The sequence below is a fragment of the Kitasatospora sp. NPDC004615 genome (assembly GCF_042873545.1).
Taxonomy (GTDB): Bacteria; Actinomycetota; Actinomycetes; order Streptomycetales; family Streptomycetaceae; genus Kitasatospora.
The window spans coordinates 207,848-264,641 of sequence record NZ_JBIALQ010000001.1 but is presented as its reverse complement, the minus strand read 5'-3'; the positions used below and the strand labels follow the sequence as shown (position 1 = coordinate 264,641).

General features: G+C 71.5%; 52 protein-coding genes (1 of these 52 only partly in view). 41 read left to right on the top strand and 11 right to left on the bottom strand.

All coding sequences use genetic code 11. From position 1 onward, the window contains the following. A protein-coding gene (locus ACFYS8_RS01260; protein ID WP_387634070.1) for a hypothetical protein crosses the window boundary here: on the bottom strand, positions 1 to 134 show its beginning. 244 nt of this gene lie to the left of the window's left edge; the window shows 134 of its 378 coding nt (coding positions 1-134); the start codon lies at positions 132 to 134; the stop codon falls past the left edge of the window. 113 nt (positions 135 to 247) lie between these two features. Between ACFYS8_RS01260 and ACFYS8_RS01255 the strand changes: the two genes are divergently transcribed. Further along, complete coding sequence (locus ACFYS8_RS01255; RefSeq protein ID WP_387634068.1) at positions 248 to 1,294, top strand: LLM class F420-dependent oxidoreductase; 1,047 nt, start codon at positions 248 to 250, stop codon at positions 1,292 to 1,294. 217 nt (positions 1,295 to 1,511) lie between these two features. Here ACFYS8_RS01255 and ACFYS8_RS01250 read toward each other — a convergent pair whose 3' ends face one another. Continuing rightward, a complete protein-coding gene (locus ACFYS8_RS01250) occupies positions 1,512 to 2,810 on the bottom strand; it encodes a hypothetical protein (RefSeq protein WP_387634066.1) in 1,299 nt (432 codons plus the stop codon). Between the two features lie 357 nt (positions 2,811 to 3,167). Between ACFYS8_RS01250 and ACFYS8_RS01245 the strand changes: the two genes are divergently transcribed. Next, positions 3,168 to 5,453, top strand: a complete 2,286-nt coding sequence (locus tag ACFYS8_RS01245) for a helix-turn-helix domain-containing protein (RefSeq protein WP_387634064.1) — start codon at positions 3,168 to 3,170, stop codon at positions 5,451 to 5,453. 296 nt (positions 5,454 to 5,749) lie between these two features. Here the strand turns inward: ACFYS8_RS01245 and ACFYS8_RS01240 are convergent, their stop codons facing one another. Continuing rightward, the gene (locus ACFYS8_RS01240; protein ID WP_387634062.1) at positions 5,750 to 6,385 is read right to left on the bottom strand and encodes a peptidase inhibitor family I36 protein; all 636 of its coding nucleotides are present in this window, start codon (positions 6,383 to 6,385) and stop codon (positions 5,750 to 5,752) included. Between the two features lie 274 nt (positions 6,386 to 6,659). Here ACFYS8_RS01240 and ACFYS8_RS01235 point away from each other — a divergent pair, with 274 nt between their 5' ends. From ACFYS8_RS01235 to ACFYS8_RS01220, 4 genes are all read left to right on the top strand, one after another. After that, entirely contained in the window at positions 6,660 to 7,625 is a 966-nt protein-coding gene (locus ACFYS8_RS01235) for an SGNH/GDSL hydrolase family protein (RefSeq protein WP_387634060.1), read from the top strand. 180 nt (positions 7,626 to 7,805) lie between these two features. After that, entirely contained in the window at positions 7,806 to 8,003 is a 198-nt protein-coding gene (locus ACFYS8_RS01230) for an MbtH family protein (RefSeq protein ID WP_387634058.1), read from the top strand. Positions 8,004 to 8,361: 358 nt separating this feature from the next. Then, complete coding sequence (locus tag ACFYS8_RS01225) at positions 8,362 to 9,543, top strand: ALF repeat-containing protein (RefSeq protein WP_387634056.1); 1,182 nt, start codon at positions 8,362 to 8,364, stop codon at positions 9,541 to 9,543. Between the two features lie 198 nt (positions 9,544 to 9,741). Next, complete coding sequence (locus ACFYS8_RS01220) at positions 9,742 to 10,497, top strand: hypothetical protein (protein WP_387634054.1); 756 nt, start codon at positions 9,742 to 9,744, stop codon at positions 10,495 to 10,497. A 77-nt stretch (positions 10,498 to 10,574) separates the two neighbouring features. On the opposite strand, the gene ACFYS8_RS01215 is transcribed toward ACFYS8_RS01220, so the two are convergent. Then, entirely contained in the window at positions 10,575 to 11,573 is a 999-nt protein-coding gene (locus ACFYS8_RS01215; protein WP_387634052.1) for a magnesium and cobalt transport protein CorA, read from the bottom strand. 62 nt (positions 11,574 to 11,635) lie between these two features. Between ACFYS8_RS01215 and ACFYS8_RS01210 the strand changes: the two genes are divergently transcribed. The 4 genes from ACFYS8_RS01210 to mshC all read left to right on the top strand — a co-directional run bounded on the left by ACFYS8_RS01210 (position 11,636) and on the right by mshC (position 15,247). Beyond that, on the top strand, positions 11,636 to 12,331 hold the full coding sequence (locus tag ACFYS8_RS01210; RefSeq protein WP_387634050.1) for a histidine phosphatase family protein: 696 nt from the start codon (positions 11,636 to 11,638) through the stop codon (positions 12,329 to 12,331). A gap of 182 nt (positions 12,332 to 12,513) precedes the next feature. Beyond that, entirely contained in the window at positions 12,514 to 13,077 is a 564-nt protein-coding gene (locus ACFYS8_RS01205) for a DUF3090 domain-containing protein (RefSeq protein WP_387634048.1), read from the top strand. A 14-nt stretch (positions 13,078 to 13,091) separates the two neighbouring features. Continuing rightward, positions 13,092 to 13,928 carry an SCO1664 family protein gene (locus ACFYS8_RS01200; protein ID WP_387636775.1) on the top strand — a complete coding sequence of 279 codons (837 nt, stop codon included), beginning with the start codon at positions 13,092 to 13,094 and terminating at the stop codon, positions 13,926 to 13,928. Positions 13,929 to 14,017: 89 nt separating this feature from the next. Then, the gene (gene mshC, locus ACFYS8_RS01195) at positions 14,018 to 15,247 is read left to right on the top strand and encodes a cysteine--1-D-myo-inosityl 2-amino-2-deoxy-alpha-D-glucopyranoside ligase (protein ID WP_387634046.1); all 1,230 of its coding nucleotides are present in this window, start codon (positions 14,018 to 14,020) and stop codon (positions 15,245 to 15,247) included. 114 nt (positions 15,248 to 15,361) lie between these two features. On the opposite strand, the gene ACFYS8_RS01190 is transcribed toward mshC, so the two are convergent. Then, complete coding sequence (locus ACFYS8_RS01190) at positions 15,362 to 16,273, bottom strand: PAC2 family protein (RefSeq protein ID WP_387634044.1); 912 nt, start codon at positions 16,271 to 16,273, stop codon at positions 15,362 to 15,364. A gap of 136 nt (positions 16,274 to 16,409) precedes the next feature. Next, on the bottom strand, positions 16,410 to 17,162 hold the full coding sequence (locus ACFYS8_RS01185) for a hypothetical protein (protein WP_387634042.1): 753 nt from the start codon (positions 17,160 to 17,162) through the stop codon (positions 16,410 to 16,412). 225 nt (positions 17,163 to 17,387) lie between these two features. Here ACFYS8_RS01185 and adhP point away from each other — a divergent pair, with 225 nt between their 5' ends. Next, positions 17,388 to 18,401 (top strand): alcohol dehydrogenase AdhP, encoded by a 1,014-nt coding sequence (adhP, locus tag ACFYS8_RS01180; protein WP_387634040.1) that lies wholly within the window; start codon positions 17,388 to 17,390, stop codon positions 18,399 to 18,401. A 52-nt stretch (positions 18,402 to 18,453) separates the two neighbouring features. On the opposite strand, the gene ACFYS8_RS01175 is transcribed toward adhP, so the two are convergent. Together ACFYS8_RS01175 and ACFYS8_RS01170 are read right to left on the bottom strand one after the other, a co-directional pair. Continuing rightward, complete coding sequence (locus ACFYS8_RS01175) at positions 18,454 to 19,983, bottom strand: FMN-binding glutamate synthase family protein (RefSeq protein WP_387634038.1); 1,530 nt, start codon at positions 19,981 to 19,983, stop codon at positions 18,454 to 18,456. A gap of 118 nt (positions 19,984 to 20,101) precedes the next feature. Further along, complete coding sequence (locus ACFYS8_RS01170) at positions 20,102 to 21,142, bottom strand: hypothetical protein (RefSeq protein WP_387634036.1); 1,041 nt, start codon at positions 21,140 to 21,142, stop codon at positions 20,102 to 20,104. A gap of 219 nt (positions 21,143 to 21,361) precedes the next feature. Here ACFYS8_RS01170 and metH point away from each other — a divergent pair, with 219 nt between their 5' ends. The 3 genes from metH to ACFYS8_RS01155 all read left to right on the top strand — a co-directional run bounded on the left by metH (position 21,362) and on the right by ACFYS8_RS01155 (position 27,686). Continuing rightward, positions 21,362 to 24,865 carry a methionine synthase gene (metH, locus tag ACFYS8_RS01165; RefSeq protein WP_387634034.1) on the top strand — a complete coding sequence of 1,168 codons (3,504 nt, stop codon included), beginning with the start codon at positions 21,362 to 21,364 and terminating at the stop codon, positions 24,863 to 24,865. Positions 24,866 to 25,034: 169 nt separating this feature from the next. After that, the gene (locus tag ACFYS8_RS01160) at positions 25,035 to 25,739 is read left to right on the top strand and encodes an HAD family hydrolase (protein ID WP_387634032.1); all 705 of its coding nucleotides are present in this window, start codon (positions 25,035 to 25,037) and stop codon (positions 25,737 to 25,739) included. Positions 25,740 to 26,084: 345 nt separating this feature from the next. Next, positions 26,085 to 27,686, top strand: coding sequence for an ABC transporter substrate-binding protein (locus tag ACFYS8_RS01155; protein ID WP_387634030.1), 1,602 nt, complete (start codon positions 26,085 to 26,087; stop codon positions 27,684 to 27,686). An 81-nt stretch (positions 27,687 to 27,767) separates the two neighbouring features. On the opposite strand, the gene ACFYS8_RS01150 is transcribed toward ACFYS8_RS01155, so the two are convergent. Then, complete coding sequence (locus ACFYS8_RS01150; RefSeq protein ID WP_387634028.1) at positions 27,768 to 28,439, bottom strand: response regulator; 672 nt, start codon at positions 28,437 to 28,439, stop codon at positions 27,768 to 27,770. Further along, positions 28,440 to 29,306, bottom strand: a complete 867-nt coding sequence (locus tag ACFYS8_RS01145; RefSeq protein WP_387634026.1) for a RecB family exonuclease — start codon at positions 29,304 to 29,306, stop codon at positions 28,440 to 28,442. A 150-nt stretch (positions 29,307 to 29,456) separates the two neighbouring features. Between ACFYS8_RS01145 and ACFYS8_RS01140 the strand changes: the two genes are divergently transcribed. From ACFYS8_RS01140 to ACFYS8_RS01130, 3 genes are all read left to right on the top strand, one after another. Then, positions 29,457 to 30,698 (top strand): site-2 protease family protein, encoded by a 1,242-nt coding sequence (locus ACFYS8_RS01140; protein WP_387634024.1) that lies wholly within the window; start codon positions 29,457 to 29,459, stop codon positions 30,696 to 30,698. Positions 30,699 to 30,747: 49 nt separating this feature from the next. Continuing rightward, positions 30,748 to 31,710 carry a tRNA (adenine-N1)-methyltransferase gene (locus ACFYS8_RS01135; RefSeq protein WP_387634022.1) on the top strand — a complete coding sequence of 321 codons (963 nt, stop codon included), beginning with the start codon at positions 30,748 to 30,750 and terminating at the stop codon, positions 31,708 to 31,710. A gap of 200 nt (positions 31,711 to 31,910) precedes the next feature. Next, the gene (locus tag ACFYS8_RS01130; RefSeq protein WP_387634020.1) at positions 31,911 to 32,459 is read left to right on the top strand and encodes a hypothetical protein; all 549 of its coding nucleotides are present in this window, start codon (positions 31,911 to 31,913) and stop codon (positions 32,457 to 32,459) included. A gap of 7 nt (positions 32,460 to 32,466) precedes the next feature. Here the strand turns inward: ACFYS8_RS01130 and ACFYS8_RS01125 are convergent, their stop codons facing one another. Beyond that, the gene (locus ACFYS8_RS01125) at positions 32,467 to 32,754 is read right to left on the bottom strand and encodes a ferredoxin (protein ID WP_285737743.1); all 288 of its coding nucleotides are present in this window, start codon (positions 32,752 to 32,754) and stop codon (positions 32,467 to 32,469) included. Between the two features lie 227 nt (positions 32,755 to 32,981). Here ACFYS8_RS01125 and arc point away from each other — a divergent pair, with 227 nt between their 5' ends. From arc to ACFYS8_RS01005, 24 genes are all read left to right on the top strand, one after another. Continuing rightward, positions 32,982 to 34,748 carry a proteasome ATPase gene (arc, locus tag ACFYS8_RS01120; RefSeq protein ID WP_387634017.1) on the top strand — a complete coding sequence of 589 codons (1,767 nt, stop codon included), beginning with the start codon at positions 32,982 to 32,984 and terminating at the stop codon, positions 34,746 to 34,748. Positions 34,749 to 34,842: 94 nt separating this feature from the next. Beyond that, positions 34,843 to 36,354 carry a depupylase/deamidase Dop gene (gene dop, locus ACFYS8_RS01115; protein WP_387634015.1) on the top strand — a complete coding sequence of 504 codons (1,512 nt, stop codon included), beginning with the start codon at positions 34,843 to 34,845 and terminating at the stop codon, positions 36,352 to 36,354. Between the two features lie 97 nt (positions 36,355 to 36,451). Then, positions 36,452 to 36,670 carry a ubiquitin-like protein Pup gene (locus ACFYS8_RS01110; RefSeq protein ID WP_035868822.1) on the top strand — a complete coding sequence of 73 codons (219 nt, stop codon included), beginning with the start codon at positions 36,452 to 36,454 and terminating at the stop codon, positions 36,668 to 36,670. Positions 36,671 to 36,849: 179 nt separating this feature from the next. Beyond that, on the top strand, positions 36,850 to 37,695 hold the full coding sequence (gene prcB / locus ACFYS8_RS01105) for a proteasome subunit beta (RefSeq protein WP_387634013.1): 846 nt from the start codon (positions 36,850 to 36,852) through the stop codon (positions 37,693 to 37,695). Positions 37,696 to 37,727: 32 nt separating this feature from the next. Continuing rightward, complete coding sequence (gene prcA, locus ACFYS8_RS01100) at positions 37,728 to 38,474, top strand: proteasome subunit alpha (RefSeq protein WP_387634011.1); 747 nt, start codon at positions 37,728 to 37,730, stop codon at positions 38,472 to 38,474. A 101-nt stretch (positions 38,475 to 38,575) separates the two neighbouring features. Next, positions 38,576 to 39,937: a Pup--protein ligase gene (pafA, locus tag ACFYS8_RS01095; protein ID WP_043911520.1), complete on the top strand. Its 1,362-nt coding sequence runs from the start codon at positions 38,576 to 38,578 to the stop codon at positions 39,935 to 39,937. A gap of 237 nt (positions 39,938 to 40,174) precedes the next feature. Next, positions 40,175 to 41,161 (top strand): FKBP-type peptidyl-prolyl cis-trans isomerase, encoded by a 987-nt coding sequence (locus ACFYS8_RS01090; protein ID WP_387634008.1) that lies wholly within the window; start codon positions 40,175 to 40,177, stop codon positions 41,159 to 41,161. Between the two features lie 114 nt (positions 41,162 to 41,275). Further along, on the top strand, positions 41,276 to 42,544 hold the full coding sequence (locus ACFYS8_RS01085; protein WP_387634006.1) for an FKBP-type peptidyl-prolyl cis-trans isomerase: 1,269 nt from the start codon (positions 41,276 to 41,278) through the stop codon (positions 42,542 to 42,544). A 60-nt stretch (positions 42,545 to 42,604) separates the two neighbouring features. After that, complete coding sequence (locus ACFYS8_RS01080; protein ID WP_387634004.1) at positions 42,605 to 42,976, top strand: FKBP-type peptidyl-prolyl cis-trans isomerase; 372 nt, start codon at positions 42,605 to 42,607, stop codon at positions 42,974 to 42,976. A 117-nt stretch (positions 42,977 to 43,093) separates the two neighbouring features. Continuing rightward, entirely contained in the window at positions 43,094 to 44,068 is a 975-nt protein-coding gene (locus ACFYS8_RS01075) for a helix-turn-helix transcriptional regulator (protein WP_387634002.1), read from the top strand. Then, on the top strand, positions 44,065 to 45,021 hold the full coding sequence (locus tag ACFYS8_RS01070) for a helix-turn-helix transcriptional regulator (RefSeq protein ID WP_387634000.1): 957 nt from the start codon (positions 44,065 to 44,067) through the stop codon (positions 45,019 to 45,021). Before ACFYS8_RS01075 ends, ACFYS8_RS01070 begins: the two co-directional genes overlap by 4 nt. 5 nt (positions 45,022 to 45,026) lie before the next feature. Beyond that, positions 45,027 to 45,257, top strand: coding sequence for a hypothetical protein (locus ACFYS8_RS01065; RefSeq protein WP_043911529.1), 231 nt, complete (start codon positions 45,027 to 45,029; stop codon positions 45,255 to 45,257). 16 nt (positions 45,258 to 45,273) lie between these two features. Next, a complete protein-coding gene (locus ACFYS8_RS01060) occupies positions 45,274 to 45,429 on the top strand; it encodes a hypothetical protein (RefSeq protein ID WP_387633998.1) in 156 nt (51 codons plus the stop codon). 154 nt (positions 45,430 to 45,583) lie between these two features. Further along, entirely contained in the window at positions 45,584 to 45,850 is a 267-nt protein-coding gene (tatA, locus tag ACFYS8_RS01055) for a Sec-independent protein translocase subunit TatA (protein WP_387633996.1), read from the top strand. 104 nt (positions 45,851 to 45,954) lie between these two features. After that, positions 45,955 to 46,830 carry a twin-arginine translocase subunit TatC gene (gene tatC, locus ACFYS8_RS01050; RefSeq protein WP_387636773.1) on the top strand — a complete coding sequence of 292 codons (876 nt, stop codon included), beginning with the start codon at positions 45,955 to 45,957 and terminating at the stop codon, positions 46,828 to 46,830. A gap of 154 nt (positions 46,831 to 46,984) precedes the next feature. After that, positions 46,985 to 48,139, top strand: coding sequence for an NAD(P)/FAD-dependent oxidoreductase (locus ACFYS8_RS01045; protein WP_387633994.1), 1,155 nt, complete (start codon positions 46,985 to 46,987; stop codon positions 48,137 to 48,139). 88 nt (positions 48,140 to 48,227) lie between these two features. Beyond that, positions 48,228 to 48,536, top strand: a complete 309-nt coding sequence (locus ACFYS8_RS01040) for a (2Fe-2S)-binding protein (protein WP_387636770.1) — start codon at positions 48,228 to 48,230, stop codon at positions 48,534 to 48,536. After that, on the top strand, positions 48,520 to 49,941 hold the full coding sequence (locus ACFYS8_RS01035) for an NAD(P)/FAD-dependent oxidoreductase (RefSeq protein ID WP_387633992.1): 1,422 nt from the start codon (positions 48,520 to 48,522) through the stop codon (positions 49,939 to 49,941). The genes ACFYS8_RS01040 and ACFYS8_RS01035 overlap by 17 nt, the downstream gene beginning before the upstream one ends. A gap of 116 nt (positions 49,942 to 50,057) precedes the next feature. Beyond that, positions 50,058 to 50,921, top strand: a complete 864-nt coding sequence (locus tag ACFYS8_RS01030) for a dihydrodipicolinate synthase family protein (protein WP_387636768.1) — start codon at positions 50,058 to 50,060, stop codon at positions 50,919 to 50,921. Between the two features lie 92 nt (positions 50,922 to 51,013). Continuing rightward, on the top strand, positions 51,014 to 52,021 hold the full coding sequence (locus ACFYS8_RS01025) for a proline racemase family protein (protein ID WP_387633990.1): 1,008 nt from the start codon (positions 51,014 to 51,016) through the stop codon (positions 52,019 to 52,021). 34 nt (positions 52,022 to 52,055) lie between these two features. Next, positions 52,056 to 53,444 (top strand): aldehyde dehydrogenase family protein, encoded by a 1,389-nt coding sequence (locus ACFYS8_RS01020; RefSeq protein ID WP_387633988.1) that lies wholly within the window; start codon positions 52,056 to 52,058, stop codon positions 53,442 to 53,444. A gap of 415 nt (positions 53,445 to 53,859) precedes the next feature. Next, the gene (locus ACFYS8_RS01015) at positions 53,860 to 54,867 is read left to right on the top strand and encodes a proline racemase family protein (RefSeq protein WP_387633986.1); all 1,008 of its coding nucleotides are present in this window, start codon (positions 53,860 to 53,862) and stop codon (positions 54,865 to 54,867) included. Then, positions 54,864 to 55,802, top strand: a complete 939-nt coding sequence (locus ACFYS8_RS01010; protein ID WP_387633984.1) for an ornithine cyclodeaminase family protein — start codon at positions 54,864 to 54,866, stop codon at positions 55,800 to 55,802. Before ACFYS8_RS01015 ends, ACFYS8_RS01010 begins: the two co-directional genes overlap by 4 nt. Before the next feature lie 49 nt (positions 55,803 to 55,851). Next, the gene (locus ACFYS8_RS01005; protein WP_387633982.1) at positions 55,852 to 56,529 is read left to right on the top strand and encodes a GntR family transcriptional regulator; all 678 of its coding nucleotides are present in this window, start codon (positions 55,852 to 55,854) and stop codon (positions 56,527 to 56,529) included. Positions 56,530 to 56,794 lie beyond the last annotated feature (265 nt).

Below are 56,794 nucleotides of genomic sequence, written 5' to 3'. Positions count from 1 at the left end.
CGGGTGAGACGCCAGTGGCAGCCGTCGGCGACGGGCATCGGGTGGCAGGAGACCTCGGGCTTGTCCTCCGGCGGTGCGGGCATGGCCGCCACCAGGTCGGCGAAGGTCGGGGCGGGTGGTCGCTTCTTGGGCATCCGGGCAGCAGGTCAGGGCGGTGTGGGGGACAACACAGCTACCGGCCAGTAGTGTGACCGCCGACACGGGGGCTACTCTCACCGCACCACCTGGACCGGAAGGCAGTGGGCACATGCGACTCGGGATCAACCTCGGCTACTGGGGACTCGGCCTGGACGCCGACAACATCGCCGTCGCCCAGGAGGCGGACCGCCTCGGCTACGCGGTCTGCTGGGCCGCCGAGGCGTACGGCTCGGACGCCGCCACCGTGCTGTCGTACGTCGCCGCGAAGACCGAACGGATCGACGTCGGCTCCGCGATCTTCCAGATCCCGGCCCGCACCCCCGCGATGACCGCGATGACCGCCGCCACCCTCGACACCCTCTCCGGCGGCCGCTTCCGGCTCGGCCTCGGCGTCTCCGGCCCGCAGGTCTCCGAGGGCTGGTACGGCGTCAGGTTCGACAAGCCGCTGGCCCGCACCCGCGAGTACGTGGAGATCATCCGCAAGGCGATGTCCCGCGAGCGGCTGGTCCACGACGGCGCCAACTGGACGCTGCCGCTGCCCGGCGGGCCCGGCAAGGCGCTCAAGCTCACCGTCCACCCGGTGCGCGAGCGCATCCCGCTGTACATCGCCTCGATGGGCCCGAAGAACCTCGAACTCACCGGCGAGATCGCCGACGGCTGGCTCGGCCTGTTCTTCTCCCCCGAACACGCCGCGCTCTCCGTGGACGCCCTCGCCGCCGGCCGCGCCAAGGCCGGCCTCGGTCTGGACGGTTTCGACCTCTGCCCCACCGTCAACATCGCGGTCGGCGACGACATCCACGCCGCCGCCGACACCCTGCGCGACTACACCGCCCTCTACCTCGGCGGCATGGGCAGCAAAGAGAAGAACTTCTACAGTCAGCTCGCCCGCCGGATGGGCTTCGAGCAGGCCGCCGACGAAGTCCAGACCCGCTACCTCGCCCACGACAAGCCCGGCGCCGCGGCCGCCGTCCCGCACGACTTCATCGACGCCACCGCCCTCCTCGGCGACACCGCCCGCATCGCCGACCGCATGCAGGCCTACGCCGCCGCCGGCGTCACCACCTTGACCCTTGCTCCCGCAGGCTGGACGCTCGACGAGCGGATCGCCGCCCTGCGCACGGGAGTTGACGCCCTGGAGCGGGCCGGCCTCGCCTGACGCAGCGGGGATCGCCGACGGACGGGGTCTGCCCCGGAAGCGCTCCGCACGGATGCCTCCAGGGCTGCCCCGCACGGCAGTTCCGCGAGACCCGGGCCTCGACAGGTTCACGCCCCAGCGAGCCGGCTCCGGGCCGCTGGTGGGGCGGAGGTCTCGCCCGCCGGCCGTCGCACCCGAAATGCGCAGCCGGTTGCTGACGGCGCATTGCGACAGGCCGTCAGGCACGTGAGGCATCAGGTCTGGTGCGATCCTCTCTGTCACCCCGATCGGGTCGAGGACCACGACCGGCCAGACCGCCGTCGGGAGCACCACCGCCCTGATGGGGCCGATCATCCCGGTCTCTTCTCGGCATCATGCCGCCGGGACCGTCTTCGTGGTGGCGGTCGTAGCGGACTTCCGGTTCCTCTCGGGGCCCACGGCCAGGTCGAGGTGCGGGCTCGACCGGATCGTACGGAAAGCCACGAGCAAGAGCCTCGCCGCTCCCGCCGCCGGACTGGGTGGGACCGTGGTAACTGCCGCTGCCGGAGAAGGCGCTGGGCTTTCCGAACTTCGGTGGGCGGTCCTGGTTTCCGTCCTCGCCGCCATGGGTGAGGCCGGGGTGCGGGCCGCCGCCGGGGCCGGGCGGGGCGCTATGGTGCTTGGCCGAGGCGGCGCCGGCGTGCAGGCTCGCGCCCGCGCCGCCGGAGAGGCCGGAGCCGAGCAGGGAGGAGGTGTCGACCTTGCCGGTGGTCAGGTACTGGGTGGCGGCGTCGGCGCCGACCCCGGTGGCCGCGCCGATCGCGGCCTTCCCGGGCAGCGACCGCGCGGCGCTGCCCAGGCCGAGCCGGCCGGCCGCGCCGCCCAGCCCCTTGCCGACCAGGTGACCGGAGGCACCGCCGATCGCGCCGGCGAGGGCGTTCTGGCCCAGCTCCTTCAGGTCGATGTTCCGGCGGTGCCCCTCGGCGAGCTCGATGCCCTGGGCGAGCAGGTCGATCGCGGCCATCTGGGCGGCCTGCCTGGCCGCCATCGCCAGCGTCTCCTTCAACAGCGTCTTCAAAACCGTCGAAACCGCCATCCGGCCCGCCGCGACGAACGCCGGTATCTGCGCCATCGAAGCACCGGCGGTCACCGGAGCCTCGGCCTCGGCGGTGGCGATCTCGAACGCCAGGATGCCCAGCTGTGCGACGATCTGGATCTTCGCCGTCTCCGCCGCGTTGGCGACCTGCTCCAGCAGGTCGCCCATCCCGTCCAGCGCGTTGACCACACCACCGAGCCGGCCCGGGTCGTCCACGCTGCCCGATCCGACCGAGAACCTGACCCAGTACGCGCCCAGCGCATCGGCAGCGGCACCCTGCTGCCCGTCGAGAGCACGCCGAACCGCCGAATCCGCGCCCTGCGCAGCCTCCTTGAGCCCCTCGGCCGCCCGGCGGCAGTGCTCGGCCATCTCCCGCAACCGGTCCTCGTCCGCCTCCGGCCAGCGGCAACCCGCCAGCAGGAGCAGGACCCACTGAAGCGGCTCGGGGAGCTCAACGGCCACGGACTGGTACCTCCGACTGCGAACGGTCCACGACGGCGCCCGGCCGCCACCGCGCCCGGAACAAGCCGTCCGGAGAAGCGGGTTCGAGCAGGAGCGAAGGTATCCGGCCCGACCACCCGCGTCCCGGCGGAACCACCGGCAGAAGTACGGGTCGCCGATTCCTGCCGGTGCGCGCCGCGCTGGTATGTTCCTGACGCATCATCCGCCGACGCGCCAACAGAGTCGCCGCCGCGACCCGCGCAGGCGGCCGGCACCACGGTCAGGGGCGCAGTCCTCGAACCGTCCCGGCGCCCGCCGTAAGGAGCCCGTCGTGCAGCCCACCCGCAAGGCGCCGCGCATCATGCGCGCCGTCCGGCCGTGAGCGGCCCCGGCGAGTTCGGCGCACTGCTGCGCCGACTGCGACTGCGCGCGGGCCAAAGCCAGGAACACCTCGCGCACGCCGCCGGGCTCGGCGTGCGCACCGTCGCCGACCTGGAACGCGGCAGGGCCCGCGGGCCGCAGCGCCGCACCGTCGAGGCACTCACCCGGGCCCTGGCCCTGGACCCGGACGACGCCCGCGCACTGGAGGCCGCCGCAGCACTGGGCCGCCCGCGCGCCGTGCCCGCGGCACCGCTCGCCGGTACGCTCGCCCTGCCCCGCGACCTGCGGGACTTCACCGCGCGTACCGAAGCACTGGACAGCGTGCGGGAGTTGGCCTCCCACACGGACCACGGCCCGGCCCCCGTCGCCCTGATCACCGGTCAACCGGGCCTGGGCAAGAGCGCGTTCGCCGTCCACGTCGCCCACCTGCTCGCACCCGACTACCCGGACGGCCAGCTCGGCCTCGACCTGCGCGGCACGGACGAGCGGCCGACCGACCCGCGCGAGGCACTGGCCCGGCTCCTGCGCGCCCTCGCGGTGGACGAGAGCGCCATTCCCCGCAGCACCGAGGAACGCTCAGGCCTGTGGCGCACCCTCACGGCGGACCGCCGGCTGCTCATCCTCCTCGACAACGCCGCGGACGAGGACCAGGTACGCCCGATGCTGCCCGACCGGGGCACCTCACTGACCCTGGTGACCAGCCGGCACTCGCTGGCCGGTCTGGAGTCGTCGCACCGGACGGACCTCGGCCTGCTGCGCCGGGAGGAGGCCGTCCGCCTGCTGACCCGCATCCTCGGCGCCGACCGGGTCGCCGCCGAGGAACAGGCCGCCCGCGATCTCGCCGACCTGTGCGGCCGGCTGCCGCTGGCCATCCGGGTGGCCGGCCAACGGCTGGCCGCGCGACCGGCCGAACGCGTCGGCACCCTCGTGTCGCACCTCACCGACGAGGAAAGACGGCTGGACGCCCTTCGCGCCGGCAGCCTGGAAGTCCGCGCGGCGTTCGCCCTCTCCTACCGCCGCCTCGCGCCCCCCGCACGCACACTGCTGCGTCGCGCCGCGCTCGCGCAAGGACCGGACTTCAGCGCCCACACCCTCGCCCTGCTCGCCGACCTGCCGCTGCGCCGAGCACGGCAACTGGCCGAGGACCTCGAACAGCAGGGACTGCTGCAAGCCACCCCGCAGCCGGACCGCTACCGCTTCCACGACCTGCTGCGCCTGTTCGCGGCCGAGCAGCTCGCCGAGGAGGACGACCCCGCCGCGATCGAACGGATCCGGTCGCAGGCCGCCCGCCGGCTGCTGGCCCGGGCCGAGGCCGCCGCCGCGCACTTCGACGCCGAACACGACCGCCCCGCCGTGCGCGATCCCGACCCGTCCACCGCACCGACCGACGCCGGACAGGCCCGCGCCTGGCTGGAGGCCGAACGGGAGCAGTGGCTGTGGGCCCTGCGGCACGCCCACGACCGCGGGCTGCACCGCGAGGTCGTGGACACCGCCGAGGCCATGCACTGGTTCTCCGACCGCACCCAGCACTGGGAGCAGTGGACCGAGGTGTTCGAGCTGTCGGCGGCATCGGCCGAAGCCATCGGCTCCCGCGCCGAGCAGGCCGCCCACCTCAACTACCTGGCCTGGGCGCACAACCTCCGCACCTACGACCACCAGCGGGCCCTGGAGACCGCCGACCGGGCCCTCGCCGCCGCGCTCGCCGCCGGAGACCGCCTGCAACAGGGCTGGGCCCTCGGCTACGGAGCCGGAGCCCTGCACCGCCTGGGCCGCACGGAGGAGGCCACCGCCCGGATGCGGTCCGCCGCCGACTGCCACCGGCGCAATCCCGACCCGCGCAGCCGGCTCGCGGAAGTGAGCGCCTGGAACGCCCTCGGCACCCTGCTGCGCGACGCGGGCGAAGCCGGAGAGGCGCTCACGGTCCACCGCCGCAGCGAAGCCATCTGCCACGCCGGGATCCCCGGCCAGACCCCCACACTCCACACCGTCTACCTCGCCATCACCGAGCACCAACTCGGCTGCGACCTGGCCGCCCTGACCCGCTGGAGCGAAGCCGAGCCGCCGCTGCGCCGGGCGCTGGCCGCGTTCGAGTCGCTCGACATGCCGGCCTGGAGCGAGCCCGTCCGGCTCGACCTCGCCGTCGCCCTGCACCACCAGGGACACCGCGACGAGGCCCGGGCCGAGCTGACCACGGCCCACCGCGCGCTCGTCGGCCTCAACCACCGGCGCCACACCGAAGCGGCCGACCTGCTGCACAAGTCGGCCACCGAACCTGCGGGCTGAACCCCCGAAAGCGAGGATGGCGAAGGTCGAGGTGGAACGAGTTCCGCACCATGGCAGTCGCGGTGGCGCTCGCGCTGGTCATCGCCGGGTTCACGCCGCCGACCGGTGCGAACGCCGTGGGCATCGGGGCGACGGCCTGTCAGTTCGACATCAAGCAACGCACGGACACCTCGGAGGTCTGTGTCCAGACGAACTGGTGGCAGAAGGTCATCGCCACCACCACCGGCCTGGCGGTGGCAGTGCTGTGCCTCGCGCCCTTCGCCGTGGGCGCTCTCGTCCTGCGCAGGGATGCGGTGCTATCCGTCGAGCATCTTGAAGGCCCCGGCATCGAACCCGGTCGGCTTGAACGACCACTTGGCCACCTCGATGTACGTGACGATGCAGTGGTCGCCCTTGAAGACCTCGATCGGCCAGCCGCGGAAGTTGTAGACGGAGCGGGCGGGCACTTCGTCGGCGCTGGCCGCGTCCATGCAGCGGCCGAAGTACTCGGGTGCCCGGGTCCACATTTTGCCGGTGTAGTCGCTGTTCTGGTAGAAGCAGGTCTTGTTGAACGGGCAGACCGGTGCCAGGCGGAACCTCAGTAGGTCCGAGTGGAGATTTCCCGTTCCGGTGTCGGGCGGGTAGACGGAATTGGGCGGCCCGGAGCAGTCGGTGTTCTTGTAGGCCTCAAGCTGGAAGCGGGTCTGGTTCCAGAAGGACAAGGTCCTGGAGCGGGTTCCGTCGCGCCAGTTGGACTGGAACTCGAAGCACCGCCCCATGGGCAGGCCCTCCCGCCTGAACTGGCCCTGGAAGTCCTTCTCGGACCAGAAGCACATTCCGACATCGGGGCAGACGTCGTTGGCCGCGTGGGCGGGCGACGAAATCGCCGGCAGGGTGGCGGCCAGCAGGAGCACTGTGGTGGCGGCTGCGCGATGAATCGCTGACGTACGCATGCACATCCTTGCGGTCGCAGGGGTGAAAGTGATCCGTCTGCATGGAGGGGGTCGGCGAACCGAAGTCGCGAAGAAATTGATAAGTAGTTAATTACCACTTTGGCGGGAATGATTTAATGCCTTGCCGATTGTCGCGTATGCGCGGTCTCCGATGAAGGCGCGCTCGCTCGCTCGCGGCGCATTCATGACTTCCTGTGTTCACTCCAGTACATTCGGCGGCGGCCTCTCTTTTTCGGGCAAATCGGTGCCAACTGCCAAAATCTCTGGAGGACTCGTGGCGCGCTTCCGTACCCGTCTGACGCTGATCGGCTCGGCCGCAGCGCTTGCCGCCGGCGCTGTCGTCCCCGCGCAGTTCGCCGGGGCGCAACCTGCCGCCGCCGTAGACCGGCAGTGGGTCGCCCTGGGTGACTCGTACACCGCCGGGGTCATCCCCGCCGCCGGCGACGTCTTCGAGATCCCCCGGGACGGCTGCGAGCGCACCGACCAGTCCTACCCGCAGGTCATCGACCGTGACCTCGGCTCGCTCGTCGAGCTGACCAACGTCAGCTGCGGCGCAGCCACCATTGCGAACGTCACCGACGAAGCCCAGGAGCCGCTCGGCCGTCACCTGCCGCCGTTCTCCGAGGATCCGGACTACCCGTTCCCCCCGGTCCCGCCGCAGTCCGCGGCGGTCGGCCCGAACACCGACATCATCACCGTCGGCGTGGGAGGAAACACCCTCGGCTTCGGTGAGTTCGTCACCAAGTGCGCGGAGCTGGGCCAGGGGAGCGGTGGCGTGGGCACCCCGTGCAAGGACGAACTGGCCGCCGGTATCCCGGCCCGGTTGAACAAGGTGCGCGAGCAGTACGACCGAATGCTCGCCGTGCTTCACGAGCGAGCCCCGCACGCGAAGATCCTGACCGTCGGCTACCCCACTGTCGTTCCCAAGGACACCTCCAAGTGCCGCTACAACGACCTGTCCCAGTTCGGCTCGGTCACCCAGGGGGACCTGGACTGGCTGCGCCAGGACGTTCTGGAACCCCTCAACAGGACCATTGAGAAGTCGACCGGCACACAGAAGACGGCGAGCTTCGTCAACCTCTACGACTCCTCGCAGGACCACAGCGTCTGCGACTCCGGCAAGTGGGTGGAAGGCTTCATCACTCCCCCCGACCAGCTGTCCCTCGTGCACCCCAACGCCCGCGGCCACCGCAACGCCGCCGACCACGTCGAAGACGCGATGCTGAACGCCCTCGGCTGACCCGCACCCGATCTCCGCGCAGCGGTGGCGCCCGCCGTACGGTCGGCCCTCTACCGCACTTCAGTTCCGTTTCTCAGTAGATCTCCAATGGATCACTCGAACTGCTGACCGTGGCTGTACGGGGTGACCGCGACGGGCAATGCTCGGGTCGGCATTGACCCGCACGAAACGGAGACCGACATGGCCGAGGACGACGAGGTGACCTACCAGGTCACGTCCAACGACGAAGAGCAGTACTCGCTCTGGCCCGCGGGCCGGGAGCTTCCGCCCGGCTGGAAGGCCGCGGGCAAGACCGGCACCAAGGAGGAGTGCATGGCCTACATCAAGGAGGTGTGGACGGACATGCGCCCCCGTTCCCTGCGGGAGTCGATGGGCTAGGCGCAGCTGCCCCGGGGCGCGCGAGAACCGCCGGCCCGACACTCGCCCCGGTCAGGCCCTTCGGAGCCTCGCCGGGGCGAAGTGCTGCCTCCTGGCGGGGGGTTCGTCCAGCCGCCGGGCCGCCCGGGCGCTCGACGGGCGGATCGCCGTGCGGCGCACGGGAGGTGACGCCCCGGAGAGGCCGGGTCCGGCCCTGGACGGATCGAACACCGGCCCTCGAACAACGAGTAAAGGTGCTGGCAAGAAAGCGTTTTGACGGGGTAAGTGGTTCCGATACGATCACCCGCGTTCGCCGCCGTGGCAGTGCGCTCCGGCGAAGGGCGGACGCACCTCTGAACCACCGTTCCTTGGGGGACCCTTGAGCATACGCCGTTCGATCGCCACCGCCGTCTTCGTTGCCGCGGTCTCCGCTCCGACCGTCCTCGGCTCCACCCCCGCCCTTGCCGACAGCGCGCCCGCCCCCACCGGCCAGTCTCAGCCGGACGCGCCCGTTGCCGATGTCCCGGCGGCGGACGCCCCGGCGGAGACCGGCCCCGCCACGCCCGCGCCCTCCACCGTCATCTCGCCGGAGGAGGAAGCCGAACTGCGGGCCCGGCTGGCCAAGGTGATCGAGGAGCCGGGGCACAGCCGGTACTTCTACGAGCACGCCAAGGCGGCGATGGCCGGCACGGCCGAGGACGTCAAGCACTTCCTGGACGTCGAGATGGCGCAGATCATCCGCAGCGACAAGCGCGTCCGGGTCTCGCAGATCCTGGAGCAGGCCACGCCGGGCAGCCGCCTGGCGGAGGCCGCGAGCAAGGCGCTGGACGGCGACGACGCGGCGATCGACCACTTCCTGGAGGTCGAGGCCCCGAGGCTGCTCGCCAACGACCGCTGGTGGAAGGTGCTCCACCAGCTGGTCCGGCCGGGCAGCTCGCTCACCATCACCGAGGCTGCCGCCCAGGTGCTGAGCGCGGACGATGCCGAGGCCTTCCGGTCCGACCTGAAGAACGTCAGTGACGACGACGCCCGGCTGTGGCTCTCCCAGGCCATGTCGCTGGGCGGGCCCGAGGTCCGGAAGGCCGCCGGTGAGGCCCTGGACGCGAACACCTCCGAGGCCTTGCACACCTTCCTGCTCACCGGCCTGGCCGAGGCCCAGGCCCGGGACACCGCCAACGCCCAGGAGACGGGCGGCGGCAACAACGGCGGCGGCACCGGTGGAAACGACGGCAACACCGGCGGCACCGGCGGCAACACCGGCGGAAACGACGGCAACACCGGCGGAAACGACGGCACCGGCGGCGGCACCACCCCGAACCAGGGCGGCCAGGGCGGCGGCACCACCGTCACCCCGGCGTCCGACACGACCCAGACCGGCACCGGCACGGGTACCAACACCTCCGGTACCAACACCTCCGGCACGGGCACCTCCGGCACGGGCACCCTCGCCTCCACCGGCGTCGACGCCCCGCTCGGCACCCTGGCTGCCACCGGCGCGGCCTCCGTGGCCCTCGGCAGCGCCCTGGTGGCCGCCCGTCGCCGCCGCCAGCGGCAGTCCTGACGCTCCGCCTGTCGAACGCTCGGGTCGGCCCGGCCCCACAGCACCCCCCTCGCGGCGTCGAACAGTAGGTAAAGGAAAAGGCAAGAAAACCCCGCAGTGGGCAAGTGGTTTCGATACGATCACCTCGTCCGTCGCCGTGACAGCGCGTCACAGCGGCGGACGACGCGTCTTATGGAGCGCTGTTCCTTGGGGGGAACCTTGAACATTCGCCGTTCGATCGCCACCACCGTTCTCGTCGCGGCGGTCTCCGTCCCGACCGTCCTCGGCGCCACCCCGGCCCTGGCCGACACCACGCCCGCGCCCGCCGCGCAGTCACAGTCGGCCGCCGGGTCCGTGCTCTCCTCCGACATCACGCCGGAGGAGGAGATCGAGCTGCGGGCGCGGCTGGCGGCAGTGATCGCGGAGCCCGGGCACAGCCGGTACTTCTACGAGCACGCCCAGGCGGTGATGGCAGGCACGGCCGAGGACGTCAAGCGCTTCCTCGAGGTCGAGATGCCGCAGATCATCCGCGACGACAGGCGCGTCAAGGTGGCCGTGATCCTCTCCAAGGCCACGCCCGGCAGCCCGATCGCGGCGGCCGCGAACAGGGCGCTGAGCGGCGGCGACGCGGAGATCGACTACTTCCTCGACGTCGAGTACCCGCAGCTCCTCGACGACGAGCGCTGGCGGAAGGTGATCGACCGGCTGATCCGGCCGGGCAGCTCGCTCACCCTCACCGAGGCCGCCACCCAGGCGCTGAGCGCGGACGACTTCGCGGCGTTCCAGGCCGGCCTGGACACCATCGGCGACAGCGACATCCGGGTGCGGCTTGCCCGGGCCATGTACCTCGGCGGCCCCGAGGTCAAGAAGCTCGTCAACGAGGCCCTGAGCTCGAACGACTCCGCGTTCCTGCGCCACGTCCTGCTCGTCGGCCTGGCCGAGGCCCAGGCCCGCGACGCCGCCAACGGCTTCTGAGTCGGCCGCGGCAGTCCCGACGATCGGCCCGAAGGCCCGGCACCCCCGCCGGGCCTTTCGGCCTTCGGCGGGTGCGCCTACAGCCAGCCCGCGCGTTTGAACAGGCGGTGCAGGACGACACAGACGCCGCCCATCACGGCCAGCGCGGCGGGGTAGCCCCAGGGCTGGCTGAGTTCCGGCATGTGCTCGAAGTTCATGCCGTAGATGCCGGCGATCATGGTGGGGACGGCGGCCAGGGCGGCCCAGGCGGAGATCTTCCGCATGTCGTCGTTCTGCTGGACGCTGACCTGGGCGAGGTTGGCGGAGAGGATGTCGGAGAGCAGCCGGTCCAGGCTCTCCACCACCTCGTTGACCTTGGCCAGGTGGTCGGCGACGTCCCGGAAGTAGGGGCGCAGTTCGGCGGGGACGAAGGGCACCCTGACCTCGCCGACGGCGGTGCCGGTCCGGGTGAAGCGCAGGGCGGGCTCCATCAGCGGGTAGGTGGCCTTGCGGAAGTTCACCACCTGCCGTTTGAAGGCGTAGATGCGCTCGGCGGCGCCGCGGACCCGGCCGGGGGAGAAGATCTCGGCCTCCAACTCGTCCAGGTCCGTCTGGAGTTCGGTGGCCACGTCGAGGTACTGGTCGACCGCCATGTCGCAGATCGCGTAGAGCACGGCGGCGGGGCCGTGGGCGAGCAGTTCGGGCTGCTTCTCGAGGTCGGCCCGCAGGTCCTTGAGGGGGCTCTCCGGCCCGTGGCGGACCGTCATCACGTACGAGTCGCCCAGGAATATCATCAGCTCGCCGATGGAGACCGACTCGTCCTTCGGGTGGTACCCGGCGGTCTTCAGAACGGTGAACACCGAGTCCTGGTAGATGTCCACCTTCGGGCGCTGATGCGCCGTCAACGCGTCCTCGACCGCCAGCGGGTGCAGGCCGAACTCGTCGACGGCATGGTCGAATTCGGCCCTCGTCGGGTCCGCCAGGCCGATCCACACGAAGCCGTCGCCGGACGCTCGGACCGCCTCCAGCGCGTCCGAGAAGTCCTCCGGTCCCTCGGTGCGCCGCCCGTCCCGGTAAGTGCCGCAATCCACGATCATGCCCGCCATTGTGACCCGAACCCCCGGGCCGCCGGGAGGGGTGCACCCCGTACGCTTGCGGTATGCCCACCCTGCTGCTCGTGCGCCACGGCCGCTCCACCGCCAACACCGCCGGAATCCTGGCCGGCTGGACACCCGGCGTCGACCTGGACGACACCGGCCGCGCGCAGGCCGCCGCCCTGCCCGAACGGCTGGCCGGACTGCCCGTCGCCCGCCTGGTCAGCAGCCCGCTGGAGCGCTGCCGCCAGACCCTGGAACCGCTGGTCGCCGCCCGCCCCGAACTCGGCCCGCCCGACCTCGACGAGCGGCTCGGCGAATGCCACTACGGCGACTGGACCGGCCGCCCGCTGTCCGAACTCGCCGACGAGCCGCTCTGGCGCACCGTCCAGGACCACGCCTCGGGCGCGGCCTTCCCCGGCGGCGAATCGCTGCGCACGCTCAGCCACCGCACCGTGGACGCCGTCCGCGAGTGGAACGAGAAGATCGCCGTCGAACACGGCCCGGACGCGCTCTGGGCGGTCGCCACCCACGGCGACGTGATCAAGGCGATCGTCGCGGACGCCCTCGGCCTGCACCTCGACCACTTCCAGCGGATCTCCGTCGAGCCGTGCTCCGTCACCGCGATCCGCTACACCCCGAACCGCCCGTACCTGCTGCGCCTCGGCGACACCGGCACCCTGGCCTCGCTCGCCCCGCGCCCGCACGGCCACTCGGCCGGCGACGACGCGGTGGTCGGCGGCGACACCGGCACCGTCTGAGCCCGGCCGGGCCGGCGCCGCTCGGCGGTGACGCCGGCACCGTCTGAGCCCGGCCGGGCCGGCACCGCACCAGCCCCACCGTCCCCACCGGGAATCCGCGCCACCCGCGCCCCACGGCAGGCCCGTTTGGCCGTAGGGTGAGAGGCGAGAAGACCGCACACCCCCGTACCGGAGCGAGCAGCGTGTCCCGTCAGGTCCACTTCTACGACCAGCCCGAGCGGTTCGTGGCCGGCACCGTTGGCCAGCCCGGAGCCCGGGCGTTCTACCTGCAGGCCTCCTCGCGCGGCCGGATCACCAGCGTCCTGCTGGAGAAGGCCCAGGTCGCCGCCCTCGCCGAACGCATCGAGGAAGTCCTCGACGAGGCGCTGCGGCGCAGCGGCGGCGACGCCTCCATCCCGGCCGCCGCGCCCGTCGACCTGCTCGACGCAGCCCCGCTCGACCTGCCGCTGGAGCAGGAGTTCCGGGTCGGCACCATGGCCCTCGCCTGGGACGCCCGCGAGGAGTGCCTGGTGATCGAGGCGCAGGCGTACGTCGAGGAGTCCGAGGACGAGGACGAGATCGAGGTCTTCGACGACGAGAACGGCCCCGACCTGCTGCGGGTGCGGCTCAGCGGCGCGATGGCCCGGGTGTTCGCCAAGCGCGCCCTCGACCTGGTCGAGGCGGGCCGCAAGCCCTGTCCGTTCTGCAACCTGCCGCTCGACCCCGAGGGCCACCTGTGCCCCCGCGCGAACGGCTACCGGCGCTGAACGAGCAGCGCGCCGTGGAAGCCCCCGGCACCGACCCGGCCACCAGCGCCGCACTGGCCGCCGACACCCCCGCCGCCCTCGCCCTGCTGCGCGAGGGCGCGCTGGCCGTCCACGGCCGGGTCACCGACGCCTCCAACGCCGTCCTCTACTGCACCGCCACGCTGGACGGCGTCACCGCCCCCTGCGTGTACAAGCCCGTCGCCGGCGAACGCCCGCTGTGGGACTTCCCCGACGGCACCCTGGCCGGTCGGGAGACCGCCGCCCACGAGGTCTCCGCCGCCACCGGCTGGCAGCTGATCCCGCCGACCGTCCTGCGTGACGGCCCGGCCGGCCCCGGCATGGTCCAGCTGTGGATCGAACCCGACCCGGACGCCCCCGAACTCCTCGACCTCCAGCCCCTGGACGGGCCCGCCGACGGCTGGCTCCCCATCGTCCGCGCCGAGGTCGACGCCGGACGCCAGGCCTGGCTGGTGCACCGCGACGACGAACGGCTGCGCCGGCTCGCCGTGCTGGACGCCGTCCTCAACAACGCCGACCGCAAGGGCGGCCACTGGCTGCCCGCCGCCGACGGCCGGATCTACGGCATCGACCACGGCGTCACCTTCCACACCGAGCCCAAACTCCGCACCCTGCTGTGGGGCTGGGCCGACCGCCCGCTCACCGCCGAGGCCCTCGACGTCCTCGGCCGGCTCGCCACCGACCTCGACGGCGCCCTCGGCGAGCGGCTGCGCCCGCACCTGACCCCCGTCGAACTCGACGCGCTGCGAGCCCGGACCGGCGCGCTGCTGGCCTCCGGACGGCATCCGCTGCCGTCGGCTGACTGGCCGTCTATTCCCTGGCCGCCGGTCTGATACCGATCCGAAACAGAGAACAAGCGGAATCAAGCCGATCATGCCAACAGGTTGGTCTTTCAAATCAGTGCACGGTTAGAGTCGGTGCCATGCATGCCTGGCCCACTTCCGAGGTTCCCGCCCTGCCCGGTCAGGGGCTTCCCCTGCGCATTTACGACACCGCCACGAGCAGTGTCCGAGAGGTCGTTCCCACGGGCCCGACCGCCCGGCTCTACGTCTGCGGCATTACCCCTTACGACGCGACCCACCTGGGCCACGCAGCCACCTACAACACCTTCGACCTGGTCCAGCGGGTCTGGAAGGACGCCGGCCACGACGTCCTGTACGTCCAGAACGTCACCGACGTCGACGACCCGCTCCTGGAGCGTGCCGTCGCCACCGGCCAGGACTGGACCGAACTCGCCGCCCGCGAAACCGCGCTGTTCCGCGAGGACATGACCGCGCTGCGGATGCTCCCGCCCGCGCACTACATCGGCGCCGTCGAATCCATCCCGTGGATCGTCCCGCTGGTGCAGCAGCTGCTCGCCTCCGGCGCCGCCTACGAGGTCGACGGCGACATCTACTTCTCCGTCGAGTCCGACCCGCACTTCGGCGAGGTCTCCGGGCTCACCCGCGAACAGATGCTGCCGATCTTCGCCGAACGCGGCGGCGACCCCGAGCGTCCCGGCAAGAAGAACCCCCTCGACGCGCTGCTCTGGCTCGCCGCCCGCCCCGGCGAACCCGCCTGGGACACCGAACTGGGCCACGGCCGGCCCGGCTGGCACATCGAGTGCGTCGCCATCGCGCTCAAGTACCTCGGCATGGAGTTCGACCTCCAGGGCGGCGGCAGCGACCTGTCCTTCCCGCACCACGAGATGGGCGCCTCGCACGCCCAGGTCGCCCTCGGCACCCACCCCTACGCCCGCGCCTACGTGCACGCCGGGATGGTCGGCCTCGACGGCCACAAGATGTCCAAGTCCCGGGGCAACCTGGTGTTCGTCTCGGCCCTGCGACGCGACGGCATCGACCCCGCCGCGATCAGGCTCGCGCTGCTCGCCCACCACTACCGCAGCGACTGGGAATGGACGGCCGAGGACCTCGACACCGCCCTCACCCGCCTCGCCACCTGGCGCGCAGCGGTCTCCCGCCCCGACGGCCCCCCGGCCACCGCACTGCTCGCCGAGCTCCGCGAGGCCCTCGCCAACGACCTCGACGCCCCTGCGGCCCTCGCCGCGGTGGACCGCTGGGCGGCGACCGCCCACGCGGACGGCGGCGAGGACACCGGCGCCCCGGGCCTGGTCTCCCGCGCGGTCGACGCGCTCCTGGGCGTAGCCCTGTAGAAGGCAGGTGGGTGCGAAGACAGGGGCGCGGGGAACTGCGCGAAGCGGAAGGCACCCAACAGTCAGATCGGCCCGAGGACAGAACCACCGTCCTCGGGCCGATCCGCTGTGCGGCTACTCGTCTTCCTCGTCCTTGGGCCGTTCCGTCGCGTGCCCCGTGATGGGCTTCTCGCCCTTCGGCCCCTGGTTCTCGCGGCGCCGCAGGTACCTCTCGAATTCGCGGGCGATCGCGTCCCCGGATGCCTCCGGCAACTCCGCGGTGTCCTGCGCCTCCTCCAACTGCTGCACGTACTCCGCGACTTCGGAGTCCTCCGCGGCGAGCTGGTCGACGCCGAGCTGCCAGGCGCGGGCGTCGTCGGCGAGTTCGCCCGGGGGGATGCGGAGGTCGAGGAGGTCTTCCAGCTTGTTGATCAGGGCCAGGGTGGCCTTGGGGTTGGGCGGCTGGGAGACGTAGTGCGGGACGGCGGCCCAGAAGGTGACGGCGGGGACGCCGGCGTGGGCGCAGGCCTCCTGGAGGACGCCGACGATGCCGGTGGGGCCCTCGTAGCGGCTCTCTTCGAGGTCGAGGCTGCGGGCCACCGTCGCGTCGGAGGTGACACCGGAGACCGGGACCGGCCGGGTGTGCGGGGTGTCGCCCAGCAGCGCGCCCAGGACGACGACCAGTTCGACGCCCAACTCGTGGGCGAAGCCGAGCAGTTCGTTGCAGTAGGAGCGCCAGCGCATGCTGGGCTCGATGCCGCGGACGAGCACTAGGTCGCGCGGCTTGGGCTCGGTGACCCGGACCACCGAGAGTCTGGTGGTGGGCCAGGTGATCCGGCGGACTCCGCCGTCGAGCCAGATGGTGGGCCGGTTGACCTGGAAGTCGTAGTAGTCCTCGGCGTCGAGCGCGGCGAACACCTTGCCGCCCCAGGTCTCGTCGAGGTGTCCGAGCGCGGCGGAGGCCGCGTCGCCGGCGTCGTTCCAGCCCTCGAAGGCGCAGATCATCACCGGGTCGATCAACTCGGGCAGGTCTTCCAGCTCGATCACCCGGCATCTCCCTCCGTGCGTGGCGGGGGCACTGCCGCCCCCAGGTCCCTACCTGCCCAGCCTACGGGCTTTGAATGCCACCCGTGGCCGGGCAAGGGGCCCAAGCGTACGCCGTGAGCGGACGGGGCACCGGGTCTCAGTCGACGGGCTCGGCGCAGGCGACGGTCGGGTTCATGGCGAGGGTGCCGGGCGGGGCGGGGATGGTGAAGGAGACCGTGGCCTCCTCGGGACAGGTGTGCTCGGTGCTGCCCTTGAGGCTGACGGTCTGCTTGACGTACTCCTTGTCGACCTTGTACTCGGGCTTGTGGTCGCCCTTCCCGTCGCAGCGGGTCTCGGCGACGCTGTCGGAGCCGCTGGCGCTCTTGACGGCGTAGACGCAGTCGCCCACGACGATGCCCACTCCGCCGCCACCGCCGGGGTCGCCCGGGTGCGGGTCGTGCAGGTTGCGCAGGCAGGCCCAGGCCGACTTGTTGCGGGCGACGTTGGTGAGCGCGTTCTGGGTGAGGTCGAGGGCGACGTCGGTGCCGTCGGGGCAGTCCGCGCCGTGCGGGAGGGCGGCGGCGACGCCGGTCAGGGTGCCGCTGCGCTTGGTGACCTTGGCCTCGGCGTTCGGGCTGTCGCAGGGCACCATCTCGTAGTGCGAGGTGGTGCCGCTGCCGCCCGGGTTGAGGGCGCGGGCGCATTTGCCCTCGGCGAAGTACGAGTCGTCGAGCTGCGGGGTCGACGGGGTACTGGCGGCGGGGGTCGGGGCGGTGGTCGAGACGGTGGGGGAGGGGCTGGGCGGCGGTGCGGCCTTGGCGTGCTTGGCAGGTTCGCAGCCGACCAGGAGCAGGCCGGCGGTGAGCAGCGCCAGTCCGGTTCCGGCGGTGCGCAGGAGTGTGCGGGGCATATGGTTCCTCCGTGCCCGAGTGGTGTGCGGCGGGCGGCGTGGCTGCCCAACCCGCCTGGAAATGCCGGGCTTTGGTCAACGCTACCTTGACGGGCCGTCAGGTCGGCGGGGGGATCTCCGCCGCGGTCGGCGCGCCCGTTCGCGGTTCCCCGCCCGAACCACCAGGCTGATCCGCAGAGATGGTTCCGTCTATCGGATTTACCGTTCTGCGGAGGAGAGAAGGCCATGAAGGCAGCTGTGGTCCGGGACTTCACTGAGCCGCTGGAGATCGAGGAACGTGAGGTGCCGACCCCGGCACCGCACCAGGTGCTGGTCAGGATCGAGTGCTCCGGCCTGTGCCACACCGACATTCACGCCGCCCGCGGCGACTGGCCGGTCAAGCCCTCCCCGCCGTTCGTGCCCGGCCACGAGGGCGTGGGCATCGTGGAGGCGGCCGGTTCGAACGTCCGGCACGTCGAGGTCGGCCAACGGGTCGCCATCCCGTGGCTGGCCGACGCCTGCGGACGCTGCGACTACTGCGTCACCGGCTGGGAGACGCTCTGCCTGTCCCAGCACAACTCCGGCTACTCGGTGGACGGCGCCTACGCCGAGTACGCCCTCGCGCACGGCGACTACGTGGTGCCCGTCCCCGACGGCGTGGACCCGATGGACGCCGCCCCGCTGTCCTGCGCGGGCGTCACCACGTACAAGGCGGTCAAGCTGGCCGGCGCCCGGCCCGGCACCCGGGTGCTGATCTCGGGCATCGGCGGCCTCGGCCACCTCGCGCTCCAGTACGCGCGGATCTTCGGCGCCGAGACCGTCGCGGTGGACATCACCGACGACAAACTGAAGCTCGCCGAGGACCTCGGCGCCGACCACGTCATCGACGCCCGCACCCAGGACGTCGCGCAAGAGGTGCACAAGCTCGGCGGCGCCGACGCCGCCGTCTCACTGGCCGTCAGCAACGCGTCCTTCCGCGCCGCCTACGACTCGCTGCGCCGCGGCGGCACCCTCGTACTGGTCGCGCTTCCCGCGGAGGGCGAGCTGACGCTGCCGGTGTTCGAGACGGTGCTGAACGGCACCAAGGTGATCGGCTCGATCGTCGGCACCCGGCAGGACCTCGCGGAGGTGTTCCGGCTGCACGGGCTGGGCCGCACCAAGGTGATCCGGGAGACCCGCAAGCTGGAGGACGTCAACTCCTGCTTCGAGGACGTGCTCGCGGGCAAGGTCTCGGCCCGCCTGGTGTTCGACCTGCGCTGACCCCAGCGGCGGAGAGGGGGACGGGACACCCGTCCCCCCCGACGACACCGCGTCAGGCAGAAGCCCGCCCGGTCATCAGGGCGGTGATCTCCGCGGCGAGCTCCGGGCCTAGCTCGCCCCAGCCCTCCTTGTAGCCGTACACGCCGGCCAGGGTGCGGGCCTCGTAGTCGCCGTTCAGCACCTCGATGTCCTCGGCGGTGATCAGCGACGGGTGGGCGACGCCGAGCGCCGAGGAGACCTTCGTCAACTCCTTGCGCAGGGTGCGCAGGTAGACCGCCGCCCGGGCCGACTTGGAGACCGGGTCCACGCCGCGGGCCAGCCACGGGTTCTGGGTGGCGATGCCGGTCGGGCACTTGTCGGTGTGGCACTTCTGGGCCTGGATGCAGCCGATCGACAGCATCGCCTCGCGCGCCACGTTGATCATGTCGGCGCCCAGCGCGAACGCCACCGCCGCGTTCTCCGGCAGGCCGAGCTTGCCGGAGGCGATGAACGTCAGCTCGTCGGTCAGCCCCAGCTCCGCGAAGGTGCCGTAGACCCGGGAGAAGCCCATCCGGAACGGCAGGGACACCGAGTCCGCGAACATCCGCGGCGCCGCACCGGTGCCGCCCTCGCCGCCGTCGATCGTCACGAAGTCGACGCCCCGGTCGCCGCGCGCCATCTGCGCGGCCAGCTCCTGCCAGAAGTCCAGCTCGCCGACGGCGCTCTTGATGCCGACCGGCAGGCCGGTCTCGGCGGCCAGCAGCTCGACGAAGTCCAGCATCGAGTCCACGTCGCCGAACGCCGAGTGCCGCGACGGCGAGGCGCAGTCCTCGCCCACGGGTATGCCGCGGATCTTCGCGATCTCGGGCGTCACCTTCGCGCCCGGCAGCATGCCGCCCAGGCCCGGCTTGGCGCCCTGCGACAGCTTGATCTCGATCGCCCGGACCGGCGCCCCCGCCACCACGTCCTTGAGCTTGTCGAGGTTGAAGGTGCCGTCCTCGTTGCGGCAGCCGAAGTACGAGGTGCCGAGCTGGAGCACCAGGTCGGCGCCGCCCCGGTGGTACGGCGACAGGCCGCCCTCACCGGTGTTGTGCATCGCGCCGGCCTGCGCCGCGCCCTTGTTCAGCGCGGTGATGGCCGCGCCGGAGAGCGAGCCGAAGCTCATCGCGGAGATGTTCACCACGCTGCCCGGCCGGAACGCCTTGGCCCGCCCGCGCGGCCCGCCCAGCACCTTGGCCGACGGCAGCGGCGCCTGCGGGTCGTGCCCGTCCGGCAGCGGCCCGGCGAAGGTGCGCTGCTTCAGGTAGGCGCGGCCCTGCGCCTGAGCGACGTCCACCTCGGTGCCGAACCCGAAGTAGTTGTTCTCCTCCTTGGCGGAGGCGTAGATCCAGCTCCGCTGGTCACGGCTGAACGGCCGCTCCTCCTCGTTGGAGGTCACGATGTACTGCCGCAGCTCCGGCCCGATCGTCTCCAGCGCGTACCGGGCGTGCCCGAGCACCGGGAAGTTCCTCAGCAGTGCGTGCTTCTTCTGGAGCAGGTCGCGGGCGGCGAGCGCCGCCACCGCGGCGGCGGCGGCAGCCGCGCCGATCTTCCGGGCTTGCATGGACGTTCGTTCCTCCTGGGTGCCGGCCCCGTCCCCACGCGGCGGTGCCGGGAGCGATGCTAGGAAACCCTCCGGACCGTCCCGCGCACCGGGGGCCGGAGGGCCGGATCGCACCAGGTCAGAGGCACCAGCCGTCCCGGTACGCCGCCCAGTGGTCCGGGGTCGCCGCGAAGTCCACGTACAGCGCCAGCCCGAAGTTCTGCCGCGAGCCCGGGCCGAGCGCGAGGCGGGCGCCGCGGACGGCGGCGCGGACCGTCTCGGCGTCGCCCCGGTGGGCCGGGGTGTCGTCCCAGTACGCGGGCAGACCCATCAGCAGATCGGTCCCCGGCGGGGTGTTGGCCAGCGCCAGCTCGGTCTGCCGGGCGACGTAGCCGCCGTACAGCGACTCCACCGGCATCGAGGTGTCGTAGGACATCACCGCGACCTGGTCGACCCGCCGCGCGGCCTGCGCGAAGTACCCGGGGCTCCACCACTTGCCGTGGTCGGTGAGCGCGAAGGTCACCCGGCCGATCATCGGGACGGGCTCGATCTGCGGCGCGGCGATGGACAGCGGCACGCCCCGGGCGGCGGTCAGCGCGTGCACCTGGTCGAGCAGCGCGAGGAACCCGGGGGAGTCGTTGTGCACCGGTTCCAGGTCGAAGTGGACGCCGTCGAAGCCCAGGTCGAGGACCTGTTTCGCGGAGGCGGTGATCCGCTCCCGCACGTCCGGCCGGTCCAGGTGCAGGCCCACTTTCTCCGGCGCGACCACGTCGCCCAGCCAGGACTGGATCCGCACCCCCGGCATCGCGGCCCGGGCCCGCTCCAGGAAACCGGCCACCCCCGGGGCCAGCTTCGGATCGAGCGAACCGTCGTGCTCCAGCGGGCCGGTGTGCACGTACAGGTCGTGGATGCCGGTGCCGCGCACCCGCGACGCCAGCATCGTCAGATCCGCGTCGGTGCGCCGCCCGTCCACCCAGGCGTGGCCCAGCCAGATCGCGTCCCGGCCGCGGGTGCGGGCGTCGACCGCCGGGTCGCCGGAGTAGTACCAGCGCAGCGCCAGCCCTGCGCCCACCACCGGCACCACCAGCATCGCGAGCACCACCAGGCACGCCGTCACCACCCGGCGGCGCCGGGTCCAGCGGGTGCGGCGGCTCCAACGGCGACGCGCCCGGGCGGGCACCGTCCGCCATACGGACGGCCCAAGGGCACGGACACGGTGACGCCACCTGCTCGAACGCGATGAAGCGGGCATGGATGGGCTCCCTTCCGGTGGATGGGGACGCCCACGATGCGAAATGGGTTCCATCGCACCGCCGTCGGGCGGATACCCTGACCGGGTGCGTCCCCGGTCAAGGGGGGGCCGCATAGCCGACAGCCGTCGCACTCAGGGAGCAGCCTCATGGCCACCGTTGTATCCGCGTCCACCCAGCAGGACCGCGCCACCGCCTTGCGCGAGGCCCTCGCCACCCGGGTGGTGGTAGCCGACGGAGCGATGGGCACGATGCTCCAGGCCCAGGAGCCGACGCTGGAGGACTTCCAGCAGCTCGAGGGCTGCAACGAGGTCCTCAACGTGACCCGCCCCGACATCGTCCGCTCGGTGCACGACGCGTACTTCGCGGTCGGCGTGGACTGCGTGGAGACCAACACCTTCGGCGCCAACCACTCGGCGCTCGGCGAGTACGACATCTCCGACCGGATCTTCGAGCTGTCCGAGGCCGGCGCCCGGATCGCCCGCGAGGTCGCCGACGAGTTCACCGCCAAGGACGGCCGCACCCGCTGGGTGCTCGGCTCGATCGGCCCCGGCACCAAGCTGCCGACGCTCGGCCACACCACCTTCGAGACGGTCCGCGAGGGCTTCCGGCAGAACGCGGCCGGCCTGATCGCGGGCGGCGCCGACGCGCTGCTTGTCGAGACCAGCCAGGACCTGCTGCAGACCAAGGCCTCCGTGCTGGGCTGCAAGGACGCCCTCGCCGAGGCAGGCCTGGACCTGCCGGTGCTGGCGCAGGTCACGGTGGAGACCACCGGCACCATGCTGCTGGGCTCGGAGATCGGCGCGGCGCTGACCGCGCTGGAGCCGCTCTCCATCGACTTCATCGGCATGAACTGCGCCACCGGCCCCGCCGAGATGAGCGAGCACCTGCGCTACCTGGCGAAGAACGCCAAGATCGGCCTGTCCTGCATGCCGAACGCGGGCCTGCCGGTGCTCACCAAGGACGGCGCCCACTACCCGCTCAGCCCCGCCGAACTCGCCGACGCGCACGAGGCGTTCGTCCGGGACTACGGCCTTTCGCTGGTCGGCGGCTGCTGCGGCACCACCCCCGAGCACCTGCGCCAGGTGGTCGAGCGGGTGCAGGGCCGGCCGATCACGCCGCGCGAGCCGAAGCCCGAGCCGGCCGCCGCCTCGCTGTACCAGGCGGTGCCGTTCCGGCAGGACACCTCGTACCTGGCGATCGGCGAGCGCACCAACGCCAACGGCTCGAAGAAGTTCCGCGAGGCGATGCTCGCCGCCGACTGGCAGACCTGCGTGGAGATCGCCCGCGAGCAGATCCGCGAGGGCGCCCACCTGCTCGACCTGTGCGTGGACTACGTGGGCCGCGACGGCGTCGCCGACATGAAGGAGATCGCCGGCCGCCTCGCCACCGCCTCCACCCTGCCGATCGTGCTCGACTCCACCGAGCCGCCGGTGCTCCGGGCCGGCCTGGAGATGCTCGGCGGCCGCGCGGTGCTGAACTCCGTCAACTACGAGGACGGCGACGGCCCCGACACCCGCTTCGGCAAGATCGCCGCACTCGCCCGCGAGCACGGCGCCGGCCTGATCGCCCTCACCATCGACGAGGACGGCCAGGCCCGCACCGCCGACAAGAAGGTCGCCATCGCCGAGCGGCTGATCGAGCAGCTGGGCCGCGAGTACGGCATCCACGAGAGCTCGATCCTGGTCGACTGCCTGGCCTTCACCCTGGCCACCGGCCAGGAGGAGTCCCGCCGCGACGGCATCGAGACCATCGAGGCGATCCGCGAACTCAAGCGCCGCCACCCGGACGTGCAGACCACCCTGGGCCTGTCCAACATCTCCTTCGGCCTCAACCCGGCCGCCCGGCAGGTCGTCAACTCGGTCTTCCTGCACGAGTGCGTGGAGGCCGGCCTGGACTCCGCGATCGTGCACGCCGCGAAGATCCTCCCGATGAACCGCATCCCCGAGGACCGCCGGCAGACCGCCCTCGACCTCGTCTACGACCGCCGCAGCGAGGGCTACGACCCGCTGCAGAAGCTGCTCCAGCTGTTCGAGGGCGTCTCCGCCGCCTCCAGCGCCGCCTCCAAGGCCGAGGAGCTGGCCGCCCTCCCGCTGGAGGAGCGCCTGCAGCGCCGCATCATCGACGGCGAACGCAACGGCCTGGAGGCCGACCTGGACGCCGCGCTGACCGAGCGCCCGGCGCTGGAGATCATCAACGACACGCTGCTGTCCGGCATGAAGGTGGTCGGCGAACTGTTCGGCTCCGGCGAGATGCAGCTGCCGTTCGTGCTGCAGTCCGCCGAGGTGATGAAGGCCGCGGTGGCCCACCTGGAGCCGCACATGGAGAAGTCCGACAGCGAGGGCAAGGGCACCATCGTGCTGGCCACCGTCAAGGGCGACGTCCACGACATCGGCAAGAACCTGGTCGACATCATCCTGTCCAACAACGGCTACAACGTGGTCAACATCGGCATCAAGCAGCCGGTGTCGGCGATCGTCGAGGCCGCCCAGGAGCACAAGGCCGACGTGATCGGCATGTCCGGCCTGCTGGTCAAGTCCACGGTGATCATGAAGGAGAACCTGGAGGAGCTCAACCAGCGCGGCCTGGCCGCCGACTTCCCGGTGATCCTCGGCGGCGCCGCCCTCACCCGCGCCTACGTCGAGCAGGACCTGCACGAGGTCTACGACGGCGAGGTCCGCTACGCCCGCGACGCCTTCGAGGGCCTGCGGCTGATGGACGCCCTGATCGGCGTCAAGCGCGGCGTCCCCGGCGTCGTCCTGCCGGAGCTGCGCAAGCGCCGGCACGCCCGGGTCGAGGTCGAGGAGCCGGAGGAGGTCAACCTCGGCCAGATCCGCTCCGACGTGGCCGTCGACAACCGCGTCCCCACCCCGCCGTTCTGGGGCGACCGGATCATCAAGGGCATCCCGTTCCAGGACTACGCCTCCTGGCTCGACGAGGACGCCCTGTTCAAGGGCCAGTGGGGCCTCAAGGGCGGCCGCTCCGGAGGGCCGTCGTACGAGGAGCTGGTGGAGACCGAGGGCCGCCCGCGCCTGCGCGGCTGGCTGGACCGCCTGCAGACCGAGGGCTGGCTGGAGCCCGCCGTCGTCTACGGCTACTTCCCTGCCAACTCCAAGGGCGACGACCTGATCCTCTACCGCGAGGACGGCTCCGAACTGACCCGGTTCACCTTCCCTCGCCAGCGCCGCGGCCGCCGCCTGTGCCTGGCCGACTTCTTCCGCCCGGAGGAGAGCGGCGAGCGCGACGTGGTCGGCCTCCAGGTGGTCACCATGGGCAACCGGATCTCCGAGGCCGCGAACGAGCTGTTCGCCGGCAACTCCTACCGCGACTACCTCGAACTGCACGGCCTGTCCGTGCAGTTGGCCGAGGCGCTGGCCGAGTTCTGGCACGCCCGGGTCCGCTACGAGCTCGGCTTCGGCGACGAGGACCCGCAGGACGTCAAGGACATGTTCGCGCTCAAGTACCGCGGCGCGCGCTTCTCGCTCGGCTACGGCGCCTGCCCGAACCTGGAGGACCGCGCCAAGATCGCCGAACTGCTCAGGCCCGAACGGGTCGGCGTGATCCTCTCCGAGGAGTACCAGCTGCACCCCGAGCAGTCCACCGACGCCATCGTCCTGCACCACCCCGAGGCCAAGTACTTCAACGCCCGGTAGAACACTTCCACCACAGATCATCCGTTCGCCCCGCAGGCGTCCGGCGCAATCCGCCCCGGCGGGCGTATTCTTGATGATCCTGAACGGGCCGGTCCGCTCACCAGCGGGCCGGCCTGTGCCATCCCCGGACGCGGTGCGCTCCGGACGACCACCCGGAAGGACGGCGCGCATGACGACGGTCTCGACCCCGATCCGTGTCGGCGGAGACGGCGACGGCAGCGGCTTGCAGGCCGTCCTGCTGGACATGGACGGCACCCTGGTCGACACCGAGGACTTCTGGTGGCAGGCCGAGGTCGACCTGTTCGCCGAACTCGGCCACCACCTCACCGCCGAGGACCGCACCCACGTGGTCGGCGGCCCGATGACCCGCGTCATCGACTACCTGCTCACCCGCACCGGCGCGGCCATCCGCCCCGCCGACCTCGGCGCCCAGATCAACCAGCGCTTCGTCGACCTGCTGCACGGCGGCGTCCCGCTGATGCCCGGCGCCGAGCGCCTGCTCAACACCCTTGCCGCGCACGGCATCCCGGCCGCCCTGGTGTCCGCCTCGCACCGGCACATCATCGACATCGTGCTGCGCAGCCTGGGCGCGCAGAACTTCGCCTTCACGGTGGCCGGGGACGAGGTCCCGCGCACCAAGCCCTTCCCGGACCCGTACCTGACTGCCGCGGCCCGCCTGGGCGCCGACCCGGCCCGCTGCGTGGTCGTCGAGGACACCCCCACCGGCGTCGCCGCCGCCGAGGCGGCGGGCTGCCCCGTCATCGCGGTACCCTCCATCGCCACCATCGAGCCCGGCCCCGGCCGGCTGGTGCTGTCCTCGCTGGAGCAGGTCGACCTCGACCTGCTGCGCACCCTGGCCGGCGCCCGGGTGTGACCTTCGTCTCCTTCATGCGGTTTTCCGGTTCCCCTCCGCGTCCGTGGGTACGCGGACCGTATCCGGCAGCAGGTGCGAAATCGGGCATTGGCTGACAACTCGTCGGTTCCCGGTGGGTAGCTTTCCGGGTCTCGCCGACCCATTGTTCGAACAGTCGGTGACCGACCCGGTGCGATGTGGCACGCTACATCCGATCAGTAGCCATCCCGCGCCGCCGCCCACCGCCGTCAGACCCCGGCCGGGGGCGCCCGCGCGTCGTACCAGACCTGCGCCGGCCGCCCCACCCCGCGGCCGGCCGGTTCTCCGGCGTCGGCCGGCCGCACGCAGTAAGGAAGACCACCCCGCATGACTACGCCCAACCGCCTGGCCGTGCTCAGCTGCGCCGCGCTCGTCGCCACCACGGCGGCCGGCTGCGCGTCCGTGGAGAAGGCTGCCACCGGCGGCGACAACGGTGCTGCGATCACCCTGGGCACCACCAACGGGACCACCGTGCTGGACCCGGCCGGCGCCTACGAAATCGGCTCCTGGCTGGTGCTCAACAACTCCTTCCAGTCGCTGCTGGCCTTCCCGCCCGGCGCGACCCTGCCGCAGCCGGACGCCGCGGAGTCGTGCCAGTTCACCGGCAACGACACGATGACGTACACCTGCACGCTGAAGACCGGGCTGAAGTTCACCAACGGGCACCCGGTGACGGCCGAGGACGTCAAGTACTCGATCGACCGCACCAAGAAGATCAACGACCCGAACGGTCCGCTCCCGCTGCTCTCCACCATCAAGTCGGTGGAGACCAACGGCGACCGCGAGGTCACCTTCCACCTGGAGACCCCGGACGCGGTCTTCCCGGCCAAGCTGGCCTCGCCGGCCGGCGCCATCGTGGACCACTCGGTCTTCCCGGCCGACAAGCTGCTCGAGAACGACAAGCTGGTCGGCTCCGGCGCGTACAAGATCGACGCGATCGAGAACCACGGCAAGAGCCCGGCCAAGGTCGCCCTCTCGCCGAACCCGACCTACAAGGGCAGCGCCACCAAGCCCGAGAACAGCAAGTTCACCGTCCGCTTCTACGAGAAGGCGGACGAGCTGAAGGCCGCCCTCGACAAGGGCGAGGTCGACGTCGCGGACAACAGCCTCGAACCTGCCACGGCCGCCCAGATCAAGAACGACGACCAGTCCGGCAAGGGCAACCTGCGGGTCGCCGAGGGCGACAGCGGCCAAACCTTCTACCTGGTGTTCAACACCAAGGACGAGGTGGGCGGCAAGCAGGCGGTCCGGCAGGCGATGGCCCAGCTGATCGACCGCAAGGCGCTCGTCCATGACGTGTACGCGGGCACCGTGCTGCCGCTGTACTCGGTCGTCCCGGCGGGCGTGGTTGGCCACAACACCGCGTTCTTCGACAAGTACGGCGAGCCGGACGTCGCCAAGGCCAAGAAGATCCTGACCGACGCGCACATCACCACCCCGGTCAAGATCAACCTGACCTGGTCCCGCTCCCGGGCCGGCGCCGCCGAGCTGGAGAACGTCAAGAAGCAGCTGGACGCCAGCGGCCTGTTCCAGGTGACGGTCCAGCAGGAGACGGACTGGAACACCTTCATCGCCAACTGGTCGAACAACAGCTACCAGGCCTACCTGATCGGCTGGACCCCCGACTACGTCGACGCGGACAACTACATCACCCCGCTGGTGGTCGGCGGCGGCGCGTTCCACAACAACTGGGACGACCCGCAGATCAGCACCAAGCTGGTGCCGGAATCGATCAAGCTCACCGACCGCACCGGCGGCGGCGCCTACGCGACGATCCAGAACAAGCTGGCCGACGCCGTGCCGATGGTCCCGCTGTACCAGAACAAGTCGTTCTACGTGTACCGGACCGGCGTCACCGGCGTCGACAGCACCGTGGACAACACCAGCCGCTTCCGCTTCTGGGAGATCGGCCGCACCGGCAAGAAGTAACGTTTCGCCCGGCCGTACGGCCACCAGAACGGCCCGCCACCCCCAAACCGGGGTGGCGGGCCGTCGGCCGTTCCAGAGGGCCTACAGGGCGCCGGGGCGCACCAGGCCGCTCTCGTACGCGTACACCGCGGCCTGCACCCGGTCGCGCAGCTGGAGCTTGGTCAGCACGTGGCCGACATGGGTCTTCACCGTCGTCTCGGAGACGAACAGCTCGGCCGCGATCTCCGCGTTCGACAGCCCGCGGGCCACCAGCCGCAGCACCTCCACCTCGCGCTCCGTCAGCACGGTCAGCGCCTGCGGCGGGGCCTCGTCACCGGACGGCAGCCTGGTGGCGTACATGTCCAGCAGCCGGCGGGTCACCGACGGGGCCAGCATCGCCGCACCGTCCGCCACCACCCGGATCGCCTGCACCAGCTCCTCCGCCGGGACGTCCTTCAGCAGGAAGCCGCTGGCGCCCGCGCGCAGCGCCTCCACCACGTACTCGTCCAGGTCGAAGGTGGTCAGCACCAGCACCTTCGCCGGGCCGCTGCGGTCCGGGCCGGCGATCCGGCGGGTGGCCTCCACGCCGTCCATCCGCGGCATCCGGATGTCCATCAGCACCACGTCCGGCTGCAGCGCGCGGACCTGGTCCAGCGCCTGCTGCCCGTCGCCCGCCTCGCCGACCACCACGAGATCGGACTCCGCCTCCAGAATCATCCGGAAACCGGTACGGAGCAGCGGCTGGTCGTCCACCAGCAGCACACGGATCGTCACCTACGACTCCTTGCGGGGATTGGTCAGAGTAGCCAGGGGCAGCGGATACGGCGGGGGAGTGCCGCCGAACTCCGGACAGCTGGGCTTGTGGTCGCACCAGTCGCACAGCCGGTTGCGGGTCGCCGGGAACTCGCCGGTGGCCACCGCCGCCGAGATCGCCTCCCACAGCGCCTCCAGCTTCCGCTCCACCGCCAGCAGATCGGCCTCGTCCGGGTCGTACGTCACCACGTCGCCGCCGCCGCCGAGATACACCAGCTGCAGCCGCTTGGGGAGCACGCCCTTCCACCGCCAGACCACCAGCGCGTAGAACTTCATCTGGAACATCGCCTTGCCCTCGAAGTCCCGCGAGGGCGCCCGGCCGGTCTTGTAGTCCACCAGCCGCACCTCGCCGGACGGCGCGACGTCCACCCGGTCGATGTAGCCGCGCAGCAGCAGGCCCGAGGCCAGCGCGGTCTGCACGTACAGCTCCCGCTCCACCGGGTGCAGCCGGGTCGGGTCCTCCAGCCGGAACCACTTCTCCACCAGCTTCTCGGCATCGCCCAGCCAGGCGGCCAGCTTCCCGGCGTCATCCGGGAACAGATCGGCCAGCTCCGGCCGTTCCCCGAGCAACCGCTCCCACTGCGGGGCCAGCAGCCCCCGGGCCCGCTCGGGGGTGCGCTCCACCGGCGGGTGGTCGAACAGCCGCTCCAGCACCGCGTGCACCAGCGTCCCCCGGGTCGCCGCCGCACTCGGCGGCTCCGGCAGCCGGTCGATCACCCGCAGCCGGTACAGCAGCGGGCAGGTCATGAAGTCACCCGCCCGGGACGGCGACAGCCCGGTCGGCGCGGCCGCCGGACGGGCAGTGGGCGTGGGGTCGGTCTGCTGCATGCCCCGACCCTATTGCACCGGACGGACAGCATGGGCGAACGGGTCGAGAAGCTGGGTATGGCATAAGGAGAGCGGGGTGCGCCGCCGCAGTGGGCCGGAGATCACGTAGCGTACGAGGCACCCACGTCGCGAACGCGAAATCCACGTAGCGTGCGGGGCACCAGAGGGTCGGCGGAGGGTGGAGGGAGCACGGTGAACGACACCAAGGGGCGGGCACCCGGGGCACCGGACTCGCCGGACAGGGGCGAACCGCCCCGCGGCGGCATCCTGATGGGCCGCCCGTTCGGCGTGCCCGTCTACGTCACCCCGTCCTGGTTCCTGGTCGCCGCACTGATCACCTGGATCTTCGGCAGCCGGCTCGCCTACGTCCTGCCCGAGCTCGGCGCCACCCGCTACCTGCTCGCCTTCTCCTTCGCCGTCGCCTTCTACGGCTCGGTGCTGGTCCACGAACTCGCCCACACCCTGGTCGGCCTGCGCTACAAGCTCGGCGTGCGCCGCATCCAGCTCCAGTTCCTCGGCGGCATCTCCGAGATCGAGAAGGAGGCCGACCGCCCCTGGCGCGAGTTCTGGCTCGCCCTCGTCGGCCCGCTGCTCTCCCTGGTACTGGCCGGCATCTTCTGGGCCGGCCTGCGCGCCGTCGAACCCGCCACCGTCCCCGGCGTGCTGCTGGCCGGCCTGATGATCTCCAACCTGGTGGTCGCCGCCTTCAACCTGCTGCCCGGCCTCCCGCTCGACGGCGGACGGATGCTGCGCGCCGTCGTCTGGGCCGTCACCGGCAACCCCATGAAGGGCACCCTCGCCGCCGTCTGGACCGGCCGCGCGCTGGCCATCGCCGTCGTCCTCGGCCTGCCCGTCATCGGCGCCGCGCAGAACGCCGAACGCTCCACCGGCGAAGCCATGCTCGACGGCGTCCTCGCCGCCATCCTCGGCTTCATCATCTGGCAGGGCGCCGGCAACTCGCTGCGCAACGCCCGCCTCAAGGAGGTCCTGCCCGGGCTCAAGGTCCGCGACCTGGCCCGCCGCAGCATCGACGTCACCGCCGACACCCCCCTCGGCGAGGCCCTCCGCCGCGCCCACGAGGCACACGCCGGCGCCCTCGTGGTCGTCGACGGCCGCGGCGAACCCACCGGCCTGGTCAAGGAATCCGCGGTCGGCAAAGTCCCCGAACACCGCCGTCCCTGGGTCGCCGTCTCCGCCGTCTCCCGCGACCTCGAACCCGGCCACACCATCCCCGTCGACCTGGCCGGCGAACAGATCCTGGAAACCCTGCGCCGCGCCCCCGCCTCCGAATACCTGGTGGTCCGCGCCGACGGCACCGTCTACGGCGTGCTCTCCCTCACCGACCTCGAACGCCGCCTCACCGCCGCCGTACTCGGGCGGCCGGGCGCCTGAACCGATCATGTGGTCGGGACGGCCCTCCGGCTCCCGTAGGATGGCCCCCATGTCCGAACCGACCGGTGCCGCCCGCCGACGCGGGCCCTTCCAGGTCGGGGACCAGGTCCAGCTGACCGACCCCAAGGGCCGCCACTACACGTTCACGCTCCAGGCCGGGAACCAATTCCACACCCACAAGGGTGCGTTCCCGCACGACGAGCTGATCGGCGCTCCCGAGGGCACGGTCGTCCGCACCACGGGAAACGTCCCGTACCTCGCGCTGCGCCCCCTGCTCCCCGACTACGTCCTGTCCATGCCGCGCGGCGCTGCCGTGATCTACCCCAAGGACGCGGGGCAGATCCTGGCGATGGCCGACATCTTCGCCGGCGCGAGGGTGGTGGAGGCGGGCGTTGGATCCGGCGCCCTGTCCACCTACCTGCTGCGCGCCGTCGGCGACACCGGCATGCTCGCCTCCTACGAACGGCGTGAGGACTTCGCGGACATCGCCCGCAGCAACGTCGAACGCTACTTCGGCGGCCCGCACCCCGCGTGGAAGCTCACCGTCGGCGACCTCCAGGACAACCTGGTCGAGACCGACGTCGACCGCGTCATCCTCGACATGCTCGCCCCCTGGGAGTGCCTGGACGTCGCCTCCAAGGCGCTCGTCCCCGGCGGCCTCATCTGCTGCTACGTGGCCACCACCACGCAGATGTCCCGCACCGTCGAGGCGCTGCGCGAACACGGCACCTTCACCGAGCCGCAGGCCTGGGAGACTATGGTCCGCACCTGGCACCTCGAAGGCCTCGCCGTCCGGCCCGACCACCGCATGATCGGCCACACCGGCTTCCTGCTCACGGCTCGCCGCCTGGCCGACGGCGTCGAACCCCCGCTCCGCCGCCGCCGCCCCGCGAAGGGCGCCTACGGCGAGGACTACGACAACGCCGAGCCCGAGCTGACGCTCGCGGAGCGGGCTGCGGTGCGCAAGGCGCAACGGGAAGCGGCCGCACATGATGGCCGCGACCTGAGCTGAGAAATTCGGCTACCAGGGGCGCGGGGAACTGCGCGAGCAAGGAACGCACGTCCGCAAGGTCGCGATCAACGGCAAGTCATTGCCCGCGTCGCGACCTTGCGGACGGGCGCCTTCCGATTCGCGCAGTTCCCCGCGCCCCTGTTTTCGCATCCACCCGCTTCCGCCCCTGGTTGTTCGCCCACACTTCCCACTGTGCGAAAATGCCCACACCGGAAGGGGAGTTCGTGGTGCATGCGCAGTCGGGGTTGAAGCACTGGGTGCTGGTTGCGGCGGGATGTGCCGCTGTTGTGGGTGGGGCGCTCGGGGCGAACTCGGCGACCGGGGCCGTGGTGACGGGTCATCAGGCCGAGGCGGTGGTGCCGGAGGTGGATCTGTCGAAGGTCCAACTGCCCATGGAGTGCGGGCCGTTCCCGGTCGCGGTGAGTCTGAAGGCGTCGGCGGTGGTGGACGGGAAGCCGCTCGGGGTGCTCGCGGCGCACTGCCAGGCCGACATGGGGACGCCGCCGGACCAGATGTTCGTGGTGGAAGGCGCCGGCAGGCCGGTCGAGTTGCTCTCGGACCGGGACGGCTACACGCTCACCGAGTTGGCGATCCGCTCCGACGGTTCGATCCGGGGCGCGGCTCGCGGCTACTCCTCCGACGACATACCGCGCTTCTCGCCGGACGTGGCGGTGGAGTTGGTGTGGACGAAGTCCACCGGCGGGGTGTGGGCGAAGACCGAGACCCGGACCGCCGCCCACACCGCCTGACGGTTCGTCAGTCCGCGTCCGGACCGTAGACCTCGACGCCGTCGGCGGCACGGCGGACGTGGATGCAGTCGCCCGGGCAGTCCTTCACCGAGTCGACGACGTCCTGAAGGAGCGTGAGCGGGACGGGCACCGTCTCGCCGGGCTGCTGCCGCAACTCGTCGTCCTCGCCCTTCACATAGGCGAGTCCGTCGATGTCGAGTTCGAAGACCTCGGGCGCGTACTGCGCACAGATCCCGTCCCCGGTGCACAGATCCTGGTCGATCCAGACTTCGAGTGCCTCGCCCGTCCCCGCCATTGCCCCTGCCGTTTCTGCTCTGGTCGCCCCGCATTCGGGGACATTCCTGTCACGATACATCCGCGCTGCTTTGAACCGTTGAGGGGTGGGCATCTCCTCTGTCAGAGGGGAAGCGTGCAGGGCGAACATCGGACACGCCCGATCCATCTTTCTGATCTAGGGGTTTACATGACCCTGGTCCCAGGTAGGTTTGGGTCGTCCAGCTCCCCCAGGAGGAGGTGAGGACCGTGGCAGCCAACGATGACGACTACGACCGCAGCGCCGGCAGGCCCGCACGGGGGTCCGACGAGGCCGCGCAGGTCTCCTACCTCGAGCAGGAGATCGCCGTCCTTCGGCGCCGGCTCGCCGATTCTCCGCGCAGCTCAAGGGTGCTTGAGGAGCGGATCGTCGAGCTGCAGACCAACCTGGCCGGCGTGACCGCCCAGAACGAGAGGCTTGTCGCCACCCTGCGCGAGGCCCGCGACCAGATCGTGGCCCTCAAGGAGGAAGTGGACCGGCTCGCCCAGCCGCCCGCCGGATTCGGCGTCTTCCTCGAGCAGAACGAGGACGGCACGGCCGACATCTTCACCGGCGGCCGCAAGCTCCGGGTCAACGTCAGCCCCAGCGTGGAGCTGGACGAGCTGAGCCGCGGCCAGGAGGTGATGCTCAACGAGGCGCTGAACGTCGTCGAGGCGATGGCGTTCGAGCGGATCGGCGAGATCGTCACGCTCAAGGAGCTGCTGGAGGGCGGCGACCGCGCGCTGGTGGTCGGGCACACCGACGAGGAACGGGTGGTGCGCCTCGCGGAGCCGCTCCGCGAACTCACCCTGCGGGCGGGCGACGCGCTGCTGCTGGAGCCGCGCTCGGGTTACGTGTACGAGGTGGTGCCGAAGTCCGAGGTCGAGGAACTGGTCCTCGAGGAGGTCCCGGACATCGACTACCGGCAGATCGGTGGCCTGGCCAACCAGATCGAGCAGATCCGGGACGCGGTCGAGCTGCCCTACCTGCACGCCGACCTGTTCAAGGAGTTCGAGCTCCGCCCGCCCAAGGGCGTGCTGCTGTACGGCCCGCCCGGATGCGGCAAGACGCTGATCGCCAAGGCGGTCGCCAACTCGCTGGCCAAGAAGGTCGCCGAGGTGACGGGCCGGCCGCAGGGCAAGAGCTACTTCCTGAACATCAAGGGCCCCGAGCTGCTCAACAAGTTCGTGGGCGAGACCGAGCGGCAGATCCGCCTGGTCTTCCAGCGGGCCCGGGAGAAGGCGGGCGAGGGCACGCCGGTCATCGTCTTCTTCGACGAGATGGAGTCGCTGTTCCGCACCCGCGGCTCCGGCGTCAGCTCGGACGTGGAGAACACCATCGTCCCGCAGCTGCTGGCGGAGATCGACGGCGTGGAGGGCCTGGAGAACGTCATCGTGATCGGCGCCTCCAACCGCGAGGACATGATCGACCCGGCGATCCTGCGGCCCGGCCGGCTGGACGTCAAGATCAAGATCGAGCGGCCGGACGCCGAGGCGGCCAAGGACATCTTCTCCAAGTACCTCAAGGACTCGCTGCCGTTCCACCCCGACGACGTCAAGGAGCACGAGGGCTCGGTGCCCGCCACCGTCGCCGCCATGATCCAGTCGGTGGTCGAGCGGATGTACTCCGAGACCGAGGAGAACCGCTTCCTGGAGGTCACCTACGCCAACGGTGACAAGGAGGTGCTGTTCTTCAAGGACTTCAACTCCGGCGCGATGATCCAGAACATCGTCGACCGCGCGAAGAAGATGGCCATCAAGGACTTCCTCGACCACGGCCAGCGCGGTCTGCGCGTCTCCCACCTGCTCGCCGCCTGCGTGGACGAGTTCAAGGAGAACGAGGACCTGCCCAACACCACCAACCCGGACGACTGGGCCCGCATCTCCGGCAAGAAGGGCGAGCGGATCGTGTTCATCCGCACCCTCGTCACCGGCAAGCAGGGCGCCGAGTCCGGTCGCTCCATCGACACTGTCGCCAACACGGGGCAGTACCTGTAGTACGCGAACCACCCGTCCGGCTGCGGCGCTCGCAGGGCTCCGCAGCCGGACGGCGCGTCTGCACCGGCAGTACCGACAGGGTCAGGAGGGCCGCATGACCGTACGGCGCGTGATGGGGATCGAGACCGAGTACGGCATCTCCGTGCCGGGCCACCCGAACGCCAACGCCATGCTCACCTCGTCCCAGATCGTCAACGCGTACGCGGCGGCGATGCACCGGGCGCGCCGCGCCCGCTGGGACTTCGAGGAGGAGAATCCGCTGCGCGACGCCCGGGGCTTCGACTTGGCCCGGGACGTGGCGGACGCCAGCCAGCTCACCGACGAGGACATCGGCCTGGCCAACGTCATCCTCACCAACGGCGCCCGGTTCTACGTCGACCACGCGCACCCCGAGTACTCGTCCCCCGAGGTCACCAACCCGCGCGACGCGGTGCTGTGGGACAAGGCCGGCGAGCGCATCATGGCCGAGGCCGCCGCCCGCGCGCTGGAGCTGCCCAACGGGCAGCGGATCCTGCTCTACAAGAACAACACCGACAACAAGGGCGCCTCCTACGGCACCCACGAGAACTACCTGATGCAGCGGGCCACCCCGTTCGCCGACATCGTCCGACACCTCACGCCGTTCTTCGTCTCCCGCCAGGTGGTGTGCGGGGCCGGCCGGGTCGGGCTCGGGCAGGAGGGTGGCGGGCACGGCTTCCAGATCAGCCAGCGCGCCGACTACTTCGAGGTCGAGGTCGGCCTGGAGACCACCCTCAAGCGCCCGATCATCAACACCCGCGACGAGCCGCACGCGGACTCCGAGAAGTACCGCCGGCTGCACGTCATCATCGGCGACGCCAACCTCTCCGAGATCTCCACCTACCTCAAGCTCGGCACCACCGCGCTGGTCCTGTCGATGATCGAGGACGGCTTCATCGCCGTCGACCTCGCCGTCGACCAGCCGGTGCGCACCCTGCACCGGGTCTCCCACGACCCGGAGCTGAAGCACCTGGTGTCGCTGCGCTCTGGCCGCAAGCTCACCGCCGTCCAGTTGCAGATGGAGTACTGCGAGCTGGCCCGCAAGTACGTCGAGGACCGCTTCGGGCAGGACGCCGACGACCAGACCATGGACGTGCTGGCCCGCTGGGAGGACGTGCTGGGCCGGCTGGAGCGCGACCCGATGAGCCTGTCCCGGCAGCTCGACTGGATCGCCAAGAAGGAGATCCTGGAGGGCTACCGCCAGCGCGACGCCCTGAACTGGGACAGCCCCCGGCTCCAGCTGGTCGATCTCCAGTACAGCGACGTACGCCCCGACAAGGGGCTGTACAACCGCCTGGAGGCGCGCGGCCGGATGGAGCGGCTGCTCACCGAGGACGAGGTGCGCCGCGCCGTCACCGAGCCGCCAGAGGACACCCGCGCCTACTTCCGCGGCCGCTGCCTGGAGCAGTACGCCGACCACGTGGCCGCCGCGTCCTGGGACTCGGTCATCTTCGACCTGCCCGGTCGCGACACCCTCCAGCGAGTGCCCACGATGGAGCCGCTGCGCGGCACCAAGGCACACGTCAAGGAGCTGCTCGACCGGTGCCGCACCGCGGAGGACCTGGTTCGGGTCCTGTCCGGCGGGTAACTTTTCGATCACCACGGGTGAACATTTCCCCGACGGGGAATCATTCAGGTGAGCAGCGAGCGTTGTACCGGAACACCGAGCGAGCGGGGTGAGGAAAATGGCGGAGAAGGACACCGGCGGCGGCCAGCAGCGGGCCAGCCGCTCCTCCGAGGAGGTCGAGGAGCAGGCCGCGGAAACTCAGGCCTCGGACGACCTCAAGGAGCGGCAGGAAAAGCTCAGCGACGACGTCGACGCGGTACTGGACGAAATCGACGAAGTGCTGGAATCCAACGCCGAGGATTTTGTGCGCGGATTCGTGCAGAAGGGCGGCGAGTGAGAGGGGGCAACCCCTTTCCACCGGAAAAGAGCACGGCGAGCGCCGCAGGCATGCCCAAAGCGCGCCTGCGGCCTCGCCTTCTCTACGGCCCGTCGTCCAAGGACGTGGATCAGGCCCCGGGAGCGGGTAGGGTCCGGGGCACAACTCCAACTTTGGATCTTCGATCTGGAAGGACACGTGTGGAAGCCAACCTCAGTGGCACCGGGCGTCTACCGGCTGCCTTCCTCACCCCCGGTTCCTCCTCGTTCCTCGACTTCCTCGACAGCCACGCGCCGCACCTCCTGCCGGGGCGGCGCACCCTCCCCGAGGGGATGGTCGTCGAGGCCCCGCACGGCACCACCATCGTGTCCGCGGTCTTCGAGGGCGGCGTGGTGCTCGCCGGCGACCGCCGGGCCACCATGGGCAACGTCATCGCCCAGCGCGACATGGAGAAGGTCTTCCCGGCCGACGAGTACAGCGCGGTCGGCATCGCCGGCACCGCCGGCCTCGCCATCGAGATGGTGCGGCTGTTCCAGCTGGAACTCGAGCACTACGAGAAGATCGAGGGCACCGTGCTCTCCCTCGAGGGCAAGGCCAACCGGCTCACCACCATGATCCGGTCCAACCTGGCGATGGCCATGCAGGGCCTCGCCGTCGTCCCGGTCTTCGCCGGCTACGACCTCGACCTCGGCCGCGGCCGGATCTTCACCTACGACGTCACCGGCGGCCGCTCCGAGGAGCGCGCGGGCTTCGCCGCCACCGGCTCCGGCTCGGTGTTCGCCCGCGGCTCGATGAAGAAGCTCTACCGGCCGGGGATGACCGCCGAGCAGGCCGCCACCCTCACCGTCCAGGCGCTGTACGACGCCGCCGACGACGACTCGGCGACCGGTGGGCCCGACCTCGCGCGGAAGATCTTCCCGATCGTCACGCTGATCACCGAGGACGGCTTCCGCCGGCTCAGCGAGGAAGAGGTCACCGCGATCGCGGTGTCCATCACCGACCAGCGGCGCGAGCACCCCAACGGCCCGCAGGCCCCGCTGCTCTGAATCCGCCTCAACCACCCGAAGGGAGACCGGCGGTGTCCACCCCGTTCTACGTCTCGCCCCAGCAGGCCATGGCGGACCGCGCCGAGTACGCCCGCAAGGGCATCGCGCGCGGACGCAGCGTGGTCGTGCTGACCTACGCCGACGGCATCGTCTTCGTCGCGGAGAACACCTCCCGCGCCCTGCACAAGGTCTCCGAGATCTACGACAAGATCGCGTTCGCCGCGGTCGGCCGCTACAACGAGTTCGAGAACCTGCGGATCGGCGGCGTGCGCTACGCCGACCTGCGCGGTTACTCCTACGACCGGGCCGACGTCACCGCCCGCGGCCTGGCCAACGTGTACGCCCAGACCCTGGGCACCATCTTCTCCTCGGTCGGGGAGAAGCCCTACGAGGTCGAGCTGATCGTCGCCGAGGTCGGCCGCACCGACGCCGACGACCAGATCTACCGGCTCACCCCCGACGGCTCGGTGGTGGACGAGAAGAACGCCGTCGTGGTCGGCGGCAACGCCGACTCCATCGGCAACTACCTCGGCCAGCGCCACCGGGCCGGCCTGACCCTCGCCGAGGCGCTCAAGCTCGCCGTCGACGGCCTGGCCCGGGACCCCAACGGCGGCAGCCCGCGCACCATGACGCCCGAACAGCTGGAGGTCGCCGTCCTCGACCGCCAGCGGGTCCAGCAGCGCAAGTTCAAGCGCATCCTGGGCAGCCAGCTGTCCCGGCTGCTCAGCGGCGACGAGAGCGCCGCCACCGACGAGGACGAGGCGTCCGACACCGAATGACCACCGCGTCCGGCGGCCCGCCACCTGCCTGGTGGGCCGCCTGACGATCCATCACCGCACCGAAGGGTTTCACGGAGCTTCCCACAGAGAAGAGTCGCCATATGGACCGCCGAATTTTCGGGATCGAGAACGAGTACGGCGTCACCTGCACCTTCCGCGGCCAGCGCCGCCTGTCGCCGGACGAAGTCGCCCGCTACCTCTTCCGCCGTGTCGTCTCCTGGGGCCGCAGCAGCAACGTCTTCCTGAAGAACGGCGCCCGGCTCTACCTCGACGTCGGCTCCCACCCCGAGTACGCGACCCCCGAGTGCGACGACGTCGTCGAACTGGTCACCCACGACAAGTCCGGCGAGCGGATCCTCGAGGGCCTGCTGGTGGACGCCGAGCGGCGGCTGCACGAGGAAGGCATCGCCGGCGACGTCTACCTGTTCAAGAACAACACCGACTCCGCCGGGAACTCCTACGGCTGCCACGAGAACTACCTGGTCGCCCGGCACGGCGAGTTCTCCCGGCTGGCGGACGTGCTGATCCCGTTCCTGGTGACCCGCCAGCTGATCTGCGGCGCCGGCAAGGTGCTGCAGACCCCGCGCGGCGCCGTCTACTGCGTCAGCCAGCGCGCCGAGCACATCTGGGAGGGCGTCAGCTCCGCCACCACCCGCTCCCGCCCGATCATCAACACCCGCGACGAACCGCACGCCGACGCCGAGCGCTACCGCCGCCTGCACGTCATCGTCGGCGACTCCAACATGTCGGAGACCACCACCCTGCTCAAGGTCGGCGCCACCGACCTGGTGCTGCGGCTGATCGAGGCCGGCGTGGTGATGCGGGACCTGACGCTGGAGAACCCGATCCGGGCGATCCGCGAGGTCAGCCACGACCTGACGGGCACCCACCAGGTCCGGCTCGCCAACGGCCGGGAGGCCAGCGCCCTGGAGATCCAGGAGGAGTACTACACCAAGGCGCTGGAGTTCGCCGACCGCAAGGGCCTCAACGAGGGCACCGTGGCCCGCGTCCTGGACCTGTGGGGCCGGACCCTGGAGGCGGTGCGGACCGAGGACCTCGGCAAGGTCGGCACCGAGATCGACTGGATCATGAAGTACCAGCTGATCGAGAAGTACCGGGCCAAGCACCAGATGACCATGTCCAACCCGCGGGTCGCCCAGATCGACCTCGCGTACCACGACATCCACCGCCGCCGCGGCCTGTTCTACCTGCTGCAGAAGAACGGCCAGGCGCAGCGCGTCACCAACGACCTGCTGACCTTCCAGGGCAAGTCGGTGCCCCCGCAGACCACCCGGGCCCGGCTGCGCGGCGACTTCATCCGGCGCGCGCAGGAGCAGCGCCGCGACTTCACCGTCGACTGGGTGCACCTGAAGCTGAACGACCAGGCGCAGCGCACCGTGCTGTGCAAGGACCCGTTCCGGTCGGTGGACGAGCGGGTGGAGAAGCTGATCGCCGGAATGTGACGTTGACTGCCAGGGCCTGCCCGGCCGGTCTTGCCGGGCGCGCGACGCCGGATCATCCCGCCTGGACGCACCGGCAAAACATCCAAGTACACCCAGTACGAGGACGTTTCGCCGGCACGCCCAGCCGGGCGCCCGACGCCGCGCGCTGATCCGACAAGCCCGGCCGGGCAGGCCCTTGTCGGGGGCGCGCCCGAGTGCCTCCGACGGACCGGACGAATCGGGCCATACGCTGGCCTCATGCGTCGAATCGCCTGCCTGCTCTCCGTTCCCCTCGCCGCCGTGCTGCTGACCGCGTGCGGCAGCGGCTCCGGCAAGACCGCCGGGGCGACGCCCTCGGCGGCGGCCTCCCCGGTGGAGGTGCCGAGCCCGGTGGCGTCCGCCTCGCCGATGCCCACGATCAGTGGGGAGTTCGGCTCGAAGGCGACGATCACGCTGCCCGGCGGGCAGCCGAGCGGGCAGTTCGTGGTGAGCACCGAGACCGAGGGCACCGGGCCGGTCGTCAACAAGAACGACTGGGTGACCGTCAACTACACCGCCAAGGACTGGACCAGCGGCAAGGACCTGACCAGTTCCTACGACTCCGGCGGCAAGCCGCAGCTGTACCAGGCGGGCAGCGGGCAGCTGGTGCCGGCGTTCGACGTGAGCGTGGAGGGCAAGAAGGTCGGCAGCCGACTGGTGGTGGTGGCCCCGCCGGCTGCCGGGTTCGGCTCCCAGGGCTCGACGGCGCTCGGTGTCGGCAAGGACGACACCGTGGTGTTCGTGCTGGACATCATGCAGTCGGTGCCGCAGGACTCCACCGTCTCCGGGCAGGTCACCGAGCCGCCAGCGAACGCGCCGCAGGTCAAGGACAACGGCAAGGCCGCGCCCACCATCACCATCCCCTCGGGGGAGCAGCCGCCCGCCGACCTGCAGCAGTACGTGCTGATCAAGGGCACCGGCCCGGAGGTGAAGTCCGGTCAGACCCTGGTGGTCCAGTACACCGGCGTGACCTGGGCCGACGGCAAGCAGTTCGACTCCTCGTGGAGCCACGGCGGGGCGCAGGCGCTGCAGGTCGGCACCGGCAGCCTGATCAAGGGGTGGGACCAGGGACTGGTCGGCAAGACCGTCGGCAGCCGGGTGATGCTGGTCGTCCCGCCGTCGCTGGGCTACGGCGACAAGGCCAGCGGGTCGATTCCGGCGAACTCCACCCTGGTGTTCGTGATCGACATCCTGGAAGCTGTCTGATTGCCACCTGGCAGCGGGGCCAGGGTCGGGCTGACCGGCTCTCATTCCGACCTGACATACTGCTGCCCCGCACCAGTGGTACACGCGTCGTCGGGCGAGATGAATTGGGGAGTCATGTCTGAGAAGCCGTCGAGCCCGGGCGGGGCCGACAACAACGGGCAGCAGCGTCCGGGAGACCGCGAGTCGATCGTGGTCCCCGCCGAAATGCTGACCCAGGCCGGCTGGGCTCCGCCGGCGCCCTCCGCGCCGGCCGCCGGGGCCGCCGAGGCCCCGCAGGTTTTCGCCTCCACCCAGCGCAAGATCGACCCGTCCGAGGCGGGCTACGACGAGGATCCGGGCAGCTCCGGCCGCCTCGGCGCGATCCTCGGTACGGTGCTCGCGGTGCTGCTGATCGGCTCCGCGATCACGATGTACCAGGTCAATAAGGGCGACGACAAGCCCGCGAGCAAGTCCGACGCGGTGAAGCCCGCCGCCTCGGACACGCCCAGCCAGGAGCCGGTGCCGCCGATCAAGGACAGCGCCAAGGCGCTGCCCACGGTGACCGGCGACTTCGGCTCCAAGGCGACCATCACCGTGCCGGAGGACAAGCCGGACGGCACCTTCGTGGTCAAGGAGCTGACCGCGGGCAGCGGCGCCAAGGTCGAAAAGGGCAACTGGGTGTCCGTCGACTACACCGCGATGGACTGGAACACCGGCAAGGAGATCCCCGGCTCGTACGGGGAGAAGGCCGGGAAGCCGCAGCTGTTCCAGGCCGACTCCGGCAAGCTGATCCCGGCCCTGGACAAGGCCGTCGCCGGGCACAAGGCCGGCAGCCGGGTGCTGGTGGTCGCGCCGCCCGCCGCCGCGTTCGGCGCCCAGGGCAACTCGCAGCTCGGCATCGGTGCCACCGACAGCCTGGTCTTCGTGCTCGACATCCGGCAGGCCACCGCGCCCGACGCGGTGCTCAGCGGCGAGATGACCCCGCCGCCGGCCGGCATGCCGCAGGTCAAGGACAACGGCAAGAAGCCGTTCGACATCACCCCGGTCCCCGGTGCCGCCGACCCGACCGAGCTGAAGTCGCACGTCCTGATCCAGGGCAAGGGCCGCAAGATCGAGAGCGGCGAGAAGGTCGTCGTCCAGTACACCGGCGCGCTGTACAAGGACGGCAAGAAGTTCGACTCCTCGCTCGACCGCGGCCAGGCGTTCACCTTCGCCACCGGCGCCGGCGGCGTCATCGAGGGCTGGGACAAGGGCGTCGTCGGCCAGAACATCGGCAGCCGCATCGAACTGGTCATCCCCGCCTCGCTGGGGTACAAGGACCAGGCCAGCGGCTCGATCCCGGCGAACTCCACCCTGGTGTTCGTGATCGACATCCTGGACGCCGGCGTCGGCGGCGAGGACTGACCGGCCGCCGCTTTTGTCTAGGATGAGCACCGTTCACGCAACCGAACGAGAAGAGCAACAGTGAGCCTGACCAAGCCGGAGATCGACTTCCCGGGCGGCGACGCCCCGACCGAGCTCCAGATCCGCGACATCAAGGTCGGCGAGGGTGCCGAGGCCAAGGCCGGCGCGAACGTCGAGGTCCACTACGTCGGTGTCACCTTCGCCTCCGGCGAGGAGTTCGACGCGTCCTGGAACCGTGGCCAGACCTTCCGCTTCCCGCTGGGCAAGGGCCGCGTCATCAAGGGCTGGGACCAGGGCGTCGAGGGCATGCGCGTCGGTGGCCGCCGCGAGCTGGTCATCCCGCCGCACCTGGCGTACGGCAACCAGTCCCCGAGCCCGCTGATCCCGGCCGGCTCCACCCTGATCTTCGTGGTGGACCTGCTGGGCGTCTGACCTCGGACGCATCACCGAACCCCCGGTTCCGCTCGGAGCCGGGGGTTCGGCTTTCGCGGAGCGTGTCCGTACCGGTACGGTCGGCGGGTCACCCCCCGAACGGAGGAAAGGTCAGCGATGGCGATCGCCAAGGCAGAGCGGCTGATGAACCTCGCCCTGTGCCTGATGAACACCCGGCGTCCGCTCTCCAAGAAAGAGCTGCGCGAATCCGTCGAGGCGTACCGGGAAGCCTGGCAACAAGGCTCCGAGGACGCCTTCAACCGGATGTTCGAGCGCGACAAGGACGACCTGCGCGAACTCGGACTGATCATCGACGTGGACGAGAACGCGCTCGACGGCGAAGTGGGATACCTCGCCCGCCGAGACCGCAACCGCCTCCCCGAGATCGCCCTGGACGCCGAGGAAGCCGCCGCGCTCACCCTCGCCGCCCGGGTCTGGCAGCAGGCCAAGATGTCCGGAGCGGCCAGCGGCGCCCTGCAGAAGCTGCGGGCCGCCGGCGTGCCGTTCGCCGAGGAGCGGGAGCACGGTGCGCTGGAGCCGCGGATCCCCGGCCGGGAGGCCGCGTTCGAGCCGCTGCTCACCGCCGCGCGCGACCGGCGGCCGGTCACGTTCGAGTACCGCAAGGCCGGCGCCGCCGTCGCCGAGCCGCGGTCGGTCGAACCGTGGGCGCTGGAGTGCTGGCGTGGCCACTGGTACCTGGCCGGGTGGGACCGCGACCGCGGCTCCGCCCGGGTGTTCCGGCTCTCCCGGATCACCGGCAAGGTCCGCTCCCGGGCCGGCGCGTTCACCGGCGACGTCCCCGAGCACGTCGACGTGCGTGCCGTGGTCGCCCGGTTCGCGGGCGAGGGCGCGACCGCGGTCGCCGTGGTGCGGGTCCGCCGGGGCGCCGCGTACCCGCTGCGCCAGCGTGCGCTGGACACCCGGCCGGTGGACGCCGACTGGGACGAGCTGGACATCCCGTACGGCAACGGCCTGGGCGCCGACCTCGCCGAGTACGGCCCCGACGTCATCGTGATCGGCCCCGAGGACCTGCGGGCCGACGTCATCGACCGGCTGCGTGCCGTCGCCGGTCTCGCGGAGGTGCAGGCATGAGTAACGCGATCGATCAGACTCGGCGGATGCTGTCGCTGGTCACCTACCTGCGCGAACGCCCCGGGGCCGAGGTCGCGGAGGTGGCGCGGGCGTTCGGGATCACCGAGCGCGAACTGATCGGCGACCTGAACGTGCTGCCGATGTGCGGCACGTCCTTCCGCGGCGGCGACCTGCTCGACATCGACACCGACGGCGAGCGGATCTGGTGGCACAACGTGGACGACGTCGCCCAGCCGCTGCGGCTGGCCGCCGACGAGGCCACCGCGCTGCTGGTCGCCGCCCGCGCCGTGGCCGGGCTGCCCGGACTGCGGGAGCGGGACCGGCAGGCGCTCACCCGGGCCGTCGCCAAGATCGAGGACGCGGCCGGCGAGAGCGCCGAGTCCGCCGCCCGGATCGGCGTCACCTTCGAGGCCGAGGGCACCGTCTTCGCCGACATCGACCGGGCGCTCAGCGAGGGCCGGCTGATCTGGCTGCGCTACTGGTCGCACGGCCGCGGCGAGCTCACCGAGCGCGAGGTCGACCCGATCCGGCTGGTCACCGAGGGCCACACCTACCTGGAAGGCTGGTGCCGCACCTCCGAGGACCGGCGCACCTTCCGGCTCGACCGGATCGCCGAGATCAAGGTCCTCGACGAGCCCGCCAACCCGCCCCGGATGCAGCCCCGCGACCTGTCAGCCGGCCTGGTCGCACCCGGCGCCGACGACCCGCAGGTGGTGGTCGAGGTCGGCCCCGGCGGCCGCTGGGTCGCCGAGTACTACACCCACGACAGCGCCGAGGAACTCCCCGACGGCGGCCTGCGGATCACCCTGCGCTCCGCCGAACCGTCCGGCCTGCGCACCCTCGCGCTGCGGCTCGGCCGGGACGGCCGGATCACCACCCCGCCGCAGCTCGCCGAACAGGCCCGCACCGCCGCGCTGGCCGCGCTGGAGCACTATCGGGACGGACAGGTCTGAACCACGTGACCGAGGGCACCAGATTCAAGGTGTACTGCTCGCAGTGCCGGGAGAAGGTCGAACTCCCGGCACCCGAGTTCCGGCTGGCGCTCGGAGCCAGCAGGGAACGCACCTTCTACAGCTTCACCTGCCCGGCCTGCGGAGCGTCCGTCCGCAAGATCGCCGGGGAGCGGATCGTCGCCGCGCTCACCGCCGCCGGCGTGCACACCATGCGGCTGCTGCCGGTGGACGGATAGGAAAGGCCGCAAGCGCATGAACTGGACCCTGGTCGGTGCCGTCCTGCTGTCCACCGCCGGTCTGCTGGTGCTCGGGGTGCTCGCCGTCCGGCTGTGGCTGGACGCGCGGGCGCTGACCCGCGAGGTGGACGGGGCGGTTGCCGCGTTGCGGCGGGCGGCGGAGAAGGACTGAGCGCGCGGGGGAGTGGGCCCGGTCACTGATGGTTGGGGACCGGGTTCCCGCTGCGACACCCCGAGCGGCTACCATCGCGCAGGGGGAGCCCTGCCTCCCTGACTTCCCGGACCTCCCGGACAAGGACCTCCCGGACAAGGAAGGCGGAGCTCCGATGCGGATCGTGTCACCTGGCGTGCTGCTGATCGTCGTGGTGTTCGCCGTGCTGCTGTTCGGCGGCAAGCGGCTGCCCGACGTGGCGCGGGGGCTCGGGCGGTCCCTGCGAATCCTCAAGAGCGAGGGCAAGGCGCTGCGCGGCGAGTTCACGGCTGGTGCGCAGGGGTCTGCGGCGGCGCCTGCTGCCGCTGTTGCCGAGCCGGAGCGGGTGGTCAAGTCCGCCCCCGGCGCCTCCGGGGCCTCCCGCACTGACCGGGCCGCCTGAACCGTACGGCCCCGCACCACCACTCCGACCACCACCGACGAGCGCACGATTCGAGGACCGGGTTGAGCAAGACGACCAAAGCGCCCAAGGACCCTGAGGGGCGGATGGCGCTCGCCGACCATCTGCGCGAGCTGCGCAACCGGCTGGTCAAGTCACTGCTGGCGATCATCGTGTTCACGATCGCCGCGGCGTTCTTCCACAGGGAGCTGGTGGACTTTCTGATCAAGCCGCTGCCGGCGTGCAACCCCGACGGGTCGCTGCCGGCCGGGCTGAAGCAGTGCGTGGAGATCTCCAACATCGGTCTGACCACGCCGTTCACCGTCGCGCTGAAGGTCGCTCTGACCGCCGGCGTGGTGGCTGCCACCCCGGTCTGGCTCTACCAGCTGTGGAAGTTCGTGTCGCCCGGCCTGCACCGGCACGAGAAGCGCTACTCGGTGTCGTTCCTGGCGCTCGGCACCCCCCTGTTCCTGGCCGGCGCGGTGCTCGCCTACGTGATCATGCCGGTCACGGCGCAGATGCTGATCAGCTTCATCGCGGACGGCGTCAAGTCGATCGTGCCGGTGGAGACCTACCTCGACCTGATCACCCGCATGGTGCTGGTGTTCGGCCTGGGCTTCGAGCTGCCGCTGTTCCTGGCGATGCTGAACGTGGTCGGGGTGCTCTCCGGCAAGCGGCTGCTGGGCTGGTGGCGCGGTTTCGTGATGGGCATCACCGTGTTCGCGGCCTTCGCCACGCCGTCCGCCGATCCGCTGTCGATGCTGGCGCTGGCCGCGCCGATCTGGCTGCTGTACTTCCTGTCGGCCGGCTTCGCGCTGCTCAACGACAAGCGCAAGCTGGCCCGCAACCCCGACGCGCTGCTGGACGACGAGGAGGCCTCCCACGTCGACCTGACGGTGGACGCCGTCGAGGACGCGGAGACGGTGGGCGGCGTCGAGCCGGTGCAGGCCGGGCGACGCGACCAGATCGACGACATCACCTGACAGGCGGGGACTGCCCCGCTGACGGCCCTGGACCTGACGGTCCGGGGCCGTTCGGCGTTTTCGGGCCGTCCGGCGTTCTCGGCGAGTGCCTGGGGGTGGATTCGGGCTGGTGGGGGGCTTGTCGGTGATTCTGAACATGTGACATATTACTGGCGTGCTGAAGCAAACCTCCTACGACGTTGTGGTGGTCGGTGCCGGTGTGGTCGGTGCCGCGTGCGCCTACTACGCGGCCCGGGCCGGGCTGCGGGTCGCCGTGGTCGACCGCGGGCCGGTGGCCGGCGGTACCACCGGCGCCGGCGAGGGCAACTTGCTGGTCTCCGACAAGGAACCCGGCCCCGAGCTCGACCTGGCGATGCTGTCGGTGACGCTGTGGCGGGAGCTCGCGGAGGAGTTCGGTGACCGGGTCGAGTACGAGCCCAAGGGCGGCCTGGTGGTCGCCTCCGCGCCCGCCGGGCTTGATGCCCTGAACCGCTTCGCCGCCAAGCAGCGGGAAGCCGGGGTGGAGGCCGTTGCCGTTGCCGCGGAGTCGCTGCGCGAGCTGGAGCCACACCTCGCCGAGGGGCTGCCCGGCGGGGTGCTGTACCCGCAGGACGCGCAGGTGCAGCCCGCGCTGGCGGCGGCCCACCTGCTGCGGGCCTCCGGTGCCGACAGCTATCTCGGGGAGGCCGTCACCGCGCTGCGGCGCGGGCCCGGTGGGGCGATCGCCGGGGTGGTCACCGAGCGCCGGGAGCTCGCTGCGCCCGCGGTCGTCAACGCGGCCGGTACCTGGGGCGGGGCGGTGGCCGAGCTGGCCGGGGTGCGGCTGCCGGTGCTGCCGCGGCGGGGTTTCGTGCTGGTCACCGAGCCGCTGCCGCGGATTGTCCGGCGGAAGGTGTACGCCGCGGACTACGTGGCGGACGTCGCCTCCGGGTCCGCGGACCTGCAGTCGTCCGCGGTGGTCGAGGGCACTCCCGCCGGTCCGGTGCTGATCGGCGCCAGCCGGGAGCGGGTCGGGTTCGACCGGACCCTCAGCCCCGAGGTGCTGCGGCGGCTGGCCGCGCAGGCGGTGGCGCTGTTTCCGGTGCTGGGGACGGTGGCCGTGCAGCGGGCGTACCGGGGCTTCCGTCCGTACCTGCCCGACCACCTGCCCGCGATCGGTCACGACGCGAGGGTGCCGGGGCTGTACCACGCGTGCGGGCATGAGGGGGCGGGGATCGGGCTGGCGCCGGCGACGGGGCTGCTGATCAGTCGCCAACTGGTGGGCGCTGACGCCGGGTTCGAGCTGGGGCCGTTCCGGCCGGAGCGGTTCGAGGGCGCGGGGGAGGAGTAGGTGGCCCGGTTGGGACCGCTGGTGGGTGGCCGGCGGGTTCCGGGTGCGGGGTGGTTGGGGAATTCGGTGTTGTTCGGGAGGTGTGAGCGTGGATCCGCTTGATCTGGTGGGTGCTGAGCCCGGGGCGGTGCGGGTGGTTTCGTTCGACGGTCGGGCGGTGGAGGCGTTGCCGGGGCAGACGTTGGCGGCGGCTTTGTGGGCGGACGGGGTGGTGGCGTGGCGGCGGACCCGGGTGGGTGGGCGGTTGCGCGGGGCGTTCTGTGGGATCGGTCAGTGCTTCGACTGTCTGGCGACCGTCAACGGGCGGCCCAATCAGCGGCTGTGCCTGGTGACTGCCGAGGACGGCGACGTCGTCAGCACGCAGGAGGGGCACGGGCGTGATGAACTCGCGGTCTGAGTACGACCTGGCGGTGATCGGTGCGGGTCCGGCGGGGCTGGCGGCTGCGGATGCCGCTGCCGGGTTCGGGCTGAGGGTGGCGCTGGTGGATGCGGGGGCGCGGCTCGGTGGGCAGTACTACCGGCATCCCGCGACCGAGTTGGGTGCGGCGCGTCCGGAGAAGCTGCACCACGGGTGGCGGACGTTCGCGGGGCTGCGGGAGCGGCTGGTGGCGTCGCCGTTGGTCGACCACCTGGCCGGCCATCACGTGTGGGCCGCCGAGCGGGGCGGGGACGGGTGGAGGCTGCATGCCACCCGGGGCCCGGAGGGCGGCGACCGGGTCACCGTCGAGGCGCGGCATCTGCTGCTGGCCACGGGTGCGTACGAGCGTCAACTGCCGTTCCCCGGTTGGACGTTGCCCGGGGTGGTGACGGCCGGCGGGGCGCAGGCGATGTTGAAGTCGGGGCTGGTGCTGCCGGGGCGGCGGGTCGTGGTGGCGGGCAGTGGGCCGTTGCTGCTGGCGGCCGCGTCCTCGCTGGCGGCGGCCGGGGCGCGGATTCCGGCGATCGTGGAGGCGACGGCGTATCTCGGCTATGCGCGCGGGCTGCCCGTGCTGGCGGGGAACCCGGCGAAGCTTGTCGAGGGTGCCGACCACGCGGCCCGGTTGCTGCGGCACGGGGTGCGGTTGCGCCGGCGGGCCGCCGTGGTCGAGGCGCACGGTGACGAGAGGGTCACCGGCGTCACCGTGGCGCGGCTGGACGCCCGTTGGAAGCCGGTGCCCGGCACCGAGCGGCGGATCGCGTGCGACGCGCTCGCGGTCGGGCACGGGCTGGTGCCGCAGATCGACCTGGCCGTCGAGCTCGGCGCGGCCACCGTCACCACCGCCGACCACACCGCCGCGCTGCGGGTGGACGCGCAGCAGCGCACCAGTGTGCCCGGGCTGTGGGCCGCGGGGGAGACCTGCGGTGTCGGCGGCGCGGACCTGGCGCTGGCCGAGGGGGTGCTCGCCGCTCACTCGGTGGCCGGAAAGCCTGCTCCTGCAAGGGAGTTGAGGGTCCGGCGGAGTCGGCGGGAGTTCGCTTCGCTGATGGCGGCCGCGCACGCGCCGGGGCCGGACTGGACGGGCTGGGTGACCGACGACACCGACGTCTGCCGGTGCGAGGAAGTCCCGGCGCGGGCCGTCCGGGAGGCCGTCACCGAACTCGGCGCCGCCGATGCGCGGACCGTCAAGCTGCTCACCCGGGCCGGCATGGGCTGGTGCCAGGGCCGGATGTGCGGGCCCGCGGTGGCCTGTCTGTCCGGCGGGCCGCTCGGCGGGCCCGACAGCCGGCCGCTGTCCTGCCCCGTTCCGCTGGCCCAGCTGGCGCAGCAGGACGGTTCGTCGGAGCTGCCGGAGTCGCCGGAGCTGTCGGAGCTGTCGGAGTAGAGGTCGGCGGGGGTCTTGCGCCCTCGTCGAGGATTTGTAAAATGTCACACATCATATCGAGGGAGATCCCCGTGACTCGCACCGCCCACGACCCCGCCCGCCCCTGGCGCGGCATCATGGTCGCCACCACGCTGCCGTTCCGCGAGGACCGCAGCGTCGACTACGACGCCTACGCCGAGCACGTCCGCTGGCTGCTCGACAACGGCTGTGACGGCGTCGTCCCCAACGGGTCGCTCGGCGAGTACCAGACCCTCACCCCCGAAGAGCGCGCCAAGGTCGTCACCACCGCCGTCGAAGCCGCCGGGGACGGCTCGCGCGTGATGCCCGGCGTCGCCGCGTACGGCAGTGCCGAGTCCCGCCGCTGGGCCGAGCAGGCCGCCGAGGCCGGCGCCGGCTCCGTGCTGCTGCTCCCGCCGAACGCCTACCGCGCCGACCACGACGCCGTGCGCGCCCACTACGCCGAGGTCGCCGCCGCCGGCGTGCCGATCGTCGCCTACAACAACCCGATCGACACCAAGGTCGACCTCGTCCCCGCGCTGCTCGCCGACCTGCACGCCGCCGGGCACATCGTCGCCGTCAAGGAGTTCTCCGGCGACGTCCGCCGCGCCTACGAGATCGCCGAACTCGCCCCCGGGCTCGACCTGCTGATCGGCGCCGACGACGTCCTGCTGGAGCTGGCCGTCGCCGGTGCGGTCGGCTGGATCGCCGGCTACCCCAACGCGCTGCCCGCCACCAGCGCCGAGCTGTACCACGCCGCCGTCGCCGGCGACCTGGAGACCGCGCTGCCGCTCTACAAGTCGCTGCACTCGCTGCTGCGCTGGGACTCCAAGACCGAGTTCGTCCAGGCCATCAAGCTGTCCATGGACATCGCCGGCCGCACCGGCGGACCCACCCGCGCCCCGCGGCTGCCGCTGCGCCCCGAGATCGACGCCGCCGTGCGCGCCGCGACCGAGAAGGCGCTCGCCGAGGGCCACAAGTAGCCCAGGGCCGCAGGTAGTTGAAGCACCGGCCCGGACCGGGCGAGCTCGCCCGGTCCGGGCCGGACCACCAGCCGTCAGGAGGGAATCCCGCGATGCGGACCCGTCACGTCTTCCACGCCGTCGACTCGCACACCGAGGGCATGCCCACTCGGGTGATCACCGGCGGCTTCGGCACCATCCCCGGCGCCACCATGGCCGAGCGGCGCGCCCACTTCCAGCAGCACCTGGACCACTTCCGCACCCTGCTGATGTACGAGCCGCGCGGCCACGCCGCGATGAGCGGGGCGATCCTGCAGCCGCCGACCCGGCCGGACGCCGACTTCGGGGTGCTGTACATCGAGGTGTCGGGCCTGCTGCCGATGTGCGGTCACGGGACGATCGGTGTCGCCACCGTGCTGGTCGAGACCGGGATGGTTCCGGTGGTCGAGCCCGTGACGACTGTCCGTCTCGACACCCCCGCCGGGCTGGTGGTTGCCGAGGTTCAGGTCGAGGACGGCGCGGCCGTGGCTGTCACGATCCGCAATGTGGCGTCGTTCTCGGTGGCGCTCGACCGCAAGCTCGACGTGCCCGGGTACGGCACGGTGACGTACGACCTGGCGTACGGCGGCAACTACTACGCGATCCTGCCGCTGGAGCAGTTCGGGATTCCGTTCGCGCACGAGCACAAGGGCGAGATCCTGGCCGCCGGGCTCGCCATGATGGACGCGATCAACGCCTCCCCCGAGCACCGCCCCGTGCACCCCGAGGACCCGTCCATCCACGGCTGCCACCACGTCCAACTGCTCGCCCCCGGTTCGGACGCGGTGCACTCCCGGCACGCGATGGCCATCCACCCCGGCTGGTTCGACCGCTCCCCGTGCGGGACGGGCACCTCCGCGCGGATGGCGCAGCTGCACGCTCGGGGCGAGTTGGCGCTCGGGGCCGATTTCCGTAATGACTCCTTCCTGGGTACGACGTTCGTGGGCCGCCTGGTGGAGGAGACCACGGTGGCCGGGCAGCCCGCTGTCGTGCCGACCGTCACCGGCCGGGCCTGGGTGACCGGGACGGCGCAGTACTTCCTCGATCCGACGGATCCGTTTCCGGCCGGGTTCCTGCTGTAGCTGTATTTGGTATTGAAGCGAAAGGTATGTGCTTGTGAGCACCATCGACTCGTACAACCCTGCCGACCCCGATGACTTGGTGGTTTCGGTAACTGCTGTGGGAGCGGGAGGAGTTGAGGAGGCGATCGCGCGGGCACGGGTCGCCCAGCGGGAGTGGTGGGCGCTCGGCGCGGCCGGGCGGTCGGCGGTGCTCGGGAAGGTCGCGGCGGCCGTGGAGGCGGCCACCGAGGAGCTGGCGGCGCTGACGGTGCGCGAGGTCGGCAAGCCGGTCGCCGAGGCGCGAGGCGAGGTCGCGCGGACGGTCGCGATCTGGCGGTACTACGCGCAGGCGCCGTTCGCCCCCTCCGGCGAGGTGCACGAACCCGCCGCCGGGCAGGGCCTGTTGCTGACCCGGCGCCGGCCGTACGGCGTCGCGGGCCTGGTGACGCCGTGGAACTTCCCGCTGGCGATCCCCACCTGGAAGGCCGCGCCCGCGCTGGCCGTCGGCAACGCGGTGGTGCTCAAGCCCGCCCCCGAAGCGACCGCGTGCGCGCTGCGCCTCGCCGAACTGGCCGGCCAGGCCGGGCTGCCGGACGGGGTGCTGACGGTCGTTCCCGGCGGCGGGGAGGAGGGTGCGGCGCTGGTGGCGGGCACGGATGTGGTGTCGTTCACCGGTTCGACCGCCGTCGGGCGGCAGGTGGTTGCCGCTGCTGCCGGGCGCGGTGTCCCCGTGCAGGCCGAGATGGGCGGGCTGAACGCCGCAATCGTGCTGCCGGACGCGGACATCGCGCAGGCGGCCGCACACCTGGCGTCGGCGATCGCCGGGTACGCGGGGCAGAAGTGCACGGCGACCAGCCGGGTGATCGCCGTCGGCGACGCGTACGAGCCGCTGGCGGAGGCGTTGGCGAAGGCGCTGGGGGAGGTTGCGGCGGCCGACCCGGGAGCGGCGTCCACCGTGTGCGGGCCGGTGATCAATCGGCAGGCGCTGGACCGGCTCACCGACGCGATCGACAGTGCGAAGGCGGCCGGCGCGAAGGCGCTGGCGGGCGGCGCGCGGGCGGAACGCGACGGGTGGTACCTGGAGCCGACGCTGCTGGAAGGCGTTCCTGCGGAACACCCGTTGGCCGGGGAGGAGTTCTTCGGGCCGGTGGCGGTGCTGGTGGCTGCTGAGGACCTGGACGAGGCGATCGCGCTGGCCAACGAGACGCGGCACAGCCTGTCGACGTCCGTTCACTCGCGGAGCCTGGACGTCGCGCTGGCTGCGGCGGACCGGCTGGACGCCGGGATGATTCGGATCAACGCGCCGTCAAGTGGCGTGGACTTCCACCTTCCGTTCGGCGGGGCGAAGGCGGCGTCGTACGGGGGGCGGGAGCAGGGGCGGGCGGCGCTGGACTTCTACACCGCTTCGCGGACGGTGAGTGTGCTGCCGGGGGGCGGGAGCTGAGACGGAGCGCCCGGCGGGGCGTGAGCGCTGGGTGCCCGAACGGGGGGCGGCGGCCGGGGAGTTGGTGACGGTCGGTCGGTCGGTCGGGCGATTGGTCGGCTGGCCGGGCGGGCGGGCGTTCGGCTGGCCTGCCGGCGGTCGGGCCGCGCCGTTCGGGTCGGTGTTCGGATGCCGTGCGGCGGTCGGCGGCTCCTGACGGGGTGGCTGGTGCGGGCGTCGGCAGGTCGGGCGGGGGCGGGTTGTGTCAACTGCGTGCCCCCGGCGTCGGGTTGCCGAGGGTGCTGTCGCGCGCTGGTCGGCGCGAGCTTGTGGTCCAGTGGTCGGCTTCGCGTGGCGTGGGGTTGGCGTCTCGGGGCCGGGTTGGTCGTTTGTTGTTTTTGTCCGTTGTCAGCGTGCGTCTTGTCGTGGAGTACTGATGAACATCACCACCACCGACTATCACACCGCCGGTGAGCCGTTCCGGATCGTCACCGGTGGTCTTCCGCCCGTGCCCGGCGACAGCGTCGCCGAGCGGCGGGCGATTGCCATTGGGGCGGGTGGGACCGCGACTTCGCCGCGGCGGGGGGCGTTGGACGATGTGCGGCGCTTGTTGACGCGGGAGCCGCGCGGGCACGCGGGGATGTACGGCGGGTTCGTGGTTCCGGCCGATGACGACGAGGCGCACTTCGGAGTGCTGTTCTGGCACAAGGACGGGTACTCGACGGCGTGCGGGCACGGAACGATGGCGCTCGGTGCGTGGGCAGTGGACACCGGACGGGTGGCGGCGCCGGACGACGGGACGGCGCTGGTGCGGATCGACGTGCCGTCCGGGCGGGTGAGTGCGACCGTGCACCGGCGTGCTGGGCGGACGACTGCTGTGACGTTCCGCAATGTGCCGACCCGGGTGTTGGCACGGAAGGTCGAACTGGCTGTCTCCGGTGGGTCGGTGGCGGTCGATCTGGCGCACTCCGGGGCGGTGTACGCCTCGTTGCCGGCCGCCGCGCTCGGGCTGTCCGTCGTTCCCGAGCGGCTGCCCGCGCTGACCGCCGCGGGGCGGGAGATCAGGGCCGCGCTGGAGGGGCATCCGGCGCTGGCGCAGGACCGGGACGGCGTCTACGGCGTCATCCTGTACGACGAGCTGGCCGACGCGCCCTCGGGGCCGAATCAGCGCAACGTCACGGTGTTCGCGGACGGGCAGATCGACCGTTCGCCGTGCGGCTCCGGTACGTCCGCGCGGCTGGCGCTGCTCGCGGACGAGGGGGCGCTGCGGTCGGAGCAGACGTTGCGGCACGAGTCGATCATCGGCACGGTGTTCACCGGCCGGGTTCGCGCGTACGGGCTGGAGGGCGCGGTCACCGAGGTGACGGGTGCCGCGCACCGGACCGGTGAGCACCGGTTCGTGCTGGACAGTGACGACATGCTCGGAGCGGGGTTCCTGCTGTGACCGGGCCTGCTGTGATCGACCAGTTGGAGTTGACGCTCGATCATCGGGCGGCCGTCGAGGCGTTGGAGGGCATGCTGCTGGACGGGCTGGACGTCGAGCGGTGCCCGCAGCGGTCGGCGGTGCCGGTGCCGGCCGGGGAGTTGCTGCTGATGCCCGCCGCGACCGGCGCGTTCGCGGGGGTGAAGATCGCGGGGGTGGCGCCCGCGAACCCGGCGGCCGGGTTGCCCCGGATCACCGGCAGTTATCTGCTGCTGGACGGGCCGACGCTGCGGCCGGTGGCCCTGCTGGACGGTGCGGCGCTCACCGCGCTGCGCACGCCGGCCGTCACGGCGCTGGCGGTGCGTGAGCTGGCCGGGCCGGACATCGCGCACCTGGTGGTGTTCGGTGCGGGCCCGCAGGCGTTCGGGCATGTGGCGGCGTTGCGGGCGGTGCTGCCGCTGGAGCGGGTGACGGTGGTGGCGCGGCGGCCGGGTTCGGCGGATCAACTGGCGCGGTATGCAGCCGAGTTGGGGCTGAGCGCGGCGGTCGGCGGCCCGGAGGCGGTGGCGAAGGCGGACGTGGTGGTGTGCTGCACCACGGCGCGTACTCCGCTGTTCGACGGGCGGCTGGTGCCCGACGGGGCGGTGGTCGCGGCGGTGGGTTCGCACGAGCCGGACGCCCGTGAGGTGGATGCCCAACTGGTGGGTCGCGCCGACCTGTTCGTGGAGGCGCGCGCGGTGGCCCGGCGGGAGGCGGGGGACCTGCTGATGGCCGGGGCGGCGGAGGAAAGGCTGATCAATCTGTCGGAACTGGTGACCGGGACGGCGGTTGTCCGTCATGATCGGCCGAGGTTCTTCAAGAGCGTCGGCATGGCCTGGCAGGATCTGGCGGTGGCGGCGGCCCAGTACGAGCTCACGGGCCCGCCCGGCGAAAGCGGACCGAGGCGTTCACTCTGAGCAACGTGACATTGTACAATGGGGTTCTGCTGACACCGGAGGAACCGCCATGTCCGACCTGAAGCCCCGCAACCTCATCTCCGTCCAGGAGCGGCTGCGCGACCAGGTCGCCCACGCCCTGCGCGCCGCCCTGATCTCCGGCGAACTGCGCCCCGGCGTCGTCTACTCGGCGCCCGCGCTGGCCGCCGACTTCGGGGTCTCCGCCACCCCGGTCCGGGAAGCGATGCTCGACCTGGCCCGCGAAGGCCTGGTCGAGGCCGTCCGCAACAAGGGCTTCCGGGTCACCGAACTCAGCGAGCGCGACCTCGACGAGTTCACCGAGATCCGCGCCCTGATCGAGGTCCCGACGGTCGGCCGGGTCGCCCGCGCCGCCACCGCCGAGCAGCTGGAGGCGCTGCGCCCGCAGGCCGAGGCGATCGTCGCCGCCGCCCGCAAGCACGACCTGATCGGCTACCTGGAGGCCGACCGCAAGTTCCACCTCGACCTGCTGTCCCTCGCCGGCAACGCCCGCCTGGTGGAGACCGTCGGCGACCTGCGCAAGCGCTCCCGCCTGTACGGCCTCAACCGGCTCGACCAGCGCGGCGAGCTGGTCTCCTCCGCCGAGGAGCACCTCGAACTGCTCGACGTGCTGCTCACCGGCGACGCCAAGGCCGCCGAGGAGTGCATGACCCGGCACCTCGGCCACATCCGGCACCTGTGGGCGGCGGGCGAGCAGGGCCGCGGCTGATCGACGTCAGGCGGGGGGCGTGCGGCTGCGCGAGGAGTGGCCGAGTTCCGCGCCCAGCCCGAGAGCGTGCTGCGCCTGCCCCGCCGCTGACCGGCGGCCCGTCTGTCAGGTGCGGGGCGTGCGGCTGCGCGAGGAGTGGCCGAGTTCCGCGCCCAGACCGAGAGTGTGCTGCGCCTGCCCCGCCGCTGACCGGCGGCCCGTCTGTCAGGTGCGGGGCGTGCGGCTGCGCGAGGAGTGGCCGAGTTCCGCGCCCAGACCGAACGTA

Coding starts and splice junctions, on each gene's coding strand:
- ACFYS8_RS01255 (WP_387634068.1), top strand. CDS start 248: ATGCGACTCGGGATCAACCTCGGCTACTGGGGACTCGGCCTGGACGCC.
- ACFYS8_RS01240 (WP_387634062.1), bottom strand. CDS start 6,385: ATGCGTACGTCAGCGATTCATCGCGCAGCCGCCACCACAGTGCTCCTG.
- ACFYS8_RS01230 (WP_387634058.1), top strand. CDS start 7,806: ATGGCCGAGGACGACGAGGTGACCTACCAGGTCACGTCCAACGACGAA.
- ACFYS8_RS01215 (WP_387634052.1), bottom strand. CDS start 11,573: ATGATCGTGGATTGCGGCACTTACCGGGACGGGCGGCGCACCGAGGGA.
- ACFYS8_RS01210 (WP_387634050.1), top strand. CDS start 11,636: ATGCCCACCCTGCTGCTCGTGCGCCACGGCCGCTCCACCGCCAACACC.
- mshC (WP_387634046.1), top strand. CDS start 14,018: ATGCATGCCTGGCCCACTTCCGAGGTTCCCGCCCTGCCCGGTCAGGGG.
- ACFYS8_RS01185 (WP_387634042.1), bottom strand. CDS start 17,162: ATGCCCCGCACACTCCTGCGCACCGCCGGAACCGGACTGGCGCTGCTC.
- adhP (WP_387634040.1), top strand. CDS start 17,388: ATGAAGGCAGCTGTGGTCCGGGACTTCACTGAGCCGCTGGAGATCGAG.
- ACFYS8_RS01175 (WP_387634038.1), bottom strand. CDS start 19,983: ATGCAAGCCCGGAAGATCGGCGCGGCTGCCGCCGCCGCCGCGGTGGCG.
- metH (WP_387634034.1), top strand. CDS start 21,362: ATGGCCACCGTTGTATCCGCGTCCACCCAGCAGGACCGCGCCACCGCC.
- ACFYS8_RS01160 (WP_387634032.1), top strand. CDS start 25,035: ATGACGACGGTCTCGACCCCGATCCGTGTCGGCGGAGACGGCGACGGC.
- ACFYS8_RS01155 (WP_387634030.1), top strand. CDS start 26,085: ATGACTACGCCCAACCGCCTGGCCGTGCTCAGCTGCGCCGCGCTCGTC.
- ACFYS8_RS01145 (WP_387634026.1), bottom strand. CDS start 29,306: ATGCAGCAGACCGACCCCACGCCCACTGCCCGTCCGGCGGCCGCGCCG.
- ACFYS8_RS01135 (WP_387634022.1), top strand. CDS start 30,748: ATGTCCGAACCGACCGGTGCCGCCCGCCGACGCGGGCCCTTCCAGGTC.
- ACFYS8_RS01130 (WP_387634020.1), top strand. CDS start 31,911: ATGCCCACACCGGAAGGGGAGTTCGTGGTGCATGCGCAGTCGGGGTTG.
- ACFYS8_RS01125 (WP_285737743.1), bottom strand. CDS start 32,754: ATGGCGGGGACGGGCGAGGCACTCGAAGTCTGGATCGACCAGGATCTG.
- dop (WP_387634015.1), top strand. CDS start 34,843: ATGACCGTACGGCGCGTGATGGGGATCGAGACCGAGTACGGCATCTCC.
- ACFYS8_RS01110 (WP_035868822.1), top strand. CDS start 36,452: ATGGCGGAGAAGGACACCGGCGGCGGCCAGCAGCGGGCCAGCCGCTCC.
- pafA (WP_043911520.1), top strand. CDS start 38,576: ATGGACCGCCGAATTTTCGGGATCGAGAACGAGTACGGCGTCACCTGC.
- ACFYS8_RS01090 (WP_387634008.1), top strand. CDS start 40,175: ATGCGTCGAATCGCCTGCCTGCTCTCCGTTCCCCTCGCCGCCGTGCTG.
- ACFYS8_RS01085 (WP_387634006.1), top strand. CDS start 41,276: ATGTCTGAGAAGCCGTCGAGCCCGGGCGGGGCCGACAACAACGGGCAG.
- ACFYS8_RS01075 (WP_387634002.1), top strand. CDS start 43,094: ATGGCGATCGCCAAGGCAGAGCGGCTGATGAACCTCGCCCTGTGCCTG.
- ACFYS8_RS01070 (WP_387634000.1), top strand. CDS start 44,065: ATGAGTAACGCGATCGATCAGACTCGGCGGATGCTGTCGCTGGTCACC.
- ACFYS8_RS01060 (WP_387633998.1), top strand. CDS start 45,274: ATGAACTGGACCCTGGTCGGTGCCGTCCTGCTGTCCACCGCCGGTCTG.
- tatA (WP_387633996.1), top strand. CDS start 45,584: ATGCGGATCGTGTCACCTGGCGTGCTGCTGATCGTCGTGGTGTTCGCC.
- tatC (WP_387636773.1), top strand. CDS start 45,955: ATGGCGCTCGCCGACCATCTGCGCGAGCTGCGCAACCGGCTGGTCAAG.
- ACFYS8_RS01035 (WP_387633992.1), top strand. CDS start 48,520: ATGAACTCGCGGTCTGAGTACGACCTGGCGGTGATCGGTGCGGGTCCG.
- ACFYS8_RS01030 (WP_387636768.1), top strand. CDS start 50,058: ATGGTCGCCACCACGCTGCCGTTCCGCGAGGACCGCAGCGTCGACTAC.
- ACFYS8_RS01025 (WP_387633990.1), top strand. CDS start 51,014: ATGCGGACCCGTCACGTCTTCCACGCCGTCGACTCGCACACCGAGGGC.
- ACFYS8_RS01015 (WP_387633986.1), top strand. CDS start 53,860: ATGAACATCACCACCACCGACTATCACACCGCCGGTGAGCCGTTCCGG.
- ACFYS8_RS01005 (WP_387633982.1), top strand. CDS start 55,852: ATGTCCGACCTGAAGCCCCGCAACCTCATCTCCGTCCAGGAGCGGCTG.